The organism is Jejubacter calystegiae, from assembly GCF_005671395.1.
GTDB classification, from domain to species: domain Bacteria; phylum Pseudomonadota; class Gammaproteobacteria; order Enterobacterales; family Enterobacteriaceae; genus Jejubacter; species Jejubacter calystegiae.
In genome coordinates, this window is record NZ_CP040428.1 from 1541428 (window position 1) to 1599098 (window position 57671).

Sequence of the window (57671 nt, forward strand, 5' to 3'; positions counted from 1 at the left end):
CCCACTCGTTTATTTCAATAAACTTCGTGGACTCACGCCTTGTCCGGAAAAGAATTGCATTTGGTATCGAGGTTAACTAACGACTTTGGGGCTATAGCTCAGCTGGGAGAGCGCCTGCTTTGCACGCAGGAGGTCTGCGGTTCGATCCCGCATAGCTCCACCATAACACTACTTCAGAATGTACTTAATCGTGCATTGTGAAGTATCTGCTCTTTAACAATCCGGAACAAGCTGAAAATTGATAATCCATAAACGGGACAACCGTTTAATGGGTCTCTCAAGCTTACAACACGAAGACATCTTCGGGTTGTGAGGTTAAGCGAATAAGCGTACACGGTGGATGCCCTGGCAGTCAGAGGCGATGAAGGACGTGCTAATCTGCGAAAAGCGTCGGTAAGCTGATATGAGGCGTTATAACCGACGATGTCCGAATGGGGAAACCCAGTGTGATTCGTCACACTATCATTAACTGAATCCATAGGTTAATGAGGCGAACCGGGAGAACTGAAACATCTAAGTACCCCGAGGAAAAGAAATCAACCGAGATTCCCTGAGTAGCGGCGAGCGAACGGGGAAGAGCCCAGAGTCTGAATCAGCGTGTGTATTAGTGGAACGGTCTGGAAAGTCCGGCGATACAGGGTGACAGCCCCGTACACGAAAATGCACATGCTGTGAGCTCGATGAGTAGGGCGGGACACGTGTTATCCTGTCTGAATATGGGGGGACCATCCTCCAAGGCTAAATACTCCTGACTGACCGATAGTGAACCAGTACCGTGAGGGAAAGGCGAAAAGAACCCCGGCGAGGGGAGTGAAACAGAACCTGAAACCGTGTACGTACAAGCAGTGGGAGCACTCTTTATGGGTGTGACTGCGTACCTTTTGTATAATGGGTCAGCGACTTATATTCTGTAGCAAGGTTAACCGAATAGGGGAGCCGAAGGGAAACCGAGTCTTAACCGGGCGTTAAGTTGCAGGGTATAGACCCGAAACCCGGTGATCTAGCCATGGGCAGGTTGAAGGTTGGGTAACACTAACTGGAGGACCGAACCGACTAATGTTGAAAAATTAGCGGATGACCTGTGGCTGGGGGTGAAAGGCCAATCAAACCGGGAGATAGCTGGTTCTCCCCGAAAGCTATTTAGGTAGCGCCTCGTGAATTCATCTCCGGGGGTAGAGCACTGTTTCGGCTAGGGGGCCATCCCGGCTTACCAACCCGATGCAAACTACGAATACCGGAGAATGTTATCACGGGAGACACACGGCGGGTGCTAACGTCCGTCGTGAAGAGGGAAACAACCCAGACCGCCAGCTAAGGTCCCAAAGTCATGGTTAAGTGGGAAACGATGTGGGAAGGCCCAGACAGCCAGGATGTTGGCTTAGAAGCAGCCATCATTTAAAGAAAGCGTAATAGCTCACTGGTCGAGTCGGCCTGCGCGGAAGATGTAACGGGGCTAAACCATGCACCGAAGCTGCGGCAGCGACACTCATGTGTTGTTGGGTAGGGGAGCGTTCTGTAAGCCGTTGAAGGTGTACTGTGAGGTATGCTGGAGGTATCAGAAGTGCGAATGCTGACATGAGTAACGATAAAGCGGGTGAAAAGCCCGCTCGCCGGAAGACCAAGGGTTCCTGTCCAACGTTAATCGGGGCAGGGTGAGTCGACCCCTAAGGCGAGGCCGAAAGGCGTAGTCGATGGGAAACGGGTTAATATTCCCGTACTCGGTGTTACTGCGATGGGGGAACGGAGAAGGCTATGTCATCCGGGCGACGGTCGTCCCGGTTTAAGCGTGTAGGCTGACTTTCCAGGCAAATCCGGAAAGTTAAGGCTGAGGCGTGATGACGAGGCACTACGGTGCTGAAGTGACAAATGCCCTGCTTCCAGGAAAAGCCTCTAAGCTTCAGGTAACAACGAATCGTACCCGAAACCGACACAGGTGGTCAGGTAGAGAATACCAAGGCGCTTGAGAGAACCCGGGTGAAGGAACTAGGCAAAATGGTGCCGTAACTTCGGGAGAAGGCACGCTGACATGTAGGTGAAGCCCCTGCGGGTGGAGCTGAAGTCAGTCGAAGATACCAGCTGGCTGCAACTGTTTATTAAAAACACAGCACTCTGCAAACACGAAAGTGGACGTATAGGGTGTGACGCCTGCCCGGTGCCGGAAGGTTAATTGATGGGGTTATGGGTAACCAGAAGCTCCTGATCGAAGCCCCGGTAAACGGCGGCCGTAACTATAACGGTCCTAAGGTAGCGAAATTCCTTGTCGGGTAAGTTCCGACCTGCACGAATGGCGTAATGATGGCCAGGCTGTCTCCACCCGGGACTCAGTGAAATTGAACTCGCTGTGAAGATGCAGTGTACCCGCGGCAAGACGGAAAGACCCCGTGAACCTTTACTATAGCTTGACACTGAACATTGAGCCTTGATGTGTAGGATAGGTGGGAGGCTTTGAAGCGTGGACGCAAGTACACGTGGAGCCAACCTTGAAATACCACCCTTTAATGTTTGATGTTCTAACCTGGCGCCCTAATCGGGCGTGGGGACAGTGTCTGGTGGGTAGTTTGACTGGGGCGGTCTCCTCCCAAAGAGTAACGGAGGAGCACGAAGGTTGGCTAATCCTGGTCGGACATCAGGAGGTTAGTGCAATGGCATAAGCCAGCTTGACTGCGAGCGTGACGGCGCGAGCAGGTGCGAAAGCAGGTCATAGTGATCCGGTGGTTCTGAATGGAAGGGCCATCGCTCAACGGATAAAAGGTACTCCGGGGATAACAGGCTGATACCGCCCAAGAGTTCATATCGACGGCGGTGTTTGGCACCTCGATGTCGGCTCATCACATCCTGGGGCTGAAGTAGGTCCCAAGGGTATGGCTGTTCGCCATTTAAAGTGGTACGCGAGCTGGGTTTAGAACGTCGTGAGACAGTTCGGTCCCTATCTGCCGTGGGCGCTGGAAGACTGAGGGGGGCTGCTCCTAGTACGAGAGGACCGGAGTGGACGCACCACTGGTGTTCGGGTTGTGATGCCAATTGCATTGCCCGGTAGCTAAGTGCGGAAAAGATAAGTGCTGAAAGCATCTAAGCACGAAACTTGCCCCGAGATGAGTCTTCCCTGAGACTTTGAGTCTCCTGAAGGGACGTTGAAGACGACGACGTTGATAGGCCGGGTGTGTAAGCGCAGCGATGCGTTGAGCTAACCGGTACTAATGACCCGAGAGGCTTAACCTTACAACGCCAAAGATGTTTTGGTATGATGTTGAGAGACAGAATCAAATCAGCTTGTGACGGATAAACGCTTATGGCCGTGTGTGGCGGTAAGCGGAACAGAATTTGCCTGGCGGCGAGAGCGCGGTGGTCCCACCTGACCCCATGCCGAACTCAGAAGTGAAACGCCGTAGCGCCGATGGTAGTGTGGGGTCTCCCCATGCGAGAGTAGGGAACTGCCAGGCATCAAACCAGTGAAGAACCCCGGTCATTGACCGGGGTTTTTTGCGTTCATGGTACAGTAAAAATCTTGCTGTCCCCGCGGGTGAAATCACGACGTAGCTTAAAGCAAGAGGTTCCCCGATATTCACATTCGCCCAAAATCGCATAGCCAAGACCCTGAGCTATTCTGATTGATGGCTGATTCTGGGGGTCGATAAGACATACGGTGCGAGATGGCGATAATGTCTTGTCGAGCCAGTGATGTGCCGCCGCCGCCGCTTCACGGGCAACTCCCTGCCCCTGTGCTGCCCGTGAAATAATCCATGCGGCTTCGGGAACGCCATCGAAATCATCGCCCAGGCCACGATGGAAATCTGCCAGCCCCGTTTCCCCTAAAAACTGACCGTCTGATTTACGAAAAATAGCAAACAGGCCATAGCCAAACACGGACCAGTGTCCGATATAGCGCAGCAGCCGGTTCCAGCCGTCTTCGGGCGAAAGCGTAGGGGCGCTAATAAACTCGAACAACGCTTTATCCGTAAACATGGCATACCATGCCTCGAAATCGGTAATGTGATGAGGGCGTAAGATCAGCCTGTCGGTTTCGATGTGAACCGGTTGAATTGAATGCATGTCGATGCCTTGTTAGTGGGGAGTCACATGCCTCAATGTAATGGAAGCTATCCGCTCAAACCAGAGAGCGGATATCCTGAAACATTTTCACCTTTCACTTGCAGGCTCGACATTCACGACAGAGCAGGTTATCTTCAGGCATCTGGATGTCTAAACGTTTAAACGTATGTAGTGAGGGTGATGTGTTATGCCGATCAGGGTGCCTGATGAGTTACCAGCCGTAAATTTCCTGCGTCAGGAGAACGTTTTTGTGATGACGAGCTCCCGCGCCAGCGTACAGGAGATCCGTCCGCTAAAGGTCCTGATCCTTAACCTGATGCCGAAGAAAATAGAGACGGAAAACCAGTTTCTGCGTCTGCTTTCCAACTCCTCGCTTCAGCTGGATATTCAACTGTTGCGTATCGACAGCCGCGAGTCGCGCAATACCCCGGCAGAGCATCTGAATAACTTCTACTGTAACTTTGAGGATATTCAGGATCAGAACTTCGACGGCCTGATTGTGACCGGGGCGCCGCTGGGGCTGGTTGAGTTTGATGATGTCGCATACTGGCCGCAGATTACCAGGGTGCTGGAGTGGGCGAAGGATCATGTGACCTCAACGCTGTGTGTCTGTTGGGCGGTACAGGCCGCGCTCAATATCCTCTATGGCATTCCCAAGCAGACCCTCGCAACAAAACTTTCCGGCGTATACGAACATCAAATCTTGCATCCTCATGCCCTGCTGACCCGGGGCTTTGACGACAGCTTTCTGGCGCCTCACTCCCGTTATGCCGCCTTCCCGTCGGCAATCATTCGTGAACATACCGATCTCGAGCTACTGGCGGAGTCCGATGCTACCGGCGCCTACCTGTTTGCCAGCCGGGATAAGCGTATCGCCTTTGTCACCGGCCATCCGGAATATGATGCCGGGACCCTGGCGAGCGAATTCTTCCGCGATCGCGAAGCAGGTCTTAACCCTCTGGTGCCTGAGAACTACTTCCCGAACGACGACCCCACTCGCACGCCGCGGGCCACCTGGCGTAGCCACGGCAACCTGTTGTTCTCCAACTGGCTTAACTACTACGTTTACCAGATAACGCCGTACGATTTACGGCATATGAATCCGACCCTGGAGTAGCCTCTCCCGGAGTTATGTTAGGATGAAGTGAAACCCGCGTTAAAGACGGGCATGGCACAACAACGCTCCCGGTCGGGAAGAGGAACAAGAGTGAGTCATCAATCTGAGCAGCTACACCGGCAGTTAGCCGAACGCATTCTGGTGCTGGATGGGGGCATGGGCACCATGATCCAGGGTTATCGCCTGCAGGAAGAGGATTTCCGCGGCGAACGCTTCGCCGACTGGCCCTGCGACCTGAAAGGTAACAACGATCTGCTGGCCATTACCCGGGCGGATGTGATTACGGCTATCCACAATGATTACCTGGAAGCCGGCGCCGATATTCTCGAAACCAATACCTTTAACTCTACTTCCATCGCGATGGCGGACTATCAGATGGAATCGCTGTCGACGGAAATTAACCTGGCGGCGGCAAAGCTGGCGCGCGCCTGCGCCGATGAGTGGACGGCCCGCACCCCGGATCGTCCGCGCTACGTGGCGGGGGTACTGGGGCCAACTAACCGTACGGCGTCTATCTCCCCGGACGTCAACGATCCCGCCTTTCGTAATATCACCTTCGATCAACTGGTGGATGCCTATCGGGAGTCGACCCGGGCGCTGGTCGAAGGGGGCGTGGATCTCATCCTGATCGAAACAGTTTTCGATACTCTGAACGCCAAAGCCGCCATTTTTGCGGTAAAAACTGAATTCGAAGCGCTCGGCGTTGAACTGCCGCTGATGATCTCCGGCACCATTACTGATGCCTCCGGGCGCACGCTTTCCGGCCAGACTACCGAAGCCTTTTATAACTCCCTGCGTCATGCAGGCGCGTTGTCGTTTGGACTTAATTGCGCGCTGGGGCCGGACGAGTTACGCCAGTACGTGGCCGAACTCTCACGGGTGGCGGAATGCTACGTCAGCGCCCACCCCAACGCCGGGCTGCCCAATGCCTTTGGTGAATACGATCTGGATGCTCAGATCATGGCCGAACAGATCCGCGAATGGGCGGAGGCTGGTTTCCTGAATATTGTCGGCGGCTGCTGTGGCACCACGCCGGAGCACATCGCGGCCATGCGTCAGGCGGTGGACGGCGTTGCGCCGCGACAGCTACCCCAGCTACCGGTCGCCTGCCGCCTTTCCGGTCTTGAACCGCTCAATATTACCGATGACAGCCTGTTCGTTAACGTGGGTGAGCGCACCAACGTCACCGGTTCGGCGCGCTTTAAGCGGCTGATAAAAGAAGAGCAGTATAACGAAGCGCTGGATGTGGCGCGTCAGCAGGTGGAAAACGGCGCCCAGATTATCGATATCAACATGGATGAGGGGATGCTCGACGCTGAAGCGGCGATGGTGCGTTTCCTCAACTTGATCGCCGGTGAGCCGGATATCGCCCGGGTTCCTATTATGATCGACTCCTCTAAATGGGAGGTCATCGAAAAGGGGCTTAAGTGCATCCAGGGCAAAGGCATCGTGAACTCTATCTCTATGAAAGAGGGAGAAGAGGCGTTTATCCAGCATGCGAAGCTGGTACGACGCTACGGTGCCGCAGTGGTGGTGATGGCGTTCGACGAAGAGGGCCAGGCCGACACCCGGGCGCGCAAGATTGAGATCTGCCGTCGCGCATACCAGATTCTGACCGAACAAATCGGCTTCCCGCCGGAAGATATTATCTTCGACCCCAATATTTTTGCGGTCGCGACCGGTATCGATGAACACAACAATTATGCGGTCGACTTTATCGGCGCCTGTGAGGATATCCGCCGTGAGCTGCCCCATGCGCTGATCTCCGGTGGCGTCTCTAACGTCTCTTTCTCGTTCCGCGGTAACGATCCGGTACGTGAAGCTATCCACGCCGTTTTCCTTTATTACGCTATCCGTAACGGCCTGCGCATGGGGATCGTCAACGCCGGTCAGTTGGCGATCTACGACGATCTTCCCGCCGAGCTGCGCGATGCGGTAGAGGATGTGATCCTCAATCGCCGTGACGACGGCACCGAACGGCTACTGGAGCTGGCGGAAAAGTACCGTGGCACTAAAAGCAATGAGGCAGATACCGCTCAGCAAGCCGAATGGCGTAGTTGGGAGGTGGAAAAACGCCTTGAGTACGCGCTGGTGAAGGGAATTACCGAGTTCATCATCCCGGATACCGAAGAGGCCAGACAGCGGGCGAGCAAGCCGATAGAGGTTATTGAAGGACCGCTGATGGACGGCATGAATGTGGTCGGCGATCTGTTCGGCGATGGCAAGATGTTTCTGCCCCAGGTGGTGAAGTCAGCGCGCGTTATGAAGCAGGCGGTGGCCTATCTGGAGCCCTATATCCAGGCCAGTAAGGAGAAGGGGAAAAGTAACGGCAAGATCGTGCTGGCGACGGTGAAAGGGGACGTACACGACATTGGTAAGAACATCGTGGGCGTGGTGCTCCAGTGCAATAACTATGAAATTATCGATCTCGGTGTCATGGTGCCCTGCGAAAAAATTCTGAAGACCGCCCGGGAAGAGAACGCCGATATCATCGGCCTTTCCGGCCTGATCACGCCGTCGCTGGACGAAATGGTGCACGTTGCCAAAGAGATGGAGCGCCAGGGCTTCACGCTGCCGCTGCTGATTGGCGGCGCCACCACCTCTAAAGCCCATACGGCGGTGAAGATCGAGCAGAACTACAGCGGCCCAACGGTGTATGTGCAGAACGCTTCGCGCACTGTGGGCGTGGTCTCCTCGCTGCTTTCGGAAAGCCAGCATGACGATTTCGTGGCCCGCACCCGCAAAGAGTACGAAACGGTACGCGCCCAGCATGCCCGCAAGAAGCCGCGTACGCCGCCGGTGACGCTGCACGCGGCCCGGGAAAACGATCTGGCTTTCGACTGGGAAAGCTACACCCCGCCGCTTGCCCATCGTCCGGGCGTGCAGGAAGTCAGCGCTGGCATTGAAACCCTGCGCAACTACATCGACTGGACGCCATTCTTCCTGACCTGGTCGCTGGCGGGCAAGTATCCGCGCATTCTGGAAGATGAGGTCGTCGGCGTTGAGGCACTGCGTCTGTTCAATGATGCCAACGCCATGCTGGATCGCCTGAGCGTTGAAGGAGCCCTGACTCCTCGTGGCGTGGTCGGCCTGTTCCCGGCGAACCGGGTCGGGGACGATATCGAAATCTATCGCGATGAAAGCCGCACTCACGTACTGGCGGTTAGTCATCACCTACGCCAGCAGACCGAGAAGGTCGGCTTCGCCAACTACTGCCTGGCGGACTTTGTGGCTCCGAAGCTGAGTGGTAAAGAGGACTACATCGGCGCCTTCGCGGTGACCGGCGGTCTGGAAGAGGATGCCCTAGCAGAAGCCTTCGACGCGCAGCACGATGATTACAACAAAATCATGGTCAAAGCGGTGGCCGACCGCCTGGCGGAAGCCTTCGCGGAATATCTGCATGAGCGGGTGCGTAAAGTTTACTGGGGCTATGCCGCTAATGAAAACCTGAGCAATGAAGAGCTGATCCGCGAAAATTACCAGGGGATTCGCCCGGCGCCTGGCTACCCGGCCTGTCCGGAGCATACCGAAAAAGCTGCTATCTGGCAGTTGTTGGATGTTGAAAAGCACACCGGTATGAAACTGACGGAATCCTTCGCCATGTGGCCCGGTGCCTCGGTGGCGGGCTGGTACTTCAGCCATCCGGCAAGCAAGTACTTTGCCGTGGCGCAGATTCAGCGCGACCAGGTAGAAGATTACGCCATGCGTAAGGGTATGAGCGTCCAGGAGGTGGAACGCTGGCTGGCGCCCAATCTGGGTTATGAGCCGGAATAAGCCGCTAAAAAGCCATTTTTGTTTACATTCTGTTGGGCGCCGTACGGCGCCCTCTCTCTTTTATCTTTTATACTCTACACCTTCCTTCCGTAAGGGAGCCCAGGGAAAACAAAAACGATAAGGAGACCTTGTGTTAACGCTTTTACACCTGCTTTCAGCCGTTGCCCTGCTGGTGTGGGGAACGCATATCGTGCGTACCGGTGTGATGCGCGTTTTTGGCGCGCGATTACGCAGCGTGCTAAGCAACAGCGTAGAGAAGAAGCCGCTCGCCTTCTGTGCGGGCATTGGCGTGACCGCGCTGGTGCAGAGCAGTAACGCCACCACCATGCTGGTGACCTCGTTCGTCGCCCAGGATCTGGTGGCGCTGACGCCGGCGCTGGTGATTGTACTGGGTGCCGATGTGGGTACCGCGCTGATGGCGCGTATCCTGACTTTCGATCTCTCCTGGCTGTCGCCGCTGCTGATTTTTATCGGCGTGATCTTCTTCCTCAGCCGTAAGCAGACCCGGGCCGGGCAACTGGGCCGCGTCGGTATCGGTCTGGGGCTGATTCTGCTGGCTCTGGAACTGATTGTTCAGGCCGTAACCCCCATTACTCAGGCCTCCGGCGTGAAGGTGATTTTCGCTTCTCTGACCGGCGATATTATGCTTGATGCACTGATTGGCGCGGTTTTTGCCATTATCAGCTACTCCAGCCTGGCGGCAGTGCTGCTGACCGCCACCCTGACCGCCACCGGCGTTATCGCTTTCGATGTGGCATTGTGCCTGGTGATTGGCGCTAACCTGGGGTCCGGCCTGCTGGCGATGATTAATAACGGTACGGCCAGCCCTGCCGCCCGGCGCGTGGCTCTTGGCAGCCTGCTGTTTAAACTGATTGGCAGCCTGGTGGTGCTACCCTTCGTCCACCTGCTGGCCGACGGGATGCAGAAATTGTCGCTCCCGGAATCGGAACTGGTGATCTACTTTCATGTCTTCTACAACCTGATCCGCTGCCTGGCGATGGTGCCCTTCGCTGAACCGATGGCGCGCTTCTGTCGGCGTATTATCGGCGAAGCGCCGGAGCTGGATGCCCGCATGAAACCGAAGCATCTGGATCCCAGCGTGCTGGATACCCCGGCTCTGGGTCTGGCGAATGCCGCCCGGGAAGTCCTGCGTATGGGCGATGCCCTGGAGCAGATGCTGGAAGGCTGGAATAAGGTGATGCACGGCGAGGTGCGGGAAGAGAAAGAGCTGCGCAAGCTGGCGGATGATGTGGATGTTTTGCATACCGCCATCAAGCTCTACCTGGCGCGTATGCCCAAGGACGATCTGGCGGAGGGCGATTCCCGACGCTGGGCGGAGATTATCGAAACCTCTCTGAATCTGCAGCAGGCGGCCGATATTATCGAACGTATGGGCAGCGAAGTGGCGCATAAGTCGCTGGCGGCTCGCCGGGCTTTCTCGCCGGAAGGCCTGGAGGAGCTGGATAACCTGCTCCAGCTCCTGCTGGCTAATCTGCGGCTGGCGCTGTCGGTCTTCTTTTCCGGAGATGTGCCCAGCGCCCGGCGTCTGCGGCGTAGTAAACATCGCTTCCGGATTATGAACCGGCGCTACGCCCACGCGCACGTGGATCGTCTGCATCAGCAGAACGTACAGAGCATCGAAACCAGTTCGCTGCATCTGGGGTTACTGGGCGATATGAAGCGCCTGAACTCACTATTCTGCGCCGTGGCCTACAGCGTGCTGGAACAGCCGGACGATGACGAGGAGCGGGATGAGTATTAAGTGCTTCACTCGACCAGAGCGTAAAAAGAAAGGGCGTTAACGTCTGCCGCGGGTCGGCGTATTCGCCGACCAGGAAAATGAGGCTTCCGAATCTGGCTTATAAGCCTGCTTTTTTTTCAACTGGCGGGCTTTTTTAGCTTCTGCTTCGCGCTGAGTCATCAGTTTATCGATGTACTCTTTTTTGATGCTATTGGTTTCCGCGTTGCTTAGCCGACGCCCGTGTGCGATGCGCGCGCGGTCGAGTAGCGTTTTCAGCTCACGCTGTTCGCGCTCGGTCATCTCTTTTTGCGTAATACGGGGGAGTGCCATCGTGTTGCCCTCTGGTAGCCGGAGCCTCAGTGTACGGTAATACCACGCTGACAGATAGCCTGTCAGTATCGCGCCCCTGGGGAAAATGCCCGGTGGTTATCCGGGCAAAAAGTGCTGCCTTTATTTCTTTGCCTTTTTCCCGGTGGGTTTCCCTGACCAGTAGCCTGCCAGCAGCGAACCTGAAAGGTTGTGCCATACCGAAAACAGCGCACCTGGCAGGGCGGCGAGCGGCGAGAAGTAAATCTTGCCCAGTGCGGCGGCCAGCCCGGAGTTCTGCATGCCCACCTCAATCGCCAGAGTGCGGCAGGTGGACTCATCAAAGCCGAACAGGCGTCCGCCCCAGTATCCTCCCAGCAGACCGATAGCGTTATGCAGGATCACCGCCAGAATGACTACCGGCCCGACGGTCGCAATATTGCCCGCCGATCCTGCAACCACCGCGCTGATAATGGCCAGAATGCAGAGCATCGAGAATGCGGGCAGCACCGGCTCCAGCCGTTTGACCAGACCCGGGAACAGATGATGCACCACCAGCCCCAGCGCGATGGGGATCACCACAATCTGCAGAATGCTGAGCAGCATGCCCATTACATCCACCTGAATATCGGCATCCACATACAGTCGGGTCAGCAGCGGGGTGGCAAATACGCCCACCAGCGTGGAGATGGCCGAGATAGTGACCGACAGCGCCACATCGCCCTTTGCCAAATAGATCATCACGTTAGAGGCCGTTCCGCTGGCGACGCTGCCGACCAGCACCATCCCTGCAGCCAGATCGGGCGGCATACGGAACAGCATCGCCAGCAGCCAGGCGGCCAGCGGCATCAGCAGATAGTGCAGAAAAATACCGGCCGCCACCGGTGCCGGGCGCGACAGTACGCGCTTAAAATCGTCCAGCTTCAGGTGTACGCCCATACCGAACATAATCAGCATTAACAGCGTGCTGACCCAGGGACCGATGGGGGTAAAGGTGGCGGGCGTGGCATAAGCCAGCAGTGAGAGCAGCAGTGCCCAGAGCGGGAACAGCCGGGTGATGGTCGCGAGCATAGCGAGTGTCCTTGCAAAGTTGCATTGTGTTGTGTCGTTGTGGTTATAAAAAAGCCGGGTCGTGCCCGGCTCCTCAGTATAATTTTTTTTCTCTTCCGGGAAATGCCTTATTCGGTCGGGTTCAGATTGACCTGGAAGCCGCCTTCCGGGCGGTTGCGCCAGCGGGCGTCCAGCCCGTGCAGGCGGGCGATGCGTTTCACTATGGATAGCCCCAGGCCGCTGCCGTTTTCCTGCGAGCCGGGCGGGCGGAAGAAACGCTCGCCCAGGCGCGACAGATGGCTGGGCATCACGCCGGGACCGTTATCCGTCACGCTTATCCCATTGTGACGCAGCGTAATTTCCACCGTGCCCTGCTCCGGGGTATAACGCAGGGCATTGTTGACCAGATTGGCGAGCAGCATCTTCAGCAGCAGCCGGTTGCCTTTTATGGGCTGCGGTGGCGATTCTACGATAAGGTTAAGCGTAATTTCCTTATGCTGCGCCACCGGTTGAGATTCAACCACCACTTCGTCAGCCAGCTCCCGCCAGTCGAGGTGTGTGGTATCACTCATCAGAGAAGCGGTGGCGTCCAGCCGGGACAGCGCCAGTAGCTGATCGACCAGTCGGGAAGTCCTGTCGATCCCGACGATCAGGTTATTCAGCGCCCGATCCCGGGTGGTGCGATCCTCTTGTGCCAGTAACGCTACCTCGCTCTGAATACGCAGTGCGGTCAGCGGGCTACGCAGTTCGTGGGCGGCATCGGCGGTAAACTGTCGTTCATGCTCCAGCATGCCGCTGACCCGGACAAACAGCGCATTCAGGGCGCTGACCAGCGGGCGCGCTTCTTTGGGTACGCTGGTCTCTTCCAGCGGCGTGGCATCGTCGGGGCTACGGCCGGTGAGCGCCTGAGCTGTCCGGCGCAGCGACATCAGTTCCCGGCGTACGATCCACACCGTCAGCGCCATCATCAGCGGCAGCCCCAGCAGCCAGGGCCAGAGCTGGCCGGTGACGATATCGCTGACCAGATCGTCGCGGTAGTCGCGCTCCTGGCCGACGGCAATGGTGTAGCGTTCATCCGGTGTGGTGATGTAGAGAATGCGCCACTTTTCGTCGTCGTCGCCCTCCAGCCGTTTGTTGATAAAACCGCTGCGTTTGCTGTAGCCGAAATCATTGCCATGATCGTTGTCGCTAAGCAGCAGTTCACCGCGCTCGTTAAAGATGGCGAACCCCAGTGCGTCGTCGTCCTGCTCGCCGGCATCGCCGTCGCCAATCAGATTGCGGGTTTTGGGCAGGGAGCGATCCTGAATTTCATCAACGGTCAGTTCGCTCAGGTTGGCCGACGCCAGTCGCTTGGCAAACAGTAACTGCTGGGTATCGAAGACTTCATCAATAGCCGAGCGGGTCTGAATTCTGGCTGCGATGCTGGCGGCACCCCAGATCAGAGTGGCAATCAGCAAAATATAGATCAGCAGGCGGCTGCTCAGGCTGAGATTTTTCATGTCCCGGCCCCCAGGTAGTAACCCAGCCCGCGTTCGGTGCGGATAAAATCATTGCCGAGCTTACGGCGCAGATGGTGGATATGCACTTCAATGGCGTTACTGCCCACGTCGTGCTCCCAGCTATAGAGTTTTTCCTCCAGTAACTGGCGCGACATCACGCGCTTTTTATTTAGCAGCAGCAGTTCCAGCAGCGCCTGTTCCCGCACGGTCAGGACGATAGGTTCGCCGTGGCAGGTGGCGATGCGGGTATGGGGATCGAAAGTGACATGGCGATGGCTGAGCAGCGGCGTGCTGCGGGCGTGGCTGCGGCGGATAAGCGCGTGCAGACGTGCTACCAGTTCCGATAGCGCAAAAGGTTTGCCCATATAGTCGTCGGCGCCAGCGTTAAGCCCCTGCAGGCGCTGCTCCAGGGCATCGCGGGCGGTCAGAATCAGCACTGGCGTATCCAGTTGCTGTCGGCGCCACCAGCTCAGAATATCCATGCCATCGATACCGGGAAGCCCGAGATCGAGCACCACCGCATCAAAGGGGGCCCGGAGTAGCGCTCGCTTTCCCTGTTCCCCTTCGTAAAACCAGTCCACGCAGAAGCCGCACTGCTCCAGCCCGTTTTTAATTCCATCGCCGATCAGGCGATCGTCTTCCAGCAATAATATTCTCATTCCATGACCCGATGTTTCACCGCTGCGACCGTCGATGTGGTGCCGTTGTCGGTAACATATTGATAACGTTAACTGCTACCGGCCTCCGGATCCAATGTTTTAAACCATGGACAGGATTAAAAAGAAGCCGTCTTAAGAGACACTTAAGATGCGACCGGGTAGGAGCCCGGCCGCGGGGGATTATTCGAACAGGTTACTGTGCAGCATTTCCACGGCGCGGTTGGCTTCGCTGCCCGGTACCAGGAAACAGAGATTATGGCTGGACGCGCCGTAGCAAATCATCCGGATATTGAACGGCTCCAGGGCGCCGAACACCTCTTTACCGACGCCAACGGAGCGACAGAGCTCGTTGCCAATCAGCGCAATCAGCGCCTGATCTTCTTCCACTTCGACCCGACACAGTGAAGAGAGCTCGGTCAGCAGCGCGGAGGTCAGCAGGGTATCGCCGGTCGAGGTGGAGCCGGTGGTATCCAGCGTCAGGGCCACGCTGACCTCGGAGGTGGTGATCAGATCCACGGAGATGCTGTGGCGCGCCAGAATACTGAACACTTCGGCCAGAAAGCCGCGGGAGTGCAGCATATTCAGGCTGTGCAGCGTCAGCAGCGTCTGGCTGCGACGCAGCGCCAGCGCCCGGAACAGCGGCGGCGCGTCGGTCTTATTGCAGACCAGGGTACCGCCTGCTTTAGGCTCTTTGCTGGAGCCGACAAACACCGGAATGTCGTGACGTACAGCCGGAAGCAGGGTGGAGGGGTGGAGCACTTTGGCACCGAAGGTTGCCATCTCCGCCGCCTCTTCAAAAGAGATTTTATCGATGCGTTTTGCCGCCGGCACAATGCGCGGATCAGTGGTATAGATACCGGGCACATCGGTCCAGATATCGACGCGATCGGCCTGTAGCGCTTCGCCCAACAGGGCGGCGGTATAGTCGCTGCCGCCGCGGCCCAGGGTGGTGGTGCGCCCCTTTGATTCGCTGCCGATAAAGCCCTGGGTGACGATCAGCGATTCCGCCAGGCGCGGGGCCAGTTGTTGCTGCACCAGTTCGGCCAGCGCGGCCACGTCCGGTTCGGCGCGACCGAAGCGATCGCTGGTGCGCATCACTTTGCGCACGTCAAACCACTGGGCATCCACGCCGCGTTCACGCAGGATTTCGACGAAAAGCAGGGTAGACATCAGTTCCCCGTGGCTGACCAGTTCATCGGTTAGCGCAGGCGATGTGGCGAGGGAGGCGGCTTCGGCCAGAGTGGTAATATTTTCCAGCAGGCGGTCGATCTCTTCGCGAATGACATTCGGCTGGCGCAGGCGCTCCAGAATATCGAACTGAATTTTGCGAATAGCGTCGAGCTTAACGAAGCGCTCGGTCGCCTCCAGACCTTCAGCCAGGGCTACCAGCAGGTTGGTGACGCCCGCAGAGGCGGAGAGCACGACAACTCTTGCCTGGCTGTCGGAAAGGACCACGTCAACGCTGCGGTTCATGGCGTCAAAGTCGGCGACGCTGGTGCCGCCAAACTTGGCGACCACAATGGGAACTTCTTGAGTCATAAATACCTCGTGTCAGGGAAGCGAAATCGGTAAACCCTGGTACAAGGGGGAGCGGAAAACGGGGCAGACGTAGAGACGTGGCATGGTCAGAACTACGGTTCACCCAGAAGCCCTCCACCTTGCGAAGCAACCTGTGGGTGCTTCGGGGTGACAACCCAGGGGATTCAGCCCCTGTAGTCGAAAACCCGCGCTGCCGGACGTGGGCTCCCTCGGCGTCGCACCCCCTCCTGTATCTTCCTCGGATCGGCTCCTCGGATACATTACCTGGACGACGCACCTCTTCTGGCGCTTACGTAACATCACGTAAGTAGCGATTTAGATTTAACCTGTTATGCCGAAGCTGTCAATGACCGGAATTTGAAGATATTTCAGCTTTCGACGACAGCGATGCGCTTTTTCCCGTGCCTGCGCCGTTTTTGCTACCGGGTTGTTCCACCAGTGCGATAAGCGTGCAGGGCAGCGGCGGCGAACTTTTGCCGTTCAGTGGCATCGGGCTTCCGTCTTCACGCAGGGCAAAAAGCGGGATAATGCCGCGATGTTTTTCCAGATACTCCAGCCAGCCGAAGTTGGCATTAAGGCGGGTTGCTTTGATTACCGCACCTTTTGACAGCAGGCCGCTCAGGCGACTCCAGGTGACCTCTTCGCTAAACAGCCGCTCATTACGGCGAAAACGGGCGCTTTCGCTACTGCTGCTGCGCCCCTTCAGCGCCGAGCCGGAACGAATGGCCCACACCCGTTCATCGCCAAACAGGTGGCTGAAGTGATAGACCGCCAGTGCATTCTGGTGACGGTTGGGCGACAGAGCCAGTACCTGAGCGGTACCGCTCAGATCAAGGTAGTTCTCCGCATGTTCGGACCAGGCATTGCCGTAGTAGGCCGGTAACCCTTCCATTCGGGCCTGACGGTAATATTCCCAGCTGTTATCGGTGACCAGCACGGGAATATCCTGTTTGATGAGCGCCTTTGCCAGCATACGGGCAACGGCATTGGCGCCGATAATCATGACGCCTTTCGGTTTGCTCTGCTGTACCCGCAGCAGTCGCGCCAGCCAGGCACTGGTCAGACTTTGCAGCACTACGGTGCCAATAATGATGGCGAAGACCACCGTTACCAGACGATCGGCTCCCTGGTAACCGTTACGCTGTAAGGTCAGAGCGAACAGCGAACCCACCGCAGCGGCAACGATACCGCGCGGCGCTATCCAGCACAGCAGCATTCGGTCTCGCCAGGGTAGGGTGGAACCCAGCGTTGACGCTATAATACAAAGCGGGCGGGCGATAAACTGCACCACCAGCAACAGCCCCAGTAGCGGCCAACCCATTTCTTTGATGGCCAGCAGGTCAAGGCGCGAAGCGAGGATCACAAACAGCGCTGAGATCAGCAGGGCAGAGAGCTCTTCTTTAAACGCCAGAATATCGCTGATATCCAGATCGCGCATATTGGCAAGCCAGATGCCCATCACTGTGACCGCCAGTAGCCCTGATTCATCCGCCAGCGCATTGGAGACGCCGAAGGTGAGCAGCACAATCGCCAGCACCCCGAAGTTTTGCAGATAGCCCGGGATCCATACGCGCTTCAGGGCGGTGCCCAGCAGCCAGCCGAACAGCGCCCCGGCGGCCAGGCCTACGCCCACCGTCCATGCCAGCGTACCCGGCAGGTGCAGCAGCGATCCCGCCGCCTGTCGCAGGGTAATAAATTCAAACACCAGCAGGGTAAAGATGGCGCCCACGGGGTCGATCACGATCCCTTCCCAGCGCAGCACCTGGTTGATGGCGGCATTCGGGCGCACTACCCGCATCAGCGGTGCGATAACGGTGGGGCCGGTCACGACCGTAACGGCGCCCACCAGCGCCGCCAGTTCCGGCGGCAGATTCAAAATCCACCAGCAGGCCAGGCTCACGACGCAAAAGGTCACCAGCATGCCGACGCTGACCAGATTACGTACCACGCCCCCCAGACCGCGGATTTCATCGAAGCGCAGGGTGAGCGCGCCTTCAAACAGGATGATGGCAACCGATAGCGAAACCAGCGGAAACAGCAGATCGCCGAACAGATGATCCGGCTGTAGTACGTGGCTAACCGGGCCAAGCAGTATCCCCATGACCAGCAATGGCAGTATTGCGGGCAACCTTGTCAGCCAGGCCAGCCACTGGGCGGCCAGCGAGGCGATAGCGATAACCACCAGCAAAAGGGGGGCAGATAGTTCCATAAATTGACTCTTCCTCAGGAGGGACTTTTTTAAAAATAGTCGATTGTTGTGCAATCGCGGCGGGCAAGTATAGTTGGGCCGGTTAACGAAAAACACCTGCCGGTTTTATGGCATAAAATCATCACAATTCGCTGAAGCAGGCGCTACAATTGACCCCAGTCACAATTCTCAAATCAGAAGAGTATTGCTATGAAAAACATCAATCCTACGCAGACTGCCGCCTGGAAGGCGCTGGAACAGCATTTTAATGAGATGAAAGAGGTCGAAATTAGCGAGCTTTTCGCTAAGGATTCGAACCGTTTTGGCAAGTTTTCGGCAACCTTTGATGACCTGATGCTGGTGGACTACTCCAAAAACCGCATTACCGAAGAGACGCTGAACAAGCTGCTGGCGCTGGCCGAAGAGAGCGACCTGGCCGGTGCCATCAAGTCGATGTTCGCCGGTGAGAAGATTAACCGCACCGAAGATCGCGCCGTTCTGCATGTGGCGCTGCGTAACCGGAGCAATACCCCGATCCTGGTGGACGGCAAGGATGTGATGCCGGAAGTAAACGCGGTACTGGAGAAAATGAAGAAATTCTCCGACTCCGTGATCGGCGGCGAGTGGAAAGGTTATACCGGCAAAGCCATCACCGATGTGGTCAACATCGGTATCGGCGGATCCGACCTTGGCCCCTATATGGTAACCGAGGCGCTGCGCCCCTATAAAAACCACCTGAACATGCACTTTGTCTCTAACGTGGACGGCACCCATATCGCCGAAGTGCTGAAGCGGGTTAATCCGGAAACCACACTGTTCCTGGTGGCCTCCAAAACCTTCACCACCCAGGAAACCATGACCAATGCCCACAGCGCCCGCGACTGGTTCCTGAAGAGCGCTGGCGATGAAAAGCACGTAGCGAAACACTTTGCCGCGCTGTCCACCAACGCGAAGGCGGTAGGCGAGTTTGGCATCGATACCGCCAATATGTTTGAATTCTGGGACTGGGTCGGCGGCCGTTATTCTCTGTGGTCCGCTATTGGTCTGTCTATTGTGCTTTCCGTTGGCTATGACAACTTCGTGCAGCTGCTTTCCGGTGCTCACGCTATGGATAAGCACTTCTCTACCACGCCAGCGGAGAAAAACCTGCCGGTACTGCTGGCGCTGATCGGCATCTGGTATAACAATTTCTTTGGCACCGAAACGGAAGCGATTCTGCCTTACGACCAGTATATGCACCGCTTCGCGGCCTATTTCCAGCAGGGTAATATGGAGTCCAACGGTAAGTACGTTGACCGTACCGGTAAGCCGGTGGATTATCAGACCGGGCCGATCATCTGGGGTGAGCCGGGCACCAACGGTCAGCATGCGTTCTACCAGTTGATTCACCAGGGTACCAAACTGGTTCCCTGCGACTTTATCGCACCAGCCATCAGCCATAACCCGCTTTCGGATCATCATCCGAAACTGCTCTCTAACTTCTTTGCTCAGACTGAAGCGCTGGCGTTCGGTAAATCCCGCGAAGTTGTGGAGCAGGAGTTCCGCGATCAGGGTAAAGATCCGTCTCAGTTGGATCACGTGGTGCCGTTCAAGGTATTTGAAGGCAACCGCCCGACCAACTCTATACTGCTGCGTGAAATCACACCGTTCAGCCTGGGGGCGTTGATTGCCCTCTATGAGCATAAGATCTTCACCCAGGGGGCGATCCTCAATATCTTCACCTTTGACCAGTGGGGCGTAGAGCTTGGCAAACAGCTGGCTAACCGCATTCTGCCGGAACTGTCTGATGGCGGTGAGGTGAGCAGCCACGACAGCTCCACCAATGGTCTGATTAACCGTTATAAAGCCTGGCGCGGTTAATTGCCTATTGAGGACGGTCTTAATAGCGACTGTCCTGCCCGGAATATCCTGGGTGATATATTTTAATTATGCCGGCTGTGCGCCGGCATTTTTTTATCGGAGAAATCCAGTTGTTTGCATATATAAGGAGAGCTTGCTCTCTCAGGTTAATCCTAAAATCGCCGAAGGCCGGATGGTTATTCCGGTTTATTTCTTGATGCACTCCCCTTATCATAACCATTGAATTCTTGTTATTTTATTGATTTTAAAGAAATAAATATAATATTTGTAATTGTATTATCTATATTCCCGCTATTAATCCTAAAACCTCTTCGTTATTTCCCTCAGCCGGAAACAGGTCTCGCTTATTGTGTATACTCGGGAACGCCTGAAACTCTTTTCAGGTAAATCTCCATTCATTCAATGAAGGGAAATTGTTATGAAGAAAGTCCTTTATGGCGCAATGGCCGTACTGGCGCTGGCGTCTGCTGGTACCGCTACTGCTGGTCCTTTGACCAGTGGCGAAGCGGCTGGCGGTGCAGCGAACTCCGTTTCTGTGGGGAGTTCAACAGCGACCGGGTCTAGCGCAGTAGGGTCTGTGGTAGGGACTGCGCTTGCCGCAGTTGGGGGCAGTGATGGCGCCAATACTGGCACTACCACCACCACCTCTACCTCCACAACCACTACGACCAGCACCACCCCTTAGTAATTTTTACTGAGGTTTTAACCATAACCACACTGCGGTGTGGTTATTTTGAATTCGGGGAAATGTCGTGCAGCGACTTGCTATTGTGATGATGTGCCTGTTACTGCAGGCCTGTTCTAACACCTCTCCTGTTTCGTCACTCTGGAACCGCTTTTTTGGCACTGACGGGGTGCAACTCAGCGACGATGAGATCCAGAACATGCCCTACGCCAGCCAGTATGTCCGGCTGAATGACGGGCCGCAGATCTTTGTGGTTCTGGCGTTTTCAGAAAACGGGCAACACAAGTGGGTCACCCAGGACCATGCGACCCTGGTGACGCAGCACGATCGCCTGGTGAAAACCGTGGGGTTGGGCGACAACCTGGTGGAAGTCACTAACCTGCAACAGGATCCGCTGGCGAAAGTGAACCAGATTGTTGACGGCGCCAGTTGGACGCGACAGGCCAGCTGGACGGAACACCAGCAGGTACGCAACGCTACGCTGCGCTCCACTTTCCACTGGGACGGCAAGGACTCACTGGAGGTGGGCAGCGACGTCACGCCGGTTCGCATACTGGATGAAAAAGTGACCACTGACGCCGGTAGCTGGCATAACCGCTACTGGGTGGATGAAGAGGGCTATATCCGTAAAACGAAGCAGTACCTCGGGCCCGGCTACTACCCGATTACCACCATTCTGTTGAAGGCGGCGAAATAATGACAACAAAGCTAATTCTCGCTTCGCTGATGCTGGCCTTTGCCGGTGGCGCCTGTGCCGCCGGCACCATTACCGTTTATCCAGGGAATTCAGCGCCTCCGTTAACCGTGACCGGTGCCGAACGTCTTGCCGATCTGGTGACGCAGCCCACGTTGGCGCATAGCTGGTGGCCGGGCACCGTGATTAGCGAACGTCAGTCAACGGCGGTGGCCGAACAACAGCACCAGAAACTGCTGGCGCGGCTGGCGGCCCTTGCCGCCGATCGCGGTGGCGACGAAGGCGCGGCCATTAACGGTCTGCGTACCCAGCTCCAGGCTATCCGGGTCACCGGACGCCAGCTGGTTAACCTCGATCCGGATCGGGTGCGGGTGAATCCTGAAAGTAATCCGCCATTGCTGGGGGAATATTCGCTATGGGTCGGCCAGAAGCCCACCACTGTGACGGTGATGGGGCTGGTAAGCGCGCCAGGCAAGAAGACGTTTGCTCCAGGCCGCTCAGTGGATGAATACCTTGATGATGTCAGCACGCTCAGCGGCGGCGATCGCAGTTATGCCTGGGTGGTTTACCCCGACGGCAAAACGGTGAAAGCGCCGGTGGCTTACTGGAACAAGCGCCACGTTGAACCTATGCCCGGCAGCATTATCTTCGTCGGCTTTGCCGATCATATCTTCTCCTCCGCCTGGGATGGCCTGAATGAGCAGATTCTCCACTCTCTGACCCATCGGATACCGGATTGATGAAGAAACGTTACCTCTACAGTTTACTGGCGCTGGCTGTCTCTTCCGCCTGCCAGGCGGAGAGCTACCCGGCGCCCATCGGCCCGTCCCAGTCCGACTTCGGCGGCGTGGGCCTGTTACAGACGCCCACCGCGCGTATGGCGCGCGATGGGGAGTTCAGCGTTAACTATCGCGACAACGATCAGTACCGCTTCTATTCGGCTTCGGTGCAGTTAATGCCCTGGCTGGAAACAACCCTGCGCTACACCGATGTTCGTACCCGTAAGTACAGTAATGTGGACTCTTTCTCTGGCGATCAGACCTATAAGGATAAGTCGTTTGATGTGAAGCTGCGCCTGTGGGAAGAGGGCTACTGGACACCGCAGGTGGCGGTGGGTATCCGGGATCTGGGCGGTACCGGCCTGTTCGACAGCGAATACCTGGTGGCCAGTAAGGCCTGGGGGCCGTTCGACTTCTCGCTGGGGATCGGCTGGGGCTATCTGGGGACTGCCGGCAACGTTACTAACCCGTTCTGTAGCTACAGCGATAAATACTGCTATCGCGATAACAGCAACAAGAAGGCGGGTTCGTTCGAATTTGGCGATATGTTCCACGGCCCGGCGTCGATATTCGGCGGTATCGAATACCAGACGCCCTGGCAGCCGCTGCGCCTGAAGCTGGAGTATGAAGGCAATGATTACAGCGGCGATTATGCCGGACGGCTTGAGCAGCGCAGCAACTTTAACGTGGGCGCCATCTATCGGGTCACCGACTGGGCCGATGTCAACGTCAGCTATGAGCGTGGCAATACCTTTATGTTCGGCTTCACGCTGCGCACCAACTTTAACGATCTTAAATCTCACTACGCCGATAACCGTAAGCCGGAATACCGGCCGCAGCCTCAGGATAAGATCCTACAGCACAGCGTGGTGGGTAATCAGCTGACCCAGTTGAAATACAATGCCGGTCTGACTAATCCGCAGATTCAGACCAAAGGGGATACCCTTTATGTCACCGGCGATCAGGTGAAATACCGTGACTCGCGTGAGGGTATCGATCGCGCTAACCGCATTGTGATGAATGACCTGCCGGAAGGGATAAACAAGATCCGCGTAACGGAAAGCCGGGTCGCTATGCCGCAGGTGACCACCGAAACCGACGTTGATAGCCTGCGTCATCATCTGGAAGGAGAGCCGCTGGGCCACGAAACACCGCTGGCTCAGCGCCGGGTGGATCCGGTGGTGCCAGACAGCACCGAACAGGGCTGGTATCTGGACAAACCACGCTTTAGTTATTCGATCGATCCGGTTCTGAGTCAGTCCTTCGGCGGCGCGGAAAGCTTCTATATGTACCAGTTGGGTATCAGGGGCTCCGCCGATCTGTGGCTGACAGACCACCTGCTGACCAGTGGTAGCCTGTTCGCCAATATCAAGAACAACTACGACAAATTTAACTACACCAGTCCTCCGAGCGACACGCATTTGCCGCGGGTGCGTACTCACGTGCGTGAATACGTTCAGAACGATGTCTATGTGAACGATCTACAGGCCAACTACTTCCAGTATCTGGGCAAAGGCTGGTACGGACAGGCCTATGCCGGTTATCTGGAAACTATGTTCGGTGGCGCAGGCGCCGAGGTACTGTACCGTCCGCTCGACAGCAACTGGGCGGTGGGGCTGAACGCCAACTACGTGAAGCAGCGTGACTGGCGTAGCTCTCAGGATATGATGAAGTTCACCGACTACAGCGTGAAGACCGGGCACCTGACCGCTTACTGGACACCGCCGTTTGCCGATGGCGTACTGGTGAAAGCCAGCGTGGGCCAGTACCTGGCGGGCGACAAGGGGGGAACCCTGGATATCTCTAAGCACTTCGACAGCGGCATCGTGGTGGGTGGCTACGCCACTATCACCAATGTCTCGTCCGAAGAGTATGGGGAAGGGGAGTTCACCAAAGGGGTCTATGTCTCCGTTCCGTTGGATCTCTTCTCGTCGGGTGCGACCCGCAGCCGTGCCCTGGTGGGCTGGCAGCCGCTTACCCGCGATGGTGGCCAGATGCTGGGCCGCAAGTTCGAGCTTTACAGCATGACCAGCGACCGCAATATCAACTTCCGATAAGCGTTCTGGCCATCACCGCCGCCTCCCATCAGGGGGGCGGTTTTTTTTGCGGGTAAAAGTGTGAAAACCGCGTTAAATAAAGTAGATCTGGATCACGTTTTTCCCTTATAAAGGAGCCAGTATCCTGATATGAATAAGGGGAATAACATGTCGTTGCCATCTCGCTCTCCGGCGGAGTGGATCGCTTATGGATTACAGTCAGTGCTGAATCTGGGGCTACTGAGCCTGGGACTGATTTTGATGGTGTTTCTGGGGAAAGAGACGCTGCACCTGACCTATGTGCTGTTTATTAATAGCGAACAGGTGACCAAATATCAGCTGGTGGAAGGGCTACTGGTCTGGTTTCTCTATTTTGAATTTATCGCGCTGATTGTGAAGTACTTTCAGTCTGGTTATCACTTTCCGCTGCGCTACTTCGTCTACATTGGCATTACTGCCATCGTGCGACTCATTATTATTTCCCACGAGACGCCCGAAGAGGTACTGGTCTATTCCGGTGCGCTCCTGCTGCTGGTGGTCACGCTGTGGTTATGTAACACCAGCCTCCTGAAGCGCGAATAATCGCGTCTTGTTGACGGCCCTGCCTGGGCCGTCACTTTATTCGTGTGTTACACCTTTGTTGCTATTAAGATCGCTGGAATATGCTTTGCCCCACACGAGCCGCGGGTTCTGCGTTACAATGCCTTCAGAATTTTTTCCGGAGAAGGTGTTATGTCCCATCCCGCGCTGGCGCAGCTGCGCGAACTCCACTACTTTCAGGATATTCCTGCTTTAAGCCACGCACTGAGCGACTGGCTGCTGCTGGAAGATTCCATGACGAAACGCTTTGAGCAATACTGCCACAGGGTCAGCGTGGATATACTGCGCGAAGCCTTTGTTGATGCCGGAGAGCTGATGCCCGGGGAAGCGGCGCTACTGCCGGACGAAGAGCGCTTCTGGCTACGTGAGATTTTGCTGTGCGGCGATGGCGAACCCTGGCTTGCTGGCCGGACGCTGGTGCCGCAGTCAACGCTGAATGGCCCGGAGCTGGCGCTGCGCCAGTTGGGAACTACCCCGTTAGGGCGTTATCTGTTTTCATCATCGACCCTGACGCGCGATTTTATTGAAACCGGACGTAGTGCAGAGCTGTGGGGGCGCCGTTCCCGTCTCCGGCTCTCAGGAAAACCGCTGTTGTTGACCGAGCTTTTCCTTCCTGCGTCGCCGCTGTATCGAGAGGAATAAAAAATGGAGTGGACTCTGAAGCAGAATAAGCTGCTGGCGTATCACCGATTGATGCGCACTGATAAGCCCATAGGCGCGCTGTTGCTGCTCTGGCCGACGCTGTGGGCGCTGTGGATGGCAACCCCGGGCGCGCCGCCGTTAACGATACTGCTGGTTTTTGTGGCGGGCGTCTGGTTGATGCGTGCCGCGGGCTGTGTGGTGAATGACTACGCGGACCGCAAGTTCGATGGTCATGTGAAGCGTACAGCGAATCGTCCCCTGCCCAGCGGCGCGGTGAGTGAAAAAGAGGCCCGTATTCTGTTTGGGGTGCTGGTGCTGCTCTCCTTCCTGCTGGTGCTGACTCTGAACAGCATGACGATCCTGCTGTCGGTGGCCGGGCTGGCGCTGGCATGGGTTTACCCCTTTATGAAGCGCTACACCCATCTGCCCCAGGTGGTGCTGGGCGCAGCTTTCGGCTGGGCGATACCGATGGCTTTCTCCGCCGTTAGTGAAAGCGTGCCGATCTCCTGCTGGCTGATGTTCCTGGCGAATATTCTCTGGGCCGTGGCCTACGATACCGAGTACGCCATGGTGGATCGCGATGACGATTTGAAGATTGGCGTTAAGTCTACGGCGATTCTGTTTGGCCGCTATGACAAACTGATTATTGGTCTGTTGCAATCTGGCGTGGTGGCGATCATGATACTGCTTGGCGTGCTGAATGGCCTTGGCGGCCTGTGGTATGCATCGATTGCCATTGCCGCCGGGTTGTTTGTCTGGCAGCAGAAGATGATAGCGAACCGAGATCGCGATGCCTGCTTCCGGGCCTTTATGAACAACAACTATGTTGGCCTGGCGCTGTTTATCGGTCTGGTGCTGAGCTATCTGCATTTCTGATTATTGAGTGCATAAAAAAGCCGGTCGGTGTAACACCTGACCGGCTTTTTTCATTTTTACGGCGCGTTATTCAGCCTGTTCCGTTGCTTCTTCTTTGGCCTCGATACCGCCATTCTGCGAGGTGGCGCTCTCAATGGTCAGGCGCACATCGGAGGTCAGCAGTTCGGCCAGCAGTTGGTAAACCTGCAGCGCTCGTTCAGATTCAGCGTCGCCGCTGTCGCTGATATAGCCTTCATCGCGCAGGGTCAGCACCAGAGTAGAGAAGACCGCCTTATCGAAGAATTCCGGCGCATTGATACCATGCAGAACCGACAGGCGCTGTGCCAGAGTGCGACTCTCTTTTTCCAGAGTGCCGCGGTTAATGCCCGGGTTGGCACCCAGCAGCCAGAAGGTGATGGCATAACGCTGAATGGTCTCGCGCACGCCTGCCGCCAGCAGTTGCAGGGTACGGGAGCGCAGCGGGTTCACCTGTAGCGTATCGCCGTTAATCAGGATCAGCCCCTGGCGTTGTAGTTCGTCCAGTAGCGCGTCGATCTCCGCGGGCAGCGCCTCTTTTTCCCAACGCAGGAATAACTCGCTCTTCAGCATCGGGTAGAGCAGCGTCACCTGCTCCAGTAGCGCACTGCGGGTCAGATGACGGCGTTGGGTAATCATCATGGCCAGCAGCGATGGCAGCACCAGCATATGCATCAGGTTATTGCGGTAGTAGGTCATCAGTACCGCCTGCTCGCGCGGTAGAATGATGATGTCGCCGATCGTATCTTTTTCCACTTCGAACTTGTTCATCTGTAGCGCGTGATTGATCAGTTCATCGGCGGTGACTTTCGGCGCCGTCGCGTCCGGCGAATAGGGGACGTTACGCATAATATCCAGATAGCAGTTCAGCTGTTCGGTTAGCTGTTCGCGGGTCAGAGAGCGCTGACGTGACGCCAGTAGCGCGGTACAGCACAGATTCATGGCGTTTGCCGCGCCGGCGTTGTTAATGCGCACCATCAGATCTGCGGCGATAGCGTTGACTGACGGCGTCAGCCAGGCCGGGCGTACCGCTTCGATGGGATCGATATCGTCACGCCATTCCGGCACGTTCTGGTTCAGCCAGTTGTTCAGCGGAATCGGCTCGCCGAAGTTAACGTAACCCTGACCCAGATTACGCAACCTGCTTAAGCCGCGTACCATCTGAGTGAAGCTCTCTTTCTCTTTGGTGGCACCGCGCAGCTCTTTCGCATAGGTGCCCACTTCCATGACATGTTCGTAGCCAATGTAGATGGGAACCAGCGTGATGGGGCGGGTACCGCCGCGCAGCATCGCCTGAATGGTCATCGACAGGGTACCGGTTTTCGGATCCAGCAGCCGTCCGGTACGCGAACGTCCGCCTTCCACAAAGTACTCTACCGAGTAACCGCGGCTGAACAACTCACCCAGATATTCGCGGAATACGGTGGAATAGAGCTTATTGCCCCGGAAGGTACGGCGGATGAAGAATGCGCCCAGGCGGCGGAAAATCGGGCCCGCTGGCCAGAAGTTAAGGTTGATACCAGCAGCGATATGCGGTGGTACCAGCCCCTGGTGGTAGAGCACGTAAGAGAGCAGCAGATAGTCCATATGGCTGCGGTGGCAGGGGACATAGACCAGTTCGTGGCCCTCGTGGGCCAGTTGACGAATGCGCTCGGCGTTATGGACGTTGATGCCCTGATAGAGCCGGTTCCAGGTAAAACCCAGTACGCGATCGGTTACGCGGATAGCTTCGTAAGAGAAGTTAGCCGCTATCTCTTCCATCAGGGCTACGGCGTTCTGTTGGGCCTTTTCATGGGAGATCTTTTTGGTACGCGCTTCGTCTTCTACCGCCCGGGCAATGGCCCTCGAGGACAGCAGCTTATTAAACAGATCCTGACGGGCCGGCAGACGTGGCCCTACGGCCGCCAGACGCAGACGCGAGAAGTGCATTCTGGCGATACGCAGCAGCTTCTGGGCGATACGCTTGTCCGTACCATGTTCGGTAGCCATACGGCGCAGAGAAACCGGTGGCGAGAAGCGCACAAAGCTGTCGCGGCCCAGCCAGATCACGGCGAAGAATTTTTGAATACCGTTCAGATTGCGCAGCGGCGGGTTGGCTTCCCCTTTCTCTTTGCCCGGCGCACGGCCGAACATCACAGAGACGGGTACCATCTGAACGTCAAGATTCGGATTACTGCGGTGTAGATCCAGATAGTTATGGAATAGTTTGATGGACTCTTGTTTAGGCGTGTAATAGGTGAAGACGCGGGGACCGTCGTGCGCGAACACATAGCGCGGCAGGACGACGCCGTCCACTTCCAGCGGCTCCATGGGGTCCGGCAGATCGTGGGCCAGACAGCGCGCACGCAGCGTCAACAAGTCTGCCTTCGAGTTATAGGGCAGAACGTACATAATCGGACGCGAAGTATCCAGGCCAAGTTCGGCGCAGGGATCCGCCGGAATTGACTTGCTCTTTACCAGAATACTTAATGGTAAATTAAGGAGCTTGTATAAAAATCGGGACCAGCCTGACATAAATGATGTAAAGCCTCTGGTTAATCATGCAAATGCGCCGTCAGAATACCAGAAACGGCACGGAAATTCTGCGGCACCACTATTAATCGAAGCGCGCTGGCGTTGACGCTGATTTTCGTCATACTGCCTGCTGCATTCGGTCTGGCTTCGTTAATCGGCTCGGGCGCGCCCTTGCCGCTTTGATGCAACTGAACTATTTAGAGTGTGTTTTTTGAAAAGGTTTCCATTACATGGCGAATAATACCACTGGTTTTACCCGTATCATCAAAGCTGCCGGCTATTCCTGGAAAGGTCTGAGCGCGGCGTGGCGTAACGAAGCGGCCTTCCGCCAGGAAGGGGTCGCCGCGGTTATTGCCATTATAGTGGCCTGCTGGCTGGATGTTGACGCCATGACGCGCGTGCTGCTGATTGGCTCCGTCATGCTGGTCACGATCGTCGAAATTCTGAATAGCGCCATCGAAGCCGTTGTTGACCGGATCGGCAGCGATTATCACGAACTTTCCGGTCGCGCGAAAGATATGGGCTCCGCCGCCGTGCTGTTAGCGATTATCGTCGCGCTTTTCACCTGGGTCACGCTACTCTGGTCGCATTTGCGGTAAAGCTTCAGGAAACGGATAAAACGCTGACTTTTTACCACGTTGTGGTTCCAAAATCGCCTTCTGCTGTATATACTCACAGCATAACTGTATATACACCCAGGGGGCGGAATGAAAGCGTTAACGGCCAGGCAACAAGAGGTTTTTGATCTCATCAGGGAGCATATCAGCCAGACGGGAATGCCGCCCACCCGTGCGGAAATCGCGCAGCGACTGGGCTTCCGTTCGCCTAATGCCGCAGAAGAACACCTGAAGGCTCTGGCGCGCAAAGGGGTTCTCGAAATCGTCTCTGGCGCTTCACGCGGTATCCGACTGCTGCATGAAGAAGAAGAGGGGCTGCCGCTGGTTGGGCGCGTTGCCGCGGGTGAGCCGCTGCTGGCCCAGCAGCATATTGAAGGCCACTATCAGGTCGACCCTTCCCTGTTTAAACCGAGTGCGGACTTCCTGCTGCGAGTGAGCGGTATGTCGATGAAAGATATCGGCATTATGGATGGTGACCTGCTGGCGGTACATAAGACTCAGGAGGCGCGCAACGGTCAGGTCATCGTGGCTCGCATTGAAGATGAAGTCACGGTTAAACGCCTGAAGAAGCAGGGCAACACGGTGCAACTGCTGCCGGAAAACAGCGAGTTTGAACCTATTGTGGTCGATCTGCGCGAACAGAATTTTACTATTGAAGGGCTGGCCGTCGGGGTGATCCGCAACGGCGAATGGCTCTGAATTTATAAACGCATCCCCCTGCTGACGCGTCCGTTCCCGGGCGCGTCTCTGCTTTAACTCTCCTGACTGCATAACCGGATAATGGCCATGCCCCTTTTCCAAAAAACCGATAAAGCATTATGGCGGCTGGCGCTGCCGATGATTTTCTCTAACGTGACGGTACCGCTGCTGGGGCTGGTGGATACTGCGGTCATTGGTCATCTCGACTCGCCGGATTATCTGGGCGGCGTTGCCGTTGGCGCTACGACGACCAGCTTTTTGTTTATGTTGCTGCTGTTCCTGCGGATGAGCACCACCGGCTTTGCGGCTCAGGCATGGGGCGCGAAAAATGCGCCGGCGCTGGCCAGATCGCTGGTTCAGCCGCTGATGCTGGCGTTGATTGCCGGTGTGCTGATCGTGGCGTTACGTACTCCGCTGATCGATTTGGCTTTGTACATTGTCGGCGGCAGCGAGCAGGTTCTGTATCAGGCGCAGCGCTTCCTGGCCATTCGCTGGCTGAGCGCTCCGGCAACGCTCGCCAATCTGGTACTGCTGGGTTGGCTGCTGGGTGTCCAGTACGCCCGGGCACCGGTTATTCTGCTGGTGGTGGGTAACCTGCTGAATATTTCGCTGGATCTCTGGTTTGTGGTGGGCCTGCATATGAACGTGCAGGGGGCGGCGCTGGCGACGGTCATTGCCGAATATGCGACGCTGCTTATCGGGCTGGTGATGGTGTGGCGGGTACTGCGGCTACGTGGCATTTCGATGGATATGCTGAAGCAGGCCTGGCGCGGCAATATTCGCCGCCTGCTGGCTTTGAACCGCGACATTATGCTGCGTTCCCTGCTGCTTCAGCTCTGTTTTGCCGGTATTACCATTTGCGGTGCGCGCCTCGGTAGCGAAATCGTGGCGATTAACGCGGTATTGATGACCATGCTGACCTTCACCGCCTATGCGCTGGATGGTTTTGCTTATGCGGTAGAGGCCCACTCCGGCCAGGCCTTTGGCGCGCGCAGCACCGGGCAGTTGTTGAGCGTATGGCGAGCCGCCTGCCGCCAGGCGGGTCTGGTGGCGCTCTGCTTCGCGGCGATCTACGCCCTGGCGGGGGCGCAGATCGTAGCCCTGTTAACCTCAATCCCCGAACTTCAGGCTCAGGCGGATCGCTATCTGCTATGGCAGGCGGTGCTGCCGCTGGTTGGCGTCTGGTGTTATCTGCTGGATGGCATGTTTGTGGGGGCCACCCGCGGCGCGGAAATGCGTAACAGCATGGCGGTTGCCGCGCTGGGATTCGGACTGACGCTACTGACGCTGCCCTGGCTGGGCAACCATGGCTTGTGGCTGGCTCTGACGGTATTTCTGGGGCTGCGTGGCCTCTCCCTGGGCTGGATCTGGCGCCGTCACTGGCGTAACGACACCTGGTTTAAGGTGCCGGGCCACCAGTGAGCCTGTAAGGCTATACTTAATGGGTGAGTAAAGCTAAATCCGGCGCAGGAGGTACGCGATGCTCAGAGACGAAATCGAAGGCGGCTGCCGGCGTCTGGTGGGTAGAGTCCGCGAAGCCTGGGGCAGGATGACCGACGATGACGGCGCCATTGCCAGCGGCCGTCATGAGCGGCTGATTGGCAGGCTTCAGCAACGCTATGGCTACGCCAGAGCCCAGGCAGAAAAAGAGGTGACCCAGTGGGAAAAGCGTAACGATTACCGCTGGTAGCAGGGCGTGGGCGCGGTTTAGCGCCCGCGTTTTTTCACGGCGACGCTGTGATCGTGCTGGCAGATTTCGCGGTTGCGGCAGGCTTCCACTTCGGCGCAGGGCGCGCACAGACCGTGTGCTTCGATCACATTGTGGTGTAGAGCAAAGCCGTTACCGGCCGCCAGCTTGTGCATTATCTCCTCCACACCTTCCGCACTCTCCTCTTTCACCGAACCGCAGCGATCGCAGATAAACATGGCGGAAGTGTGCATAGGCTCATCAAAGTGATGGCACAGCACATAGCTGTTAGTGGACTCAACTTTGTGTACAAACCCCTGCTCCAGAAGAAAATCCAGCGCCCGGTATACGGTAGGGGGCTTGGCCTGGGGTTCGCTGGCCTTCAGCAGATCGAGCAGATCGTAGGCGCTAATGGAGCTATCCTGCAGCGTCATCAGACGCAGTACTTCAAGGCGCTGAGGCGTCAGGCGCACGTTGCGCTGCTGGCACAGTTTCTCTGCACGCGCCAGCACATCTTGCGGTGTCGTCATATCCATCAGTCTGCCTCGTTATCTCGGAATCTTGCCCAATTTTATCATGAACCCGCTAAAACGCCGATATCCTGAACGCAGTCGTCACCTGGAGTGTGATACGGCGCGGCAGTCAGGTGTTAAGGCGGGGGATTACGCACCTTAATAGAGAAGTGTTATTGCATGATGAAATGCATTTTTATCATATATATTTCTGTAAATAAGATCTGATTCCTGGCGATATATCGCATATTGTGATTTTGATAGCATTATTTACTGCTTGCTCTTTGACCGGAATCAGGCGGATGACTACCTTGATTAAGGGCATTTTTTATTCACCCGTCATGATTCTTATAAAGAGGGAAGTAAGAATGTTACATAAGCATGAGTCCGTCCTGCATCTCACCTGCCTGAGTCAGGTTTCCGTCGCCCAACTGGCACCCACATTCGCCACGCTGCCTGCCACGGCTCACGCCGATGGTCAGTACCGGCTGCGACGCTATTCCGTTGTTCGATTCCGCCACGGAGAGGTGGAAGAAGTTGATAAGCATGATTTTGTTCAGTCCAGCGATATTAACCGCTTTCAGGGCAATGTGGTGCGCCGCTTTGAACCGCTGGAGTCCACCACGCTGAAAAGCGACGGTCTGCGTGAGGTTTGCCGACTGTTTGTGGAAAGTAACGGGTTGCCAGACGGACAGGAGATTGAGATCCACCAGATGCGTGTTACCGCGATCTACGATGAAACCCAGGTGGCGCCGGAAGGGATCCATCAGGACGGGTTTGATCATATCGCGCTGGTGGCGATCGATCGTGAAAATATCGTCGGCGGTGACGTCATGCTGTACAGCAACAACCATGAGGCGCCATTCTTCCGCAAGGTGCTGGAAAATGGTGAAGTAGCCATGCTGGCCGACCATACGTTATGGCATAACGCCAGCCCAATCCGGGCCGTCAGGCAGGGTGAGGAGGGGCATATGGATGTTTTCGTACTCACGGCCAGGGAGCAGCCCAATGAACTTCACGCCTGAAGCGGTACGCGTGCAGTTTGGCGCACTTTCCGCCCCGGAAGTATCGCCGCCGCCGGTATTTCTTGATGGCCCCGGCGGCACTCAGGTGCCGGTATCGGTGCTGGAGGCGATGGCGGGTTACCTGGGGCGCAACAATGCCAACCTGGGGGGGCACTATTTCTCCAGCCGCAAAACGGAAGCCCTGGTACGCCGCGCCCGGGAATCGGTACAGACGCTGCTGAATGCTTACGCGCCGGACAACATCGTGTTTGGCGCCAGCATGACGGCGCTGACCTTCCATCTTAGCCGTATTATCAGCCGTGAGTGGCAACCTGGCGATGAGATTATCGTCACCGCGCTGGATCACTATGCCAATGTTTCCAGTTGGCAGCAGGCGGCGGACGATCGTCAGGTGGTTGTTCGCCAGGTGCCGGTTAACGAACCAGAATGCACGCTGGATGTGGAGCGTATCTGCGAGCAGATTGTTCCCGCCACCCGACTGGTGGCGGTATGCCTTGCTTCCAATACCACTGGCAGTATTGTCGATGTGCGGCGCATCGTAGAGGCAGCGCATAAGGTCGGGGCCATGGTTTACGTGGATGCCGTGCATTATACGCCCCATCACCTGCCGGATGTGCAGGCGTTGGGCTGTGATTTTCTGGTCTGCTCCGCCTATAAATTTTGTGGCCCGCACGTTGGCATGGCGTATATTGCGCCGCGCTGGTTACAGGCACTGCGGCCTTATAAGGTGGCGCCAGCGACCGATATTGGTCCCGGGCGTTTTGAAACCGGCACTCTGAGCTTTGAAGGGCTGGCAGGCGTGGTGGCCGCTATTGAGTACCTGGCCCAGTGGGGAACGGAAGAAGCACCGTTGCGCCAGCGTTTGCAGGAGAGCTATGCCTGCTATCAGCATCATGAACAGGCGCTGAGCGAATATTTTCTGGCGCGTCTGCAGGCAGTAAACGGCGTACGTCTGTACGGCATTAACAGTGGTGATGCCCGACTCAGAACGCCTACTTTCGCGCTGACCTTTGAAGGATGGTCGCCAGAGCGGATCGCCAGAGGCTTGGGGGATGAAAATATCTGCGTGGGGAACGGTCACTTCTATGCTCAGGGGCTTATCCGGCAACTGGAGCTCGCAGAGCGCGGCGGCGTAGTGCGTATTGGGTTGATGCACTACAACACCCGCAGCGATATCGACAGCCTGTTTGAAGCGCTGCGACGGGTGGTGAGGTAATCGTCCATTTAGTATACAGGCTGCTATTTTATGGGCCTGTATTTTTGGGCCATGAAGAAACCAGTCCATCGATATGCTCATGTAGATCGGGATTGATATGATTCCACATAGGATCAAGCACAAAATCGATACCCTCACGCCGGGCCTGTTTCGCTGCGGGGACAAAATCACTGTCGCCAGCGACTAAAATGATTTGCTCAACGTTTTTATGGTGGGACAGTGATGAGATATCCAGACTGATTTTCATATCAACGCCCTTCTGCCGGGCTTCATACCTGACATCCTTCTCTGTAAGTTCATCGACGGTAATCCGGCCATTAAGTAACGCTTTCGTTTTCTCTGGTGTAATCACCCACTAACCTTCATCGGTAATACGCCCCAGCCGTAAAGCAACTTTCCTGAATTTTTTTAACTCGTTATGGAATTCTTTTCTGAATCTGGCTTCAGGAGTGTCAGAAAAGCTAAATCCTTTTCGGGAGACAGGATTCTGTGCTCGTTTTTCGAGCGGTGGCAATCGTAGAAAAGAATACGATACAGATCGGGACAGGGCTTCCCTTTATTGGCTTTGCGCAGATCCCGTAATAGCCCGGCGTAGAGGTCACGAGCGATCTGCCTGGTGCTTTTTTCTCGCCAGTCATGATACAGGGTACGGTAGCGTTTAATAAAAAACTACCGTCCACCAGGATTGCAGTTTTCATAAACATCCTTGTTTAGTCGTTGAAAAATAAAAAAACCCACATTTCGGAAGGCTCACTATGTGGCAAGCTCGTACTCTGTGGGGTGCTATTGTCAGCCAGTATAAAAAATGATCAATTAAAGATCAAGACCGTTGGCTGGTATCTGCTTTGCACCTTCTTTCTGTAGTATAATCCGCCATCGCCGTTTCCATTCGTACACTCCTCAGGAGACATACGGGAGACAGATAAGTCCAAAATACGCCAACAAGTGTAAACATGCACCAGAACCCAGAATCGCAAAACGCATTGCAAAACGGCGCTGCCGTAACTTCCTTTCTCCCCCATCGTTTTTCCGTTGCGCCAATGCTCGACTGGACGGACAGACACTGCCGTTATTTTCTGCGCCAGTTATCGCGCCATGCGTTGCTCTATACCGAAATGGTAACCACCGGCGCCATTATTCACGGTAAAGGGGACTACCTGGCTTACAGCGAAGAGGAACATCCGGTCGCGCTGCAATTGGGTGGTAGCGATCCCCAGCAGTTGGCGCACTGCGCCCGTCTGGCGGAAGAGCGCGGCTATGATGAGGTTAACCTGAACGTGGGTTGCCCGTCGGATCGCGTACAGAATGGGCGCTTCGGCGCTTGCCTGATGGGCGAAGCGCAGCTGGTGGCGGACTGCGTTAAAGCCATGCGCGACGTGGTTTCCATTCCGGTAACGGTAAAGACCCGTATCGGCATTGACGACCAGGACAGCTACGCATTCCTGTGCGATTTCGTCGGTACAGTGGCGGAGCAGGGCGGCTGTGAAACCTTTATTATCCATGCCCGCAAAGCCTGGCTTTCCGGCCTGAGCCCGAAAGAGAATCGCGAGGTTCCGCCGCTGGACTATCCGCGGGTTTATCAGCTTAAGCGCGATTTCCCGCAGTTGACGATGTCGATTAACGGCGGCATTAAGTCCCTGGAGGAGGCGCAGGCCCACTTACAGCACATGGATGGCGTGATGGTAGGGCGTGAGGCGTACCAGAATCCGGGCATTATGGCAGCGGTGGATCGGGTGATTTTTGGCACCACCGGGCCGGATGCCGACCCGGCGGCGACGGTGCGGGCCATGTATCCCTATATTGAGCAGGAACTGAGCCGCGGAACTTATCTGGGCCATATTACTCGCCATATGCTGGGCCTGTTCCAGGGCGTGCCGGGCGCTCGCCAGTGGCGACGTCATTTGAGCGAAAACGCCCACAAGCCTGGCGCAGGTATCCAGGTGGTGGAGCAGGCGCTGGCGAAAGTCGTCAGGGATCGTTAATTTCTGCGCCACTTAATGGTGAATTTCACTACGCCCGGGGCAACGCTCCGGGCGTTTTTGTTATTTTTCAACAAATTATTTCTGGCACGATTCTTGTAATACTTCGGGGGTCTGTAATAAGGAGCAAACCATGCTGGAACTGATTTTTGTCCTGGGATTCTTTTTTATGCTGCTGCTGACGGGAATCTCCCTGCTGGGGATCGTCTGCGCGCTGTTTGTCGCTACCCTGCTGATGTTTGCCGGCGGCCTGTTCGCCCTGATGATTAAAGTGCTGCCCTGGCTGCTGCTGGCCGTGGCGGTGGTCTGGATTATCCGCGCTTTTAAAGAGAAAAAATCACACAATCGCGATGAGATTATCTTTGGTCAGCCGCGCCCGTATCGACGCACCCGCCGCCGTTACACCCGGTAATGCGGTGTCGATCACAGACCGGCAGATTTCTGTCAGCTTTGTGAAGCTGTCCCAGGATTTGGTTCAGAGATCTGTTATTCTGTGCCCCGAATTCATCGCTTGTACCCTACATCCAGGCGAACGATAAAAAAGAATGGGCTTCCTTCGGGAAGCCCAAATTCTTTCTAGGGTATCAACAGGCTGGAGCCCTGGGTGGTTCGGCTTTCCAGCACCTTATGAGCCCGGGCGGCGTCGCTCAGAGAAAAAATCTGTTGTGGCCGTACGTCGACTTTAATCACGCCGCTGGCGATCAGCGAGAACAGTTCGCTGCTGGCCTCATCCAGCTCGGCCTGAGTGGTGACATAGCCGAACAGGGAAGGGCGGGTGACATAGAGCGAGCCCTTCTGATTCAGAATGCCCAGATTCACGCCAGTGACCGGCCCGGAAGAGTTACCAAAGCTGACCATGAGTCCACGCCGCTGCAGGCAGTCCAGTGAGGCTTCCCAGGTCGATTTGCCCACCGAGTCGTATACCACCGCCACTTTATTGCCATTGGTGAGTTCACGCACCCGCTCTGCGATATCCTCTTCCCGATAGTTAATGGTGCGCCAGGCGCCGGCCTGTTGCGCTTTTTCCGCCTTTTCCGCCGAGCCGACGGTGCCGATAAGGCGGGCGCCCAGCGCCTTAGCCCACTGACAGGCGATAGTGCCTACGCCGCCAGCCGCAGCGTGGAACAGGAAGGGTTCATCCGGTTTCACCTCATAGGTTTTGCGCAGCAGATAAAAGACGGTCAGCCCTTTCAGGAAAGAGGCTGCTGCCTGTTCAAAGCTAATGGCATCGGGCAGGCGCGCCACTTTATCGGCAACCACGTTATGCACCGAACTGTAGGCACCCAGGGCCGACTGGGCATAAACCACCCGATCGCCCTCTTTCAGGTGGCTGACGGCGGAGCCGACTTTGCTTACGATGCCTGCGGCTTCGGTCCCCAAACCGCTGGGTAACGTTGGTGGTGGGTAGAGCCCGCTACGCACGTAGGTGTCGATATAGTTGATGCCAACGGCTTTGTTTTCGACCTGAACTTCGTTATCGGTCGGATCTTTGGGGGTAAAGTCGACCGCTTTCAGTACCTCCGGTCCGCCGTGTTCAGTGAATTCAATTCGCGTTGCCATGTGATCTCCTTTTGGGTCGAGGCAAGATTAAAGGGTATACTTCCCGGTCTCTCTCTACAGATACCTGAGCATTTAATTCACTATGGCAGGAAAAACCCCCTTCAACAAACCCTCCGAAAGCCGCGAGCCGCGCGATCGGGAGGTCGATGCGCTGAAAGTGCCGCCCCATTCGTCGGAAGCTGAGCAGTCGGTGTTGGGTGGATTGATGCTGGATAACGAACGCTGGGACGATGTGGCCGAGCGTGTGGTGAGTGAAGACTTCTATACCCGTCAGCATCGCCTGATCTTCACCGAAATGCACCGCCTGCAGGAGCAGGGGCAGCCCATCGATCTGATTACCCTTTCCGAATCTCTGGAGCGCCAGGGCCAGCTGGAAAGCGTGGGGGGATTTGCCTATCTGGCGGAGCTGTCGAAGAACACTCCGAGTGCGGCCAATATCAGCGCCTACGCCGATATCGTGCGCGAGCGGGCAGTGGTGCGCGAGATGATCTCCGTCGCCAACGAGATTGCCGATGCTGGTTACGATCCCCAGGGACGTACCAGCGAAGATCTGCTCGATCTGGCAGAATCGCGGGTTTTCCAGATAGCCGAAAACCGCGCTAATAAAGATGAAGGTCCGAAGGGGATCGATAAGATTCTGGAGGCCACCGTCTCCCGTATCGAAACTCTGTATCAACAGCCCCACGATGGGGTCACGGGTATCGATACCGGTTATCAGGACCTGAATAAAAAGACTGCCGGTCTGCAGCGTTCGGATCTGATTATTGTGGCGGCGCGTCCCTCCATGGGGAAAACCACCTTCGCCATGAACCTGTGCGAAAATGCCGCCATGCTGCAGGATCAGCCGGTGCTGATCTTCTCGCTGGAGATGCCCGCCGAACAGATTATGATGCGTATGCTGGCTTCACTTTCCCGGGTGGATCAGACCCGCATTCGTACCGGCCAGCTCGATGACGAAGACTGGGCGCGTATTTCAGGCACCATGGGCATTCTGCTCGAAAAGAAAAACATGTATATCGATGACTCGTCAGGCCTGACGCCGACCGAAGTGCGTTCCCGCGCGCGCCGCATCTACCGCGAGCACGGCGGGCTCAGTCTGATTATGGTCGACTACCTGCAGCTGATGCGCGTGCCGTCGCTTTCCGATAACCGTACCCTGGAGATCGCCGAAATCTCCCGCTCCCTGAAGGCGCTGGCCAAGGAGCTTCAGGTGCCGGTGGTGGCGCTCTCCCAGCTTAACCGCTCTCTGGAGCAGCGAGCCGATAAGCGCCCGGTAAACTCCGACCTGCGTGAATCTGGCTCTATCGAACAGGATGCCGACCTCATCATGTTTATCTACCGTGATGAGGTCTATCACGAAAACAGCGACCTCAAAGGCATTGCGGAGATCATCCTCGGTAAACAGCGTAACGGTCCTATCGGGACGGTGCGTCTGACCTTTAATGGTCAGTGGTCGCGGTTTGATAACTATGCCGGGCCGCAATACGACGACGAATAATTATTTGGCTATTTTATTTGCGATTTTGGGATTGGGCAGTGCTCGCCATCCTCACGTACTTCAGTACGCTCCGGTGGTTACGCGCTGGCCGCACCCAAACCCGCTGCACCAATAACGCCAAATGGCTAATCGAAAAGAATTAAGGAATGAACATGCAAGCGGCAACCGTGGTCATTAACCGCCGCGCCCTGCGACACAATCTGCAACGCCTGCGTGAGCGGGCACCGGACAGCCGCCTGGTGGCGGTGGTGAAGGCCAACGCCTACGGTCATGGTCTGCTGGAGACGGCCCGTGCGTTGAGCGATGCCGACGCTTTCGGCGTGGCAAGGCTGGAAGAGGCGCTGCGCCTGCGGGAAGGGGGCATTCGCCAGCCCATTCTGCTACTGGAGGGCTTCTTTTCCCCAAGCGACCTGTCGCTGCTGGCGCAGCATCAACTGATGACCTCGGTCCACAGCGAAGAACAACTGGTGGCACTGGAGCAGGCGCAGTTGAGCGAGCCGGTGACCGTCTGGATGAAGCTTGATACCGGAATGCATCGACTCGGTGTACGTCCGGAGCAGGCGGAAGCCTTCTGGCAGCGGCTGTCGCGCTGCCGCAACGTGCGTCAGCCGGTCAATATCATCAGCCACTTTGCTCGTGCCGATGAGCTGGAATCGGATGCCACACCGCGTCAGCTCGATATCTTTAATAGCTTCAGCGCCGGTAAACCGGGGCTGCGTTCGATTGCCGCTTCCGGTGGGCTGCTGTTCTGGCCCGATTCGCACCTCGATTGGGTACGCCCCGGCATTATTCTGTACGGGGTATCGCCGCTTGAAGAGCGTCCCTGGGGAGCGGAGCTGGGATTCGAGCCTGCGATGTCGCTGATGTCGTCTCTGATCGCGGTTCGCGACCATAAGGCAGGGGAGCCGGTGGGCTATGGCGGTAGCTGGGTCAGCGAGCGTGATACGCGGCTGGGCGTGGTGGCCATGGGTTATGGCGATGGTTACCCACGCTGTGCCCCCTCCGGCACGCCGGTGCTGGTAAATGGCGAAGAGCGGCCCATTGTCGGCCGGGTGGCGATGGATATGATTTGCGTTGACCTTGGGCCTGAAACCCGGGCACGTGCTGGAGATTCGGTGGTGCTATGGGGCGAAGGGCTGCCCGTCGAGCGTATCGCGGAGATAACAAAAGTTAGTGCTTACGAACTTATCACGCGCCTGACGCCGCGGCTGATGCTGAAATACATCGACTGACTCATCGACAGGTTGCCGGTATGCTGTCCGGCGCCTGTTTCCCCTGGCGGGCGTTTTAACGAATCCATAACCTGCCCCTCGATCTCCCTGCACTTCCGGTTTATTGTGTTACTGATGCCTCGCCGTGTCGCCACGGGCGGAGGCTGCCTCACAACAGCCAATAACAATCAGGAGAATCCGGCGTGTTTCAGAATGTTGACGCCTATGCAGGCGATCCCATCCTCTCGCTCGTGGAACGTTTTCGGGAAGATCCCCGCAGCGATAAAGTTAACCTCAGTATCGGCTTTTACTATAACGAAGAGGGGATCGTTCCCCAGTTTCCTGCCGTAGCTGAGGCCGAAGCGCGCCTGAGCGCCACACCCCACGGCGCTTCGCTCTATCTGCCGATGGAAGGGCTGGGCGATTATCGCAGCGCCATCGGGCCGCTGCTGTTCGGCGCCGACAGCCCGCTGCTGAAAGCGGGAAACATCGCTACCATCCAGACTCTGGGAGGCTCGGGCGCTCTGAAGGTGGGAGCCGACTTCCTGAAACGCTACTTCCCTGATTCCGGCGTTTGGGTCAGCGACCCGACCTGGGAAAACCACGTAGCAATATTCGAGGGGGCTGGATTCGAAGTAAACACTTACCCATGGTTTGATGATGAAACCAAAGGCGTGCGCTATGAAGCGTTGCTTGAAGCGCTGAACAACCTGCCAGCGCGCAGCATTGTGCTGCTGCATCCCTGTTGCCATAACCCCACCGGCTCCGATCTGACCGATGCCCAGTGGGACGGCGTGGTCGAAGTGCTGAAGGCGCGCGATCTGATTCCATTCCTTGATATCGCCTATCAGGGTTTTGGCGGCGGTATGGAGCAGGACGCTTACGCGATTCGCGCTATTGCCGGTGCCGGGCTGCCTGCGCTGGTCAGTAACTCCTTCTCTAAAACCTTTTCGCTCTACGGTGAGCGGGTGGGAGGGCTGTCAGTGGTCTGTGAAGATAGCGATGCTGCCTCCCGGGTCTTTGGTCAGTTGAAAGCGACGGTGCGCCGTATCTATTCCAGCCCGCCAGAGCACGGCGCGCGTCTTGTTGCCACGGTGTTGAACGATCCCGAACTGAAGGCGAGCTGGCTGGCGGATGTTGAAGCGATGCGTAAGCGTATTATCGCTATGCGTCAGGCGCTGGTAGAGGTGCTGGACCAGGCGCTGCCGGGCCGTGATTTTGGTTATCTGCTGCGCCAGCGCGGCATGTTTAGCTATACCGGCCTCAGCCCGCAGCAGGTCGAGCGGCTGCGCGAAGAGTTTGGTGTCTACCTGATCGCCAGCGGCCGTATGTGCGTAGCGGGCCTTAATAGCCGAAACGTCACGCGTGTGGCACAGGCTTTTGCGGCTGTAATGTAAATACTCACTTACCTTTAAGGTGCTGTCACATCGGCAGTGTGCTGGCACCTTTCCCTGTCAGTCATGGCGCTGGCCCGGAAATTTTCAGCGCCGGGTTTTACCTTTTCCCGGTCTGATACACACTTAAAGAGATCCATTCGTTATACGGAGCCGTTTATGTGGTACCAACAAACTCTGATTCTGAGCGCAAAACCGCGCGGTTTTCACCTGGTTACCGACGAGTTACTGGGACAAATGCGCGAGTTGGCCGATATTCAGATTGGGTTACTGCATCTGCTGCTCCAGCATACCTCCGCTTCCCTGACGCTGAATGAGAACTGCGATCCTACCGTGCGCCAGGATATGGAGCAGCACTTTCTGCGGACAGTGCCGGAAAATGCCCGCTATCAGCATGACTATGAGGGGCCGGACGATATGCCAGCCCATATTAAATCGTCGCTGCTTGGCGCCTCGCTGACGCTACCGGTTCGTCTTGGCCGCGTGGAGCTGGGGCGCTGGCAGGGGATCTGGCTGGGGGAGCACCGGATTCACGGCGGTTCCCGGCGAATCGTCGCGACGCTACAGGGGAGTAAAACGATGACCAGTTCGGAGTTGTTGCAGTACTGCATGGCGAAGACCGGAGCGCAGCAAAGCGTCCACAGTGACTGGAAGGCAACCCAGATTAAGGTGGGGGATGTGTTGTTTGCCATGGTGCAGGAGGTGGATGGGCGACCGGCGGTATCGCTGAAGACCAGTACGCCCCTGGCGGATTTGCTGCGTCAGCGGCATCAGGATCTGTTTCCCACTCCGCATCTGAATCAGGATAAATGGAGCACGCTGTTTCTGGACGGATCGCTTCCGGCTTCGCAGATATACTCTCTGGTGAATGATTCATACCAGCAGGCGCTGGATCTGCTGTCGGAGGAGAAACGCAGGAAGCTGATGGGGGGATGAAGGGAATCGGCGCCTTTCCCCGCAGCGAGGAAAAGCGCCATCAGCGTTACTTCTGTTCCAGTAACGGCTTCAGGAAACGCGCGGTGTGAGAAGTTTCGCACTCCGCCACCGTTTCCGGCGTGCCGGAGACCAGAATCTCACCGCCGCCGCTGCCGCCTTCCGGACCCAGATCGACAATCCAGTCGGCTGTCTTAATCACATCCAGGTTATGTTCGATAACCACGATGCTATTGCCCTGATCGCGTAACTGATGCAGCACGTCCAGCAGTTGCTGAATATCGGCGAAGTGTAGACCGGTGGTCGGTTCGTCCAGAATATACAGGGTCTGGCCGGTACCGCGTTTCGACAGCTCGCGTGCCAGCTTCACGCGCTGGGCCTCGCCGCCGGAAAGCGTGGTGGCCGACTGGCCCAGCCGGATGTAAGAGAGACCAACATCCATCAGAGTCTGGAGCTTGCGCGCCAGGGCGGGCACGGCGTCGAAAAACTCCCGCGCCTCTTCAATAGTCATATCCAGTACTTCATTGATATTCTTGCCCTTGTACTTAATCTCCAGGGTTTCGCGGTTGTAACGCTTGCCCTTACACTGGTCGCAGGCCACGTAAACATCCGGCAGGAAGTGCATCTCAACTTTGATCACGCCGTCGCCCTGACAGGCTTCGCAGCGACCGCCGCGGACGTTAAAGCTGAAACGGCCTGGCGTATAGCCGCGTGAACGAGACTCCGGCACTCCGGCGAACAGTTCGCGCACCGGTGTAAACACGCCGGTATAGGTAGCCGGGTTGGAGCGCGGCGTACGGCCGATGGGGCTCTGGTCGATATCGATCACTTTATCGAAGTGCTCCAGTCCCTGAATATCGCGGTAGGGGGCCGGTTCGCCGCTGGTGGCGCCGTTCAACTGACGCTGAGCGATGGGGAACAGCGTATCGTTAATCAGCGTCGATTTCCCCGATCCGGATACCCCGGTGATGCAGGTAAACAGTCCAACTGGCAGGGTCAGGGTGACGTCCTTCAGGTTGTTGCCGCGAGCGCCGGTCAGCTTCAGCACTTTTTCCGGATCGGCGGGAACGCGTTTTTTCGGTATCGCTATCTGGCGCTTGCCGCTCATATACTGGCCGGTCAGGGATTCCGGCACCGCCATAATGGCGTCCAGCGAACCTTCCGCCACCACCTGACCGCCGTGAACACCGGCGCCGGGGCCGATATCGATAATGTGGTCGGCGGCGCGAATGGCGTCTTCATCATGTTCCACCACAATCACGGTGTTACCAAGATTGCGCAGATGGATCAAGGTACCCAGCAGGCGTTCGTTATCGCGCTGATGCAGGCCGATGGAAGGCTCGTCCAGCACGTACATGACCCCTACCAGACCGGCGCCAATCTGGCTTGCCAGACGGATACGCTGGGCTTCGCCGCCGGAGAGCGTCTCTGCGGAGCGGGAAAGCGTCAGGTAATTCAACCCCACGTTGACCAGGAACTTCAGGCGATCGCCAATCTCTTTCAGCACTTTTTCGGCGATTTTTGCCCGCTGTCCGGCAAGCTTCAGGTTGGCGAAGAACGCCATGGCGTGACCGATGCTCATATCGGAGATGGTCGGCAGCGTGGTGTTTTCCACAAACACGTGGCGCGCCTCACGCCGCAGACGGGTGCCGTTACAGCTGGTGCAGGGGCGGTTGCTGATATATTTGGCCAGCTCTTCGCGCACTGCGTTGGATTCGGTCTCTTTGTAGCGGCGTTCCATATTGTGCAGCACCCCTTCGAAGGGATGACGACGTACCGAGGTATCGCCGCGGTCATTCACGTACTTAAATTCGATAGACTCCTTACCGGAGCCATAGAGCACTACGTTGCGCACTTTATCGCTCAGGCTTTCCCAGGGGGCCTCAACGTCGAATTTATAATGCTCCGCCAGCGAACGCAGCATCTGGAAATAGTAGAAATTGCGCCGATCCCAGCCGCGAATGGCGCCGCCGGCCAGCGACAGCTCGCCATTCTGCACCACCCGATCGGGATCGAAATATTGCTGAACGCCCAGACCGTCACAGGTGGGGCAGGCACCGGCCGGGTTGTTGAAGGAGAACAGGCGTGGCTCCAGTTCGCGCATGCTGTAACCGCAGATGGGACAGGCGAAGTTGGCGGAAAACAGCAGCTCTTCGGCTTTGGGATCGTCCATATCGGCGACTACCGCGCTACCGCCAGAAAGCTCCAGCGCTGTCTCAAAAGATTCCGCCAGACGCTGCGTTAGATCTTCACGTACCTTAAAGCGATCCACCACCACTTCGATGGTGTGCTTTTTCTGAAGCTCCAGCTTTGGCGGATCCGACAGATCGCATACCTCGCCATCGATACGGGCGCGGATATAGCCCTGGCTTGCCAGGTTCTCCAGGGTTTTAACGTGCTCGCCCTTACGTTCTTTGATAATCGGTGCCAGTAGCATCAGCCGCTTACCTTCCGGCTGGCTCAGGACATTGTCCACCATCTGGCTAACCGTTTGAGCCGCCAGCGTCACGTCGTGATCCGGGCAGCGGGGTTCGCCCACGCGGGCAAACAGCAGTCGCAGGTAATCGTGGATTTCCGTAATGGTGCCCACGGTAGAGCGCGGGTTATGGGATGTCGACTTCTGCTCAATGGAGATGGCCGGGGAGAGCCCTTCGATATGGTCGACGTCCGGCTTTTCCATCAGCGACAGAAACTGACGCGCATAGGCGGAGAGGGACTCGACATAGCGGCGCTGACCTTCCGCATACAGGGTGTCAAACGCCAGTGATGATTTACCCGAACCCGACAGGCCGGTCACGACGATCAGCTTGTCTCGGGGAATTACCAGATTGATATTCTTGAGATTATGGGTGCGGACACCCCTGACTTCTATCTTGTCCATTTAGCTTTCCCGGATACTAACCCGCTGCCAGAAACGGCTAATTATGACACAATTAATCCTGAATGGATATCCAGTATTCCTCTGTAACAAATGAAGCATAGGTAACTTTAATGGAACGACGGGCACAGCTATAAACTCTAACAGTGGCGTGATAGAATCGCGGGTTTACACTATCAGGAAAACCTTCTCAGGAGACTCGAACATGGCCAGCAGAGGCGTAAACAAGGTGATTCTCGTCGGTAATCTGGGCCAGGACCCGGAAGTGCGCTATATGCCAAATGGCGGGGCCGTGGCTAACCTGCGGCTGGCGACTTCCGAATCCTGGCGCGACAAGCAGACCGGTGAGATGAAAGAAGTGACCGAATGGCACTCCGTAGTGCTGTTTGGCAAACTGGCGGAAGTGGCGGGTGAATACCTGCGTAAAGGTTCCCAGGTTTATATCGAAGGCCAGTTGCGTACCCGCAAATGGCAGGGGCAGGATGGCCAGGATCGTTACACCACCGAAGTCGTGGTTAACGTGGGCGGCTCCATGCAGATGCTGGGCGGCCGTCAGGGCGGCGGTGGCGGCATGGGCGGCGGCCAGCAGCAGGGCGGTGGCTGGGGTCAGCCTCAGCAGCCTCAGGGCGGCAACCAGTTCAGCGGCGGCGGTCAGCAGCAGGCTCAGTCTCGTCCTCAGCAGCAGAACAGTGCACCGGCACCTTCTAACGAACCGCCGATGGACTTCGACGACGATATTCCGTTCTGATAAACCTTTTCAGAAGATATATCGTATAAGGCCCCGTTATTACGGGGCTTTTTGTTATACAGACGTCGGCTCTGGTATCAGATGTTCACTTTCTTCATTACCGACTGCTCAACGCCAGCCGGGCGGCGAAAGCCATAAAAACGCCGCCTGTGGCGCGATCCATCCATTTCACTACCGACGGTCGGGTAAAGACTGCCGATGCATAACGGGTGGTTAAAATCAGTATGAGGGACCAGAGCGTACCGATTAGCACGTGGACGGTCACCAGCAGGAAGGTCCAGACAACCGGTGAGTGGCCCGTGGGAATAAACTGCGGCAAAAACGAGACATAAAAGACGCCCATCTTGGGATTTAACACATTGCCGAGCATTCCACGCAGGAACCAGTTACTGGATGATGGGATGCTTGTCTGACAGGGATTAAAGCTATGACGGGGTTTGAAGATAAGCTGTATCCCCAGCCAGCACAGCCAGGCGGCGCCACACCATTTTAGCAGGTTGTAGGCCAGTTCCGACGCAGCAAGCAACGCACCTAAACCAAAGGCGACCAGCGCTCCCCAAATAAAGCATCCGGTGTCGATGCCTATGGCGGCCTGGAAAGCTTTCTTCCCGCCTTCGACGGTGGCGGTTCGTAAGATCAGTGCGGTATCGAGTCCGGGGGTGAGCGTCAGGAGGAGTGCGGCAAAGGAAAAAGCAATCAGTGAATCAGCAACGGGCATTTTCTGTCTCCGAAAGCGTGAATGCTACTGTAAAGATTCACTTTTTACCACTGGAGTGTTCGACCCGTCTATCGTTAGTCTCGTCATTTTTAAAGGCCCTGTTTTCACAGGGCTTATTGTTCTCAGCGGCATTATTTAATCGCCACGCTCATTCCTCCGTCGGCCATGACCACGGAGCCCACCAGATAGCTGGCCTGCTCCGATGCCAGAAAGGCAATGACTTCTGCAATTTCTTCAGGCTGCGCGGCGCGGCCGATGGGGGAGCCTGCGCCGTGACCGGCCAGAAATGCCTGGCCGTCAGGGTGGATCCTGTTGGCGATATTGGTGATGACATCTCCGGAGCCAACGGCGTTTACGCGGATACCGTAAGGAATTGCTTCCAGCGCCAGAGTGCGGGTTAACTGCGCCAGCGCGCCTTTAGATGCGGCATAAGCTGCTATGGAGGGAAATGTCTGGTAGCAGGCGTAGGAGCCAACGTTAACGATAGCGCCTTTACCTGAACTCATCATCTGGCGCAGCGATTCACGCGCAAACAAAAAGGCGCCCGTCGCGTTGACGGCCAGAATTCGGTTCCACTCATCAAGCGTCATATCCACCACAGCCTTGTTTGTGATAATTCCCGCGTTATTCACCAGAATATCCAGGTGACCAAAATGACGCATTGCGGTTTCCACCGCCTGCGTCGCGCTGGCTTCGTCGGCCACGTCAGCAACCAGCGACACGATGCCGGGGCATTCCAGATCGCGAACTTCCTGCTCCAGACTGATGGCGACGATGTTGGCGCCCCGCTGATGCAGCAGTGCTGTGGTTGCCCTGCCAATTCCGCTGGCTGCACCGGTAACAATCGCGACCTGACCTGCGAAGGGTTGTGGATGTGAAGCGTGCGTTGCGTTGGACATGTCTCTTTACCTCTGTATGGATGTCCTGGCAGGCTACGTTGTCGTTGGAAAAGCCAAAAGACACAGGGCTATTGGATGATTGCCTGTTCCTATTTGTACTGTTTACTTTATCGGCTAACTATGGCGCTATGATTGCTCACTAATACCCGGTGGTCGAGGAACGATGGGAAGCAATCATCAGGCTGAGCAAATGGTTGACTTACTGGCGAAGCTGGCGCCTCATGAAGGTTACACGCGCTCGCAGTTGGATTCGGTTCGTTTTATGCGTGCCAATGGGCCGATAGGTCGCACGCCGGTATTGTATGAGCCGGGGATTGTGATTGTATGTCAGGGTTCCAAACGTGGTTATCTGGCAGACAAAGTGTATCGCTATGACAGCCAGCATTATCTGGTGCTTTCCGTGCCGCTGCCATTCTCAACAGAGACGGATGCCACTGCGCAGGAACCCCTTCTGGCGCTTTCCGTCGGTCTGGATATGACTGTACTGACTGAACTGATCGTTATGCTGGATGAAGAAGGATATCGTGCCGCATCACCGCCTCAGGGAATTATTTCAACACCGCTGGATAGCGCATTGTCCGATGTGACGCTGCGTTTGCTACGTGCGCTGGCGTCACCACTGGAGGGGCGGATTCTGGGGCCTTCGATTATTCGGGAACTCTATTACCGGATGTTGATTGGCGAGCAGGGCGGTGCTATTCGCGCAGCGCTTGCCAGTCAGGGCCATTTTGCGCGTATCTCCCGGGTTTTGGCGCATATTCATCGCTGTTACGATCAACCGGTAAGCGTCGGTGAGCTGGCAAAACGGGCCGGTCTTAGTATCCCGGCATTTCATGCTCACTTCCGGGCGATAACCAACACTTCACCGGTGCAGTACATTAAATCCGTACGGTTGCAGCAGGCGCGTTTACTCATGATTCGTGACAACCTGACGGCCGCATCGGCCGGACAGCGGGTCGGATATGAAAGCCCTTCACAATTTAACCGTGAATTTCGCCGTTTATTTGGCCGCCCTCCGGGGGAAGAAGCGCGGGTGATGAGGCACGCCTTTTCATTACTGCCTTCTGTACAGTTGGCAGCCGTGGTTGCCACACATTAAGAGAATTATCTGGCGAATGCGCTGGACTTTTTGAACACGAATAACATCGTTATTTTTATATACAAATAATTTAAAGAGACTTGATAAATAATAACATTCGGATAAAGCCTAATTTAGCCATGTAAAATGTGTGGGTAATGGGTTGTTTTTGTTTTGTCATTTAAAATCAATGTTATATGTATTTATTTTCGTCTGTAATGCAATAAATAAATTGCTATTTTCTTAATAAATGATAGATTCTTCTACGTAAAACTTTGTATCTATTAAATTATTTATCATTTATTTAACAGTCATGTAAAAATGCGGAAATAAATAAGCTCGTCGCCTGCTGTTATCCTCTTCTCAGTTGAAGTTTTAAATTGAGGATTTTCTTGAACATTCTTTTTTGACCGCGGTTAGCATTGACCGAATAGTATGTATCTCGTTGTTATTATTTCCCCTCTGGAGTAAAAACTGGTGGCAGATATCAATGCCGGACAGCTTAGTCGAAGCCCCAATCGGCGCTTTTTCGTTGAGTCAAAGCAGGTAGCGATCGCCGTAACGCTGATCGTTTTTATGCTGGCAGCTATTTTGTTTAGCTATATCTCTTACCGGCGTCAGATTTCGGTCGCGGAAACGGTGGCGAATGAATTCTCGCGGGTGATTGAAAGCGATCTGCACTATAACGAAAACTTTTCAGATGCGGTTTCGGTGCTCTATCTGCGGCTTAAAAGCAGTCGCTACCAGCTGGGCGATGTCGGGCAAGAGTATGATAAACAGCACCGTATTTACGGTATTAACCTGTTTGCGGATCAGACCAATAATGCTTTTATGGGCACGCTTCAATCAGACGAGTCCCTGACGAGAGACAAGCTGCTGCTGGCCAGAGCCGTGGATCTGGCCATGCGTATCGAAAGCCGTAATTCTCACTATAGTCATATCAGCCGACGCTACTTCCTGTCTAAACAGGACGATTTTATCTATATCACTACGAAGGTGCCGCTGAGCGAATATGTGTTTAAGGCCAGCAGGGGGCGGGGTTACGGGCTGTTCAGCCATATTGAAACCCGCGGCTATCTCTATCAGAAACTGCATGACGATCCTGGTGCCCGCTTCGGGGAGCTTTCCCCGGTATATCTCGACTCCCTGTCCGGTGATCCGGTGATTACCGTGCAGCACGTGGTGTTTGACCAGAGCCAGGGAATGAAGGACAAGGTGCTGGGCTCGCTTTGCTTTGACTACCAGCGTGAAGATCTGTTGGCGATTGCCCGTAGCCTGGAGATTAATCAGCAGGATAATTTCCTGAATATTTATCTGCTGGATAAAGAGAGTCGCACCGAATTAGGCGTGCTGGGCGTCGATAACTGGGGTAAGAAAGTACGTTCCGCCATTAACGATCGCTATGAGGTGATCGTTTCTATCGATCCGCTTCGTTACTATCTGGCGTCGACCGGGCGTAGCGATCTGCTTATTTTGGTGTTGCTGTCGCTCTGCTTCCTGGGACTGGGGCTGATCTACGATCGCATTCTGCGCGTTCAGCGCCGCAATTCGCTTATCGACCCTCTCACCGGGCTTTATAATCGGGCATGGCTGGAAAAATATGACACCCGGAGCGGGCTGCGGGCCCGGACGATCGTGATGCTCGACTGCAACGACTTCAAAACCATCAACGATACCTGGGGCCACCAGATGGGCGATATGGCGTTAAAGCATGTGGCAAAGTCGATTGTCCATCGCATTCAGCCGAATCGGGACTACGCGGTGCGTATGGGGGGCGATGAGTTTTTGATCACCTTCAGCCAGGGGGGCTCTGAAGCGGTGGAAGCCTGCATGCGGCGTATTGCGCATGATATCGGACTGTTTAGCGCCGAGGTGCCGTTTTCCGTGAGTTACGGTGTTTGCGAGCTGACGCCCGGAATGACGCTGAGCGAGGCGATGTCCCGGGCCGATAGCCGGATGTATCAGATAAAAAAACGAGCGAGAATCTAATAACCACCGTGCGTGGCGCCTGAGGCAGCGATGCACGGCACTCCCTCTGCATGACGATAATCAGCCATTTCCAGGCTGCGTTGCCGATCGTTTTCCGTCAGAATTGTCTTGAATGAGACGCGGATCACAATATTATGCGCCGTTTTATTCCAACGGTATGGTCGTGCGGTGTTTTCTTCCTGACATCAGCCTGTTACACCCCGAGCATCCCCCCCCCGATAGTGACTTTCTATGTTTAAGCGGTTTTTTTTGCTTGTGTTACGCTTAAGACAAAATAAAACAAGGGAGTTGAGATGGAACTCTTGAATCAACAGTGGAGGCCTGGCCAGTGAAGAAAAAGACGTTATTTACGTTGCTGCTGGTCGTGATTGTGATTGCACTGGCAGTACTTTTCAGGGCGCAGAACCAGGATTTATTGCTGCAGGGTGAGGTGGATGCGCCGGAGGTTATCGTTACATCGAAAGCGAAGGGGCGCGTGGTAGAGCGTCTGGTGGAAAGGGGCGACGATGTGAAGGCCGGGCAGCTGCTGATGAAGCTGGACGCGCCGGAAATTATTGCGCAACTGCGTGCGGCGGAAGCGGCGCGCGATCAGGCGAAAGCCCAGCTCGACCAGTCGATGAACGGCACCCGCGAAGAGAATATTCGCAACCTGAAAGCGACTCTGGACGAGGCCGAGGCTGACTACCGCAATGCGCAGGCGACCCTTAACCGTAACCAGAAGGTGGCGGCCCAGGGCTATATCTCTGCACAGGATCTGCAGGATTTGCGTAATGCCCGGGATACCGCGTGGCAGAAAGTTCAGGGGGCGAAAGCCAATCTGGACGAAGGCATTCACGGTGACCGTATCGAGCAGCGTGCCGCTTACGCCGCGCAGCTGCGCCAGGCGGAGCAGGAGCTGTTGGAAGTGAAAGTTCAGGCCGATGATCTGAATGTCACGGCGCCGGTCGATGGCGAAGTAGGACCGATTCCGTCTGAGGTGGGCGAACTACTGAACGCCTCCAGCCCGCTGTTGACCCTGGTGCGTCAGCCCCAGGCTTACTTTGTCTTTAACCTGCGCGAGGATATCCTGGCCCACGTTCGTAAGGGCGATAAGGTGAAGCTGCGGGTTCCGGCGCTCAATAACCAGATTATCGAGGCTGAAGTACATTACATCGCGCCGCTGGGGGATTACTCCACCAAACGCGCCACCCGTGCCACCGGCGACTTCGACCTGAAAACTTTCGAAGTGCGCCTGTGGCCGACTCAGCCGGTGCAGGGGCTGCGACAGGGGATGAGCACGCTATGGCAATGGAAGGTTTAAGGACCGGCTGGCGCTGCTTCAGTCTTGCCTTCCGCCGTGAGATTCGCGCCGCCTTTCGCAAACCGGTTTTCCACTGGCTGGGCTGGATCTTTCCGCTGCTGCTGTTCGGGCTGATCGGCAGCAACTTTTCGGAAGGGACGCTGCTGGATCTGCCTGTGTCGGTGGTGGACAACGATCACAGCAACCTGTCACGTCAGCTCATTCGCAAGCTCGACGCCGGTTCTCACGCCCGCATTACCCAACATGCAGGTGGACTGGAAGAAGCGCAGAGCCGTTTGCGCAATGCGCTGGACTACGGCATGGTCTATATCCCGCCAGACTTTGAGTCGGATGCGCTGGCGGGTCGCCAGCCCCAGGTGGTGTTCTACTATAACGCGCTGTTTTACGGGGCCGGGCTCTACTCTACTCAGGACTTTAGCGGGCTGATATCCGATCTCAACAGCAACTATCGTTCGATTATTGCGGCCAGCATCGGTAAAACGTTGCCGGCCCTGGCGCAGGTCTCACTCTCCTACGACAGTCTGTTTAACGCCAGCGGCAGCTACGTTTACTATCAGCAGTTTGCTGCCACGATCCACCTGATACAGTTGTTTGTTGTGACCTGCATGATCTACGTGCTGGCGCGCAGTAAGCCGCTGATTTATTCCAGCTCTTTCAGTATGTCGCTGCTGGGAAAACTGGCGCCATACACCCTGTGCTATACCACGTTACTGATGGCGGAACTGGCGTTGCTGGTGTGGATCTTCGACGCCCGGGTGGTGGGGAATCCCATCTATATGCTGCTTGTTGGCTTCTTCTACGTGATGGCGGCCCAGAGTCTGGGGATTCTGCTGTTCACCTTTACCGGCAGTGCGATAACCGCCTACACCATGATGGGGATTATGGTCAGTATCGCCTTGACCTTCTCCGGTACCGTGGTGCCGGAACTGTCAATGTCGTTGCCAGCGCAGATTATCTCTAATCTCGAGCCGCTGACTCACGCGCTCTACGCCATGTTTGATATTTTCCTGCGTCAGGTACCGGTACGCCCGGTATTCAGTGTCTGCGCGCTGCTACTCGTCTATCCGTTGGTGACCGGACTGCTGGTGTGTCGTCGTCTTCCGGCGCGCTTGCGTAAGCAGGAGGTGGTGCTGTGAAAGCGTACTGGGCCACCTTCAGTAAGGTGCTGATGGGGTTGCTGGAGCGGCCGATGTGGATGATGTTGCTGATCTCGCTGTGCGTAATGAGTACGGTATACGTTCATCGCACGGTCTGGGATCTACCGGTAGCGGTCATCGATCAGGACCACAGTTCAGCCAGCCGTCTGTTGATTCGCAACCTGGACGCCACCTCTAAAGTCAAAATGGTGGGTTACGACAGTCTGGATAAAGCGATTCACGATCTGGGCTGGCGTAAGCTGTTTGCCGTTATCATTATGCCGACCGATCTGGAACAGAAGATTCTGTCGGGTAAGGCGGTCACGGTGCCGGTGTATGGCGATGCGACCAACCGACTGGCTAACGGCCAGATTCAGCAGGATGTGCAGTCGGCGTATCAGGAGATGCTGAACCACTACGATCAGGCGTTGTTGCTGCGCAGTGGCTTTAGCGAACGCCAGGCGCAGATTGTCATGACGCCCATTATCGGCCAGGCCCGGGATCTGTTTAATCCGGGAATCAGCTTTGCGGCAATCGTCTTTCCCGGGCTGCTGGTGCTGTTACTTCAGCACTCGCTGATGATCGCCAGCGTGCGGGTCAGCATTGTGTTGAATGCCCAGGGCAAGCCGCCGCTGCCGGTCTATTTGGGCGGTCTATCGGCGCTGCTGCCTATCTGGCTGTTTCTCTCCATTGTGCTGTTCGTGCTGTGGCCCTGGGTGCTGGGTTATCGTCAGACTGCGGCGATACCAGAGCTACTGCTATTAACCTTCCCGTTCCTGCTGGCGGTATTGGGGTTGGGCAAGTTCCTGACCGAATGCCTGCGCAGCGTGGAGATGATCTACCTGACCCTGTCGTTTATCACCATGCCGGTGTTTTATCTGTCGGGAACCATTTGGCCGCTACAGGCTATGCCGGACTGGGTGCGGGGCATTGCCTTTATGATTCCTTCAACCTGGGCGGCCAAGGCGATAGCCGGAGTGAACCAGATGGGGCTATCCTGGCAAAGTGCGCTCAATGATGTGGCGATGCTGCTACTGCTGGGGGCGTTTTATGCGCTGCTGGGGGTGGTTATTGGGCTGTTGCGGGACAGAGTCAGGCTGCGCACTCTGCTTAAACGCTAAAAAGGCTCCCCAGAGGGAGCCTTCTGAATCAGGTCATAACGACCGGCCAGTCGGGCGGGGTGTGACTCATTACTTCCATCGTTACGTCTTTAACATTGGTCCAAATCGCCGCGAAATCGAGGCTCATGCCCAGCAGTCCGGTAGCGAACCAGCATGAAGCGGCAATGCCCAGTCCGGTGGAAAGTACTGCCAGTACAGGGGACTCGGAACGACGAAACTGAATGTTCAGCGTGCTGGCAAAAAACATCAACAGTGCGCTTAACAGCTGCCAGCGCATTAAAACCACACCCGTGGTGATCGTAGCCATGAAACCTCATCCTCGAAGCAAACCTATTACGCATAACGGCATGACGCAGAGCGCGCGATAAGGGTGACCCGGGGCCGTCAAAGGGAATAAGTCATAACAGAAAATGTAAATGGGTGTCCTGTTGCATAGGACATGTGAACTATATCACATTTGTTGATTAATTCACCAGAGGTTGAGGGATTTTTTAGCAACAAAAAAAACTATTCGGGCGGCAGTCGACGCCGCCCGTGGTCTTCAGGCGTGGTGACGATAGTCGGTAGGCGTGCGGTCAAACTCGCGGCGGAAAACCCGTGAGAAAGTTTGCTGTGAGACGTAGCCAAAATCCATGGCGATATCAAAAATAGGCCGTTGGGTGGTGCGTAGCGCTTCGGCCGCCATGGCCAGGCGCCGCTGGCGGATATATTCGCCCAGCGTCTGGTGCATGACCGAGCGGAACATCCGCTGAAGGTACCACTTCGAATAACCGGATTTTTGTGCGACGGCGTCAATGTTGAGCGGCTGGTCGATATGATCATCAATCCATTGCGTTAAGGTATGGATAATCTCCTGATGTGGCGACATAGGCATCCTCTCTTATCTTCTTATACCCCCGGTCGCCAGGCTCCTGGCGAGTTGGGTATCGTACTTTTTACTGGCGATGAGTATAATTCCTCAAGTTAACTTGAGGTAAAGCGGTTTTGGAAAAGAAATCATCCCGACTAAAAACCCTGCTGACGCCGGGTGAAGTGGCCAGGCGTAGTGGCGTTGCCGTTTCGGCGCTGCACTTTTATGAAAGCAAAGGACTGATTCACAGTCAGCGCAATGCCGGTAATCAGCGGCGTTATACCCGCGATGTGCTGCGTTATGTAGCAATCATCAAGATAGCCCAGCGTATCGGCATTCCGCTGGCAACCATTAGCGAAGCCTTTAGCGTGCTGCCCGAAGGCCATACGCTGAGCGCCAAAGAGTGGAAGGCGCTGTCATCGACGTGGCGCGAAGAGCTGGAGCGACGCATCAATACGCTGGTTGCCCTGCGTGATGAGCTGGATGGCTGTATCGGTTGCGGCTGCCTGTCGCGTAAGGATTGCCCGCTACGTAACCCGAATGACCGACTGGGCGCCGAAGGAGCCGGGGCACGACTGCTGGAAGAACCCGCCGATCGGGCGCCGCACAGATCCGGAACGGATGACGATTAACGGCGTAAGGTTGATCAAATGTTCGCGCGTCTGTTAACGGTTTGCGCAGCAACGACATCGTTTGCGCATCCTTTGGGTGAAAAACAGACAGTATTGGTTTTTTTTATCTAAAAGGGGCAAAGTTTGGTTGAAAACCCCCTAATGATGCCAGGATAATCGTTTGCCTTAAATTTCCGACCGTTTTTTACGCGCGGGGTTAAACGTTTGCATTGCCGGGGTACCCCCTTTTTAACGCCATGGCAATGCCCGGGACGAAAGACGTTTAGCCAGCATAGGGCTGTTCACTGCGCGTAACGGTAACTTCATAAAAAAGCATCAGGGGATATTTCAACTATGTCTACTCCTTCTCCGCGTGCCGGCGGCTCTCTGGACGCCTGGTTCAAGATATCCGCGCGCGGCAGTACGGTGCGCCGCGAGGTGGTGGCGGGTCTTACCACCTTCCTGGCCATGGTCTACTCGGTGATTGTGGTGCCGGGCATGCTCGGCAAGGCTGGCTTTCCGCCCGCCGCGGTGTTTGTGGCGACCTGCCTGGTGGCGGGCGTCGGCTCCATTGCCATGGGGCTGTGGGCAAATCTGCCGCTGGCGATCGGCTGTGCCCTGTCGCTGACGGCGTTTACCGCTTTCAGCCTGGTGCTGGGCCAGCAGATCAGCGTGCCGGTGGCGCTGGGCGCGGTCTTCCTGATGGGGGTACTGTTTACGGTAATCTCTGCGACCGGTATTCGCGGCTGGATTTTACGCAACCTACCCATGGGCGTCGCTCAGGGGACCGGCGTCGGGATTGGCCTGTTTTTGCTGCTCATTGCGGCTGATAGCGTCAAACTGGTGGTAAGAAATCCGCTGGAAGGGTTACCAGTCGCTTTTGGCGACTTCACCAGCTTTCCGGTGATGATGTCGTTGCTGGGGCTGGCGACCATTATTGGCCTGGAGCGGCGCAAGGTGCCGGGTGGCATTCTGCTGACCATTATTGCCATCTCAATTATCGGTATGATTTTCGATCCCGCGGTGCACTTTAGCGGCTCTCTGTTTGCCATGCCTTCCCTGAACGATGAAAACGGGAATTCGCTGATCGGCAGTCTGGACATTATGGGGGCGTTGAATCCGCTGGTGCTGCCCAGCGTGCTGGCGCTGGTGATGACGGCGGTTTTCGACGCCACCGGCACCATTCGCGCCGTGGCGGAACAGGGCAACCTGCTGGATAAAGACGGACAGATTATCGATGGAGGCAAGGCGCTGACCACCGACTCCGTGAGCAGCATCTTCTCCAGCCTGGTTGGGGCCTCGCCCGCCGCGGTTTACATCGAATCGGCCGCGGGAACCGCTGCTGGCGGTAAGACCGGCCTGACCGCCATTGTGGTCGGTGTGCTGTT

General features: G+C 56.1%; 47 protein-coding genes, 1 tRNA gene, 2 rRNA genes, 1 pseudogene and 1 riboswitch (1 of these 52 running past the window's edge). Of the genes and pseudogenes, 35 read left to right on the top strand and 16 right to left on the bottom strand.

Features of this window, described 5'->3' with window-relative positions; genetic code table 11:
• Positions 1 to 87 precede the first annotated feature (87 nt).
• From FEM41_RS07110 to rrf, 3 genes are all read left to right on the top strand, one after another.
• Positions 88 to 163, top strand: a tRNA-Ala gene (locus FEM41_RS07110).
• Positions 164 to 313: 150 nt separating this feature from the next.
• Positions 314 to 3219: ribosomal RNA gene (locus FEM41_RS07115) — 23S ribosomal RNA — on the top strand.
• Between the two features lie 105 nt (positions 3220 to 3324).
• Positions 3325 to 3440, top strand: a 5S ribosomal RNA gene (gene rrf, locus FEM41_RS07120).
• A gap of 46 nt (positions 3441 to 3486) precedes the next feature.
• Here the strand turns inward: rrf and FEM41_RS07125 are convergent.
• The gene (locus tag FEM41_RS07125; RefSeq protein WP_138095316.1) at positions 3487 to 4050 is read right to left on the bottom strand and encodes a GNAT family N-acetyltransferase; all 564 of its coding nucleotides are present in this window, start codon (positions 4048 to 4050) and stop codon (positions 3487 to 3489) included.
• A 187-nt stretch (positions 4051 to 4237) separates the two neighbouring features.
• Between FEM41_RS07125 and metA the strand changes: the two genes are divergently transcribed.
• The 3 genes from metA to FEM41_RS07140 all read left to right on the top strand — a co-directional run bounded on the left by metA (position 4238) and on the right by FEM41_RS07140 (position 10703).
• On the top strand, positions 4238 to 5167 hold the full coding sequence (gene metA / locus FEM41_RS07130; protein ID WP_138095317.1) for a homoserine O-acetyltransferase MetA: 930 nt from the start codon (positions 4238 to 4240) through the stop codon (positions 5165 to 5167).
• A gap of 90 nt (positions 5168 to 5257) precedes the next feature.
• Positions 5258 to 8941: a methionine synthase gene (gene metH, locus FEM41_RS07135; RefSeq protein ID WP_138095318.1), complete on the top strand. Its 3684-nt coding sequence runs from the start codon at positions 5258 to 5260 to the stop codon at positions 8939 to 8941.
• Positions 8942 to 9071: 130 nt separating this feature from the next.
• Complete coding sequence (locus tag FEM41_RS07140; protein ID WP_138095319.1) at positions 9072 to 10703, top strand: Na/Pi cotransporter family protein; 1632 nt, start codon at positions 9072 to 9074, stop codon at positions 10701 to 10703.
• Positions 10704 to 10739: 36 nt separating this feature from the next.
• Here FEM41_RS07140 and FEM41_RS07145 read toward each other — a convergent pair whose 3' ends face one another.
• From FEM41_RS07145 to FEM41_RS07170, 6 genes are all read right to left on the bottom strand, one after another.
• The gene (locus tag FEM41_RS07145; protein ID WP_138095320.1) at positions 10740 to 11012 is read right to left on the bottom strand and encodes a YjbD family protein; all 273 of its coding nucleotides are present in this window, start codon (positions 11010 to 11012) and stop codon (positions 10740 to 10742) included.
• Positions 11013 to 11132: 120 nt separating this feature from the next.
• Positions 11133 to 12059 (bottom strand): ketopantoate/pantoate/pantothenate transporter PanS, encoded by a 927-nt coding sequence (panS, locus tag FEM41_RS07150; RefSeq protein WP_138095321.1) that lies wholly within the window; start codon positions 12057 to 12059, stop codon positions 11133 to 11135.
• Positions 12060 to 12166: 107 nt separating this feature from the next.
• On the bottom strand, positions 12167 to 13537 hold the full coding sequence (gene qseC, locus FEM41_RS07155) for a quorum sensing histidine kinase QseC (RefSeq protein WP_138095322.1): 1371 nt from the start codon (positions 13535 to 13537) through the stop codon (positions 12167 to 12169).
• Complete coding sequence (locus FEM41_RS07160; protein ID WP_138095323.1) at positions 13534 to 14196, bottom strand: response regulator; 663 nt, start codon at positions 14194 to 14196, stop codon at positions 13534 to 13536. Before FEM41_RS07160 ends, qseC begins: the two co-directional genes overlap by 4 nt.
• 180 nt (positions 14197 to 14376) lie before the next feature.
• Positions 14377 to 15735 carry a lysine-sensitive aspartokinase 3 gene (lysC, locus tag FEM41_RS07165; protein WP_138095324.1) on the bottom strand — a complete coding sequence of 453 codons (1359 nt, stop codon included), beginning with the start codon at positions 15733 to 15735 and terminating at the stop codon, positions 14377 to 14379.
• A gap of 99 nt (positions 15736 to 15834) precedes the next feature.
• Positions 15835 to 16025: riboswitch (Lysine riboswitch) on the bottom strand.
• 53 nt (positions 16026 to 16078) lie between these two features.
• A complete protein-coding gene (locus FEM41_RS07170; RefSeq protein WP_138095325.1) occupies positions 16079 to 17944 on the bottom strand; it encodes a cation:proton antiporter in 1866 nt (621 codons plus the stop codon).
• A gap of 189 nt (positions 17945 to 18133) precedes the next feature.
• Between FEM41_RS07170 and pgi the strand changes: the two genes are divergently transcribed.
• The 8 genes from pgi (at position 18134) to ubiA (ending at position 26095) form a co-directional block, all read left to right on the top strand.
• Positions 18134 to 19783 (top strand): glucose-6-phosphate isomerase, encoded by a 1650-nt coding sequence (gene pgi, locus FEM41_RS07175; RefSeq protein WP_138095326.1) that lies wholly within the window; start codon positions 18134 to 18136, stop codon positions 19781 to 19783.
• Between the two features lie 418 nt (positions 19784 to 20201).
• Complete coding sequence (gene yjbE / locus FEM41_RS07180) at positions 20202 to 20468, top strand: exopolysaccharide production protein YjbE (protein ID WP_138095327.1); 267 nt, start codon at positions 20202 to 20204, stop codon at positions 20466 to 20468.
• An 88-nt stretch (positions 20469 to 20556) separates the two neighbouring features.
• Positions 20557 to 21165, top strand: a complete 609-nt coding sequence (locus tag FEM41_RS07185) for a YjbF family lipoprotein (RefSeq protein WP_421805416.1) — start codon at positions 20557 to 20559, stop codon at positions 21163 to 21165.
• Complete coding sequence (locus tag FEM41_RS07190) at positions 21165 to 21902, top strand: capsule biosynthesis GfcC family protein (RefSeq protein WP_138095329.1); 738 nt, start codon at positions 21165 to 21167, stop codon at positions 21900 to 21902. Before FEM41_RS07185 ends, FEM41_RS07190 begins: the two co-directional genes overlap by 1 nt.
• Positions 21902 to 23998, top strand: coding sequence for a YjbH domain-containing protein (locus FEM41_RS07195; RefSeq protein ID WP_138095330.1), 2097 nt, complete (start codon positions 21902 to 21904; stop codon positions 23996 to 23998). Before FEM41_RS07190 ends, FEM41_RS07195 begins: the two co-directional genes overlap by 1 nt.
• A 147-nt stretch (positions 23999 to 24145) precedes the next feature.
• Positions 24146 to 24559, top strand: coding sequence for a phosphate-starvation-inducible protein PsiE (gene psiE, locus FEM41_RS07200; RefSeq protein ID WP_138095331.1), 414 nt, complete (start codon positions 24146 to 24148; stop codon positions 24557 to 24559).
• Positions 24560 to 24709: 150 nt separating this feature from the next.
• Positions 24710 to 25219 carry a chorismate lyase gene (ubiC, locus tag FEM41_RS07205; RefSeq protein ID WP_138095332.1) on the top strand — a complete coding sequence of 170 codons (510 nt, stop codon included), beginning with the start codon at positions 24710 to 24712 and terminating at the stop codon, positions 25217 to 25219.
• A gap of 3 nt (positions 25220 to 25222) precedes the next feature.
• Entirely contained in the window at positions 25223 to 26095 is an 873-nt protein-coding gene (gene ubiA / locus FEM41_RS07210; protein WP_138095333.1) for a 4-hydroxybenzoate octaprenyltransferase, read from the top strand.
• Between the two features lie 66 nt (positions 26096 to 26161).
• Here ubiA and plsB read toward each other — a convergent pair whose 3' ends face one another.
• Positions 26162 to 28624, bottom strand: coding sequence for a glycerol-3-phosphate 1-O-acyltransferase PlsB (gene plsB, locus FEM41_RS07215; RefSeq protein ID WP_138095334.1), 2463 nt, complete (start codon positions 28622 to 28624; stop codon positions 26162 to 26164).
• Positions 28625 to 28854: 230 nt separating this feature from the next.
• Between plsB and FEM41_RS07220 the strand changes: the two genes are divergently transcribed.
• The 4 genes from FEM41_RS07220 to FEM41_RS07235 all read left to right on the top strand — a co-directional run bounded on the left by FEM41_RS07220 (position 28855) and on the right by FEM41_RS07235 (position 31630).
• Positions 28855 to 29223 carry a diacylglycerol kinase gene (locus FEM41_RS07220; RefSeq protein ID WP_138095335.1) on the top strand — a complete coding sequence of 123 codons (369 nt, stop codon included), beginning with the start codon at positions 28855 to 28857 and terminating at the stop codon, positions 29221 to 29223.
• A gap of 108 nt (positions 29224 to 29331) precedes the next feature.
• On the top strand, positions 29332 to 29940 hold the full coding sequence (gene lexA / locus FEM41_RS07225; RefSeq protein WP_138095336.1) for a transcriptional repressor LexA: 609 nt from the start codon (positions 29332 to 29334) through the stop codon (positions 29938 to 29940).
• Between the two features lie 87 nt (positions 29941 to 30027).
• Positions 30028 to 31362 (top strand): MATE family efflux transporter DinF, encoded by a 1335-nt coding sequence (gene dinF / locus FEM41_RS07230; RefSeq protein WP_138095337.1) that lies wholly within the window; start codon positions 30028 to 30030, stop codon positions 31360 to 31362.
• Between the two features lie 58 nt (positions 31363 to 31420).
• The gene (locus FEM41_RS07235) at positions 31421 to 31630 is read left to right on the top strand and encodes a CsbD family protein (RefSeq protein ID WP_138095338.1); all 210 of its coding nucleotides are present in this window, start codon (positions 31421 to 31423) and stop codon (positions 31628 to 31630) included.
• Between the two features lie 17 nt (positions 31631 to 31647).
• Here the strand turns inward: FEM41_RS07235 and zur are convergent, their stop codons facing one another.
• Entirely contained in the window at positions 31648 to 32163 is a 516-nt protein-coding gene (zur, locus tag FEM41_RS07240) for a zinc uptake transcriptional repressor Zur (RefSeq protein ID WP_138095339.1), read from the bottom strand.
• Between the two features lie 344 nt (positions 32164 to 32507).
• Here zur and FEM41_RS07245 point away from each other — a divergent pair, with 344 nt between their 5' ends.
• Entirely contained in the window at positions 32508 to 33164 is a 657-nt protein-coding gene (locus tag FEM41_RS07245; RefSeq protein WP_138095340.1) for a 2OG-Fe dioxygenase family protein, read from the top strand.
• Complete coding sequence (locus tag FEM41_RS07250) at positions 33148 to 34380, top strand: cysteine desulfurase-like protein (protein ID WP_138095341.1); 1233 nt, start codon at positions 33148 to 33150, stop codon at positions 34378 to 34380. The genes FEM41_RS07245 and FEM41_RS07250 overlap by 17 nt, the downstream gene beginning before the upstream one ends.
• 28 nt (positions 34381 to 34408) lie before the next feature.
• On the opposite strand, the gene FEM41_RS24740 is transcribed toward FEM41_RS07250, so the two are convergent.
• The gene (locus FEM41_RS24740; protein WP_206665548.1) at positions 34409 to 34732 is read right to left on the bottom strand and encodes an NYN domain-containing protein; all 324 of its coding nucleotides are present in this window, start codon (positions 34730 to 34732) and stop codon (positions 34409 to 34411) included.
• Between the two features lie 601 nt (positions 34733 to 35333).
• On the opposite strand from FEM41_RS24740, the gene dusA reads away from it, so the two are divergent.
• On the top strand, positions 35334 to 36362 hold the full coding sequence (gene dusA, locus FEM41_RS07260; RefSeq protein WP_138095342.1) for a tRNA dihydrouridine(20/20a) synthase DusA: 1029 nt from the start codon (positions 35334 to 35336) through the stop codon (positions 36360 to 36362).
• A 130-nt stretch (positions 36363 to 36492) separates the two neighbouring features.
• A complete protein-coding gene (gene pspG, locus FEM41_RS07265; RefSeq protein ID WP_138095343.1) occupies positions 36493 to 36771 on the top strand; it encodes an envelope stress response protein PspG in 279 nt (92 codons plus the stop codon).
• A 164-nt stretch (positions 36772 to 36935) separates the two neighbouring features.
• On the opposite strand, the gene FEM41_RS07270 is transcribed toward pspG, so the two are convergent.
• Positions 36936 to 37919 carry a quinone oxidoreductase gene (locus tag FEM41_RS07270; RefSeq protein ID WP_138095344.1) on the bottom strand — a complete coding sequence of 328 codons (984 nt, stop codon included), beginning with the start codon at positions 37917 to 37919 and terminating at the stop codon, positions 36936 to 36938.
• An 82-nt stretch (positions 37920 to 38001) separates the two neighbouring features.
• Here FEM41_RS07270 and dnaB point away from each other — a divergent pair, with 82 nt between their 5' ends.
• The 5 genes and pseudogenes from dnaB (at position 38002) to FEM41_RS24750 (ending at position 42958) form a co-directional block, all read left to right on the top strand.
• Positions 38002 to 39417: a replicative DNA helicase gene (gene dnaB, locus FEM41_RS07275; protein ID WP_138095345.1), complete on the top strand. Its 1416-nt coding sequence runs from the start codon at positions 38002 to 38004 to the stop codon at positions 39415 to 39417.
• A 152-nt stretch (positions 39418 to 39569) separates the two neighbouring features.
• A complete protein-coding gene (gene alr, locus FEM41_RS07280) occupies positions 39570 to 40649 on the top strand; it encodes an alanine racemase (RefSeq protein WP_138095346.1) in 1080 nt (359 codons plus the stop codon).
• A gap of 182 nt (positions 40650 to 40831) precedes the next feature.
• Entirely contained in the window at positions 40832 to 42025 is a 1194-nt protein-coding gene (locus FEM41_RS07285) for an amino acid aminotransferase (protein WP_138095347.1), read from the top strand.
• Between the two features lie 156 nt (positions 42026 to 42181).
• Positions 42182 to 42592: pseudogene (locus FEM41_RS24745) on the top strand (secondary thiamine-phosphate synthase enzyme YjbQ); the annotation flags it as partial.
• Between the two features lie 39 nt (positions 42593 to 42631).
• A complete protein-coding gene (locus tag FEM41_RS24750; protein WP_241666623.1) occupies positions 42632 to 42958 on the top strand; it encodes an MmcQ/YjbR family DNA-binding protein in 327 nt (108 codons plus the stop codon).
• A gap of 46 nt (positions 42959 to 43004) precedes the next feature.
• Here the strand turns inward: FEM41_RS24750 and uvrA are convergent, their stop codons facing one another.
• Positions 43005 to 45836: an excinuclease ABC subunit UvrA gene (uvrA, locus tag FEM41_RS07295; protein ID WP_138095349.1), complete on the bottom strand. Its 2832-nt coding sequence runs from the start codon at positions 45834 to 45836 to the stop codon at positions 43005 to 43007.
• 202 nt (positions 45837 to 46038) lie between these two features.
• Here uvrA and ssb1 point away from each other — a divergent pair, with 202 nt between their 5' ends.
• Positions 46039 to 46581 (top strand): single-stranded DNA-binding protein SSB1, encoded by a 543-nt coding sequence (gene ssb1 / locus FEM41_RS07300; RefSeq protein ID WP_138095350.1) that lies wholly within the window; start codon positions 46039 to 46041, stop codon positions 46579 to 46581.
• A gap of 97 nt (positions 46582 to 46678) precedes the next feature.
• Here the strand turns inward: ssb1 and FEM41_RS07305 are convergent, their stop codons facing one another.
• The gene (locus FEM41_RS07305; protein WP_138095351.1) at positions 46679 to 47299 is read right to left on the bottom strand and encodes a LysE family translocator; all 621 of its coding nucleotides are present in this window, start codon (positions 47297 to 47299) and stop codon (positions 46679 to 46681) included.
• Between the two features lie 131 nt (positions 47300 to 47430).
• A complete protein-coding gene (locus tag FEM41_RS07310; protein WP_138095352.1) occupies positions 47431 to 48198 on the bottom strand; it encodes an SDR family NAD(P)-dependent oxidoreductase in 768 nt (255 codons plus the stop codon).
• Between the two features lie 190 nt (positions 48199 to 48388).
• Between FEM41_RS07310 and FEM41_RS07315 the strand changes: the two genes are divergently transcribed.
• The 5 genes from FEM41_RS07315 to FEM41_RS07335 all read left to right on the top strand — a co-directional run bounded on the left by FEM41_RS07315 (position 48389) and on the right by FEM41_RS07335 (position 54822).
• Complete coding sequence (locus FEM41_RS07315; protein ID WP_138095353.1) at positions 48389 to 49297, top strand: AraC family transcriptional regulator; 909 nt, start codon at positions 48389 to 48391, stop codon at positions 49295 to 49297.
• Positions 49298 to 49753: 456 nt separating this feature from the next.
• Positions 49754 to 51265 (top strand): GGDEF domain-containing protein, encoded by a 1512-nt coding sequence (locus FEM41_RS07320; protein WP_138095354.1) that lies wholly within the window; start codon positions 49754 to 49756, stop codon positions 51263 to 51265.
• Between the two features lie 328 nt (positions 51266 to 51593).
• Positions 51594 to 52565, top strand: coding sequence for an HlyD family secretion protein (locus FEM41_RS07325; protein WP_138095355.1), 972 nt, complete (start codon positions 51594 to 51596; stop codon positions 52563 to 52565).
• Positions 52547 to 53701 carry an ABC transporter permease gene (locus FEM41_RS07330; protein WP_138095356.1) on the top strand — a complete coding sequence of 385 codons (1155 nt, stop codon included), beginning with the start codon at positions 52547 to 52549 and terminating at the stop codon, positions 53699 to 53701. The genes FEM41_RS07325 and FEM41_RS07330 overlap by 19 nt, the downstream gene beginning before the upstream one ends.
• The gene (locus FEM41_RS07335; RefSeq protein ID WP_138095357.1) at positions 53698 to 54822 is read left to right on the top strand and encodes an ABC transporter permease; all 1125 of its coding nucleotides are present in this window, start codon (positions 53698 to 53700) and stop codon (positions 54820 to 54822) included. Before FEM41_RS07330 ends, FEM41_RS07335 begins: the two co-directional genes overlap by 4 nt.
• Positions 54823 to 54850: 28 nt before the next feature.
• Here FEM41_RS07335 and FEM41_RS07340 read toward each other — a convergent pair whose 3' ends face one another.
• Positions 54851 to 55129 (bottom strand): YjcB family protein, encoded by a 279-nt coding sequence (locus FEM41_RS07340; protein WP_138095358.1) that lies wholly within the window; start codon positions 55127 to 55129, stop codon positions 54851 to 54853.
• 234 nt (positions 55130 to 55363) lie between these two features.
• Positions 55364 to 55690: a superoxide response transcriptional regulator SoxS gene (gene soxS, locus FEM41_RS07345; RefSeq protein ID WP_138095359.1), complete on the bottom strand. Its 327-nt coding sequence runs from the start codon at positions 55688 to 55690 to the stop codon at positions 55364 to 55366.
• Positions 55691 to 55806: 116 nt separating this feature from the next.
• Here soxS and soxR point away from each other — a divergent pair, with 116 nt between their 5' ends.
• Positions 55807 to 56304 carry a redox-sensitive transcriptional activator SoxR gene (soxR, locus tag FEM41_RS07350; RefSeq protein ID WP_138095360.1) on the top strand — a complete coding sequence of 166 codons (498 nt, stop codon included), beginning with the start codon at positions 55807 to 55809 and terminating at the stop codon, positions 56302 to 56304.
• 333 nt (positions 56305 to 56637) lie between these two features.
• Positions 56638 to 57671: the 5' portion of an NCS2 family permease gene (locus FEM41_RS07355; protein ID WP_138095361.1), read on the top strand. The gene runs 319 nt beyond the window's last position; the window shows 1034 of its 1353 coding nt (coding positions 1-1034); its start codon is at positions 56638 to 56640; its stop codon lies beyond the right edge, outside the window.

What these genes read in the sequence shown, in the direction of transcription:
- FEM41_RS07220 (WP_138095335.1), top strand. Translation starts at nt 28,855, where the DNA reads ATGGCGAATAATACCACTGGTTTTACCCGTATCATCAAAGCTGCCGGC.
- plsB (WP_138095334.1), bottom strand. Translation starts at nt 28,624, where the DNA reads ATGTCAGGCTGGTCCCGATTTTTATACAAGCTCCTTAATTTACCATTA.
- yjbE (WP_138095327.1), top strand. Translation starts at nt 20,202, where the DNA reads ATGAAGAAAGTCCTTTATGGCGCAATGGCCGTACTGGCGCTGGCGTCT.
- FEM41_RS07190 (WP_138095329.1), top strand. Translation starts at nt 21,165, where the DNA reads ATGACAACAAAGCTAATTCTCGCTTCGCTGATGCTGGCCTTTGCCGGT.
- psiE (WP_138095331.1), top strand. Translation starts at nt 24,146, where the DNA reads ATGTCGTTGCCATCTCGCTCTCCGGCGGAGTGGATCGCTTATGGATTA.
- metA (WP_138095317.1), top strand. Translation starts at nt 4,238, where the DNA reads ATGCCGATCAGGGTGCCTGATGAGTTACCAGCCGTAAATTTCCTGCGT.
- pspG (WP_138095343.1), top strand. Translation starts at nt 36,493, where the DNA reads ATGCTGGAACTGATTTTTGTCCTGGGATTCTTTTTTATGCTGCTGCTG.
- ssb1 (WP_138095350.1), top strand. Translation starts at nt 46,039, where the DNA reads ATGGCCAGCAGAGGCGTAAACAAGGTGATTCTCGTCGGTAATCTGGGC.
- qseC (WP_138095322.1), bottom strand. Translation starts at nt 13,537, where the DNA reads ATGAAAAATCTCAGCCTGAGCAGCCGCCTGCTGATCTATATTTTGCTG.
- dinF (WP_138095337.1), top strand. Translation starts at nt 30,028, where the DNA reads ATGCCCCTTTTCCAAAAAACCGATAAAGCATTATGGCGGCTGGCGCTG.
- FEM41_RS07170 (WP_138095325.1), bottom strand. Translation starts at nt 17,944, where the DNA reads ATGGAACTATCTGCCCCCCTTTTGCTGGTGGTTATCGCTATCGCCTCG.
- dusA (WP_138095342.1), top strand. Translation starts at nt 35,334, where the DNA reads ATGCACCAGAACCCAGAATCGCAAAACGCATTGCAAAACGGCGCTGCC.
- FEM41_RS07160 (WP_138095323.1), bottom strand. Translation starts at nt 14,196, where the DNA reads ATGAGAATATTATTGCTGGAAGACGATCGCCTGATCGGCGATGGAATT.
- lysC (WP_138095324.1), bottom strand. Translation starts at nt 15,735, where the DNA reads ATGACTCAAGAAGTTCCCATTGTGGTCGCCAAGTTTGGCGGCACCAGC.
- FEM41_RS07185 (WP_421805416.1), top strand. Translation starts at nt 20,557, where the DNA reads ATGATGTGCCTGTTACTGCAGGCCTGTTCTAACACCTCTCCTGTTTCG.
- dnaB (WP_138095345.1), top strand. Translation starts at nt 38,002, where the DNA reads ATGGCAGGAAAAACCCCCTTCAACAAACCCTCCGAAAGCCGCGAGCCG.
- FEM41_RS07340 (WP_138095358.1), bottom strand. Translation starts at nt 55,129, where the DNA reads ATGGCTACGATCACCACGGGTGTGGTTTTAATGCGCTGGCAGCTGTTA.
- FEM41_RS07245 (WP_138095340.1), top strand. Translation starts at nt 32,508, where the DNA reads ATGTTACATAAGCATGAGTCCGTCCTGCATCTCACCTGCCTGAGTCAG.
- lexA (WP_138095336.1), top strand. Translation starts at nt 29,332, where the DNA reads ATGAAAGCGTTAACGGCCAGGCAACAAGAGGTTTTTGATCTCATCAGG.
- uvrA (WP_138095349.1), bottom strand. Translation starts at nt 45,836, where the DNA reads ATGGACAAGATAGAAGTCAGGGGTGTCCGCACCCATAATCTCAAGAAT.
- FEM41_RS07145 (WP_138095320.1), bottom strand. Translation starts at nt 11,012, where the DNA reads ATGGCACTCCCCCGTATTACGCAAAAAGAGATGACCGAGCGCGAACAG.
- FEM41_RS07235 (WP_138095338.1), top strand. Translation starts at nt 31,421, where the DNA reads ATGCTCAGAGACGAAATCGAAGGCGGCTGCCGGCGTCTGGTGGGTAGA.
- alr (WP_138095346.1), top strand. Translation starts at nt 39,570, where the DNA reads ATGCAAGCGGCAACCGTGGTCATTAACCGCCGCGCCCTGCGACACAAT.
- FEM41_RS07195 (WP_138095330.1), top strand. Translation starts at nt 21,902, where the DNA reads ATGAAGAAACGTTACCTCTACAGTTTACTGGCGCTGGCTGTCTCTTCC.
- FEM41_RS07310 (WP_138095352.1), bottom strand. Translation starts at nt 48,198, where the DNA reads ATGTCCAACGCAACGCACGCTTCACATCCACAACCCTTCGCAGGTCAG.
- pgi (WP_138095326.1), top strand. Translation starts at nt 18,134, where the DNA reads ATGAAAAACATCAATCCTACGCAGACTGCCGCCTGGAAGGCGCTGGAA.
- FEM41_RS07250 (WP_138095341.1), top strand. Translation starts at nt 33,148, where the DNA reads ATGAACTTCACGCCTGAAGCGGTACGCGTGCAGTTTGGCGCACTTTCC.
- ubiC (WP_138095332.1), top strand. Translation starts at nt 24,710, where the DNA reads ATGTCCCATCCCGCGCTGGCGCAGCTGCGCGAACTCCACTACTTTCAG.
- FEM41_RS24750 (WP_241666623.1), top strand. Translation starts at nt 42,632, where the DNA reads ATGGCGAAGACCGGAGCGCAGCAAAGCGTCCACAGTGACTGGAAGGCA.
- FEM41_RS07305 (WP_138095351.1), bottom strand. Translation starts at nt 47,299, where the DNA reads ATGCCCGTTGCTGATTCACTGATTGCTTTTTCCTTTGCCGCACTCCTC.
- FEM41_RS07270 (WP_138095344.1), bottom strand. Translation starts at nt 37,919, where the DNA reads ATGGCAACGCGAATTGAATTCACTGAACACGGCGGACCGGAGGTACTG.
- FEM41_RS07315 (WP_138095353.1), top strand. Translation starts at nt 48,389, where the DNA reads ATGGTTGACTTACTGGCGAAGCTGGCGCCTCATGAAGGTTACACGCGC.
- soxS (WP_138095359.1), bottom strand. Translation starts at nt 55,690, where the DNA reads ATGTCGCCACATCAGGAGATTATCCATACCTTAACGCAATGGATTGAT.
- panS (WP_138095321.1), bottom strand. Translation starts at nt 12,059, where the DNA reads ATGCTCGCGACCATCACCCGGCTGTTCCCGCTCTGGGCACTGCTGCTC.
- ubiA (WP_138095333.1), top strand. Translation starts at nt 25,223, where the DNA reads ATGGAGTGGACTCTGAAGCAGAATAAGCTGCTGGCGTATCACCGATTG.
- zur (WP_138095339.1), bottom strand. Translation starts at nt 32,163, where the DNA reads ATGGATATGACGACACCGCAAGATGTGCTGGCGCGTGCAGAGAAACTG.
- FEM41_RS07330 (WP_138095356.1), top strand. Translation starts at nt 52,547, where the DNA reads ATGGCAATGGAAGGTTTAAGGACCGGCTGGCGCTGCTTCAGTCTTGCC.
- FEM41_RS07125 (WP_138095316.1), bottom strand. Translation starts at nt 4,050, where the DNA reads ATGCATTCAATTCAACCGGTTCACATCGAAACCGACAGGCTGATCTTA.